Here is a 57,671-nt window from a genome sequence, read left to right on the forward strand (position 1 = left end):
GGGGCAAGAGCATAAAAGCTTACCGGAAAAGTCTTGGAATTGTCTAAAAAGAGTCCAAAAAAACATCCGCACCCCCATTTTGGGCATTTCTATCGCCGGGCACAAGCGAACTGATATGGATCAGCTTGATTTTTCACACGAAGTGAGAAAATCGTACTGGCTTGCGTGATTTCCATTATAGTTGGTAGTTGTTGAAGTGATAAAGAACGCAGAGTATATTTTTGCCCAAGTTATGTATAATCGATAGCAAGATAATTTTCGAAGCAAGTGTGATAAATCTCTGATCTTGAATCCGAGAGCGTATTATCAAACTACCTTGTAAATTCAGATTTTCTGATATAAATAAAAATAAATAATCAAAGCTGTTGAGAAAACAAATTTCAAAATATATGTTAAAATATCAGTAATAGCTTATTGAGAGGAGAATGTATATGGATGACAGAATAATAAAGGACATTGAATTTATTGTTGAATTGGACAGGATGAAGACAATCCTTAGACAAACCAACCTTATTACAGAGGACAGAAGAGAGGACGATGCCCAGCATTCCTGGCATATAGCAGTCATGTCAATGGTTCTTTCCGACTACTCAAATGAAGAAATTGATGTAAACAAGGTAATAAAAATGCTCTTGATCCACGACCTGGTTGAATTGCACGCAGGAGATACTTTCTGCTATGACGAGGAAGGGAACAAGGATAAAAGGCAGAGGGAAGTTGAGGCAGCTGAAAAAATATTTGGAATGCTTGATTCAAGAAAAGGTATGGAGTTCAGGGGATTATGGGATGAATTTGAAGAGATGGAAACTCCGGAAGCACTTTTTGCCTCATCCATGGATAGACTTCAACCGATGCTTAACAATTATTACAATGGCGGTGGATCCTGGAGGAAGCATGGAGTTGCACAGTCAGATATTTATAAAAGAATAAGTCCGGTCAAAGACTCATCGGACAGGCTTTGGGAATTTGTGGAGCATATGATTGAGGATGCCTATAACAGAGGTTTGATTGAAAAAAGATAATTCAGGGGTGATGTAATTGACTTTGGAAAGTGTAAAAAAGCATATTGAGGAAGCAAAGATTGATGTTGAGATGTATGAGATGGAGGGAAGTACGGCAACAGTTGAGCTTGCTGCAGAGGCCCTTGATGTAGAGCCCGGAAGAATCGCCAAGTCAATGGCGATCAGGCTTAAGGAGCGGGATATTCTTATACTTGCCAAGGGCGATGTAAGGCTTGATAATAGAAAATTCAAGGATACCTTCAAACAGAAAGCCAGGTTTATAAGTGGAGATGATATTTTTGATGCAACAGGTCATCCTGTTGGAGGGGTATGTCCCTTTGGTTTGAGCAAGCCTATTGATATATACCTTGATGAATCACTTAAGGTCTATGATTATGTTTACCCTGCTGCTGGTAGTCCCAATGCCTGCATAAAGATTGATGTTGATTATCTTAGGGATGTTGTTAATGGGGAATGGGTGGATGTGTGTAAATAATTCTCAATTTAGCAATAGAAAATAAGTCCTTATCTCTCAGGTATTTAAACGAAGTTCTAGATTCAAGTCCAATAAGAATCAAGCGCTCGTTTTCTCCGTTGATTCCTATGCCGCTTCGCTTGGAGGAATCAAAACACTGCGAAATCCTCGCTGGATTCTTTAGTTGTTCTTTCATATGAACTTCTTTTTAAATCACCTTTCGAGATATTTAAAAGACTTCATTCAGTACAAAGCAAAATGTTTTGGAATGTTAACCGAAGCAAGGGAAGTATTAATGAGCGAATACCCCCTCGATGAAATGCCACAAAATCGAAGATTTTGGGTATTTCTATCGTCGGGCACAAGCGAGCCTATATATGGAAAGATCAGCAAGATTTTTCATTCGAGATGAGAAAATCGTTTGGTTTGCGTGATTACCTAAAAAGTTACTGGCGATATTTATGATAGGGAACTAGATGTGTTTTTAGCCATGGGTTAGTTTAATCGATAGCGAACCAATTTTCGAAACGAGTATGATAAATCTCTGATCTTGAATCAGAGAGTGAGTCATTATACTTTCCGATGTGAATCTAACATAAGATGTGAAAGAATATAACAAAAAATGTGCTGGGTACTATTGTATCCAGCTTATTAATGATATAATCAACTTGATATTACTTTAACGTGAAGGGTAAATATATTAGGAGTGAGAATGTGAAAAAGAGATGGAAAATTTTATTGGGAATACTGGCTGTAATTGTTCTTGCTGCAGTTGGCATGATGATGCTTCTTCAGACAAATCTGAACAATCTTGTCAATGTGGAAATAAGTCAGATTGATATTGAAAGCATTGAGGATGGGACTTACATAGGAGAATATTCTTCACCACCTGTAAATGCAGAGGTTCAGGTTGAAGTGCGAGATGGAAAAATCACAGATATTGAAATACTAGAGCACGACCACGGGCAGGGAGAATCGGCAGAAGCAATAGTAGATAGCGTTATTGCTGAGCAAAAAATCGATGTAGATTCAATATCAGGGGCAACCTACAGCAGCAGGGTTATACTCAAAGCCATTGAGGATGCCTTAAAAAGCGAGTAGAGGGAGGACTAGTGATGAAAATAGGTATAATTGTGCATTCCATGACCGGCAACACTTCTCTTGTTGCTGAGAGACTAAAGAACAGACTTGAAAAAGAAGATCACGAAGTTTTTATGGAGAGGCTTAAAATAATTGGCGGCGAGGATAAGAATCAACAGGATGCAAATAAAATCGGGATTGAACCATTGGAAACACCATTGGAAGAAATGGATTTATTGATTTTCGGAGGACCTGTAAGAGGTTTTCAAGCTTCTCCTGCAATAAAGGCGCTTCTTGGAAAAGTTGAAGGCTTGGAAGGAAAGGATACGATGATATTTGTCACCCATGCATTTCCATTCAACTGGATGGGAGGAAACAGTTCAATTAAGCAGATGAAAAGCATCTGTACGGATAAAGGGGCAAATATTCTTTTTACAGGAATAATCGATTGGAAAAATTCAAAGAGGGAAATGCAGATAGATAGTCTGGTTGGAAGTATTACTAGGAAAACATCCGGTATTGCATTATAGAATTATAAAATAATGAGTAAAATTCCACATTGTAATTGGATTGAAATATTTAAATCCTATAAAAAGGGTAGGAATAGAGTAAATAAAAAAAAGGATGTGGGATTATGAATGGAAATAGAAAGCTATTTACTGTGTTTATATTGATAATGGCACTATCCCTTGCAGGTTGCACCGGAGGGACATCTGAAGAAAATCCACCACAGGAGAGTTCAGAGCTGGAAGCATTGCAGGAACAGATAGAAGAGAAGGATACTGAGATAGAGAGCTTGACGACAGAAGTTTCACAACTTCAGGAAGAGCTGAATGAATTACAGGCTGAGCCACCTGAAGATCCCGTACCCTTGTCAACTGGGCCGACACCTGGAGCATCTTTATTGACAACGGCAATGGAAGTTATTGATCTTATTGAAGATATGAACATGTCAGATCTTGATGTATATGTTCATCCTTCAAAAGGAGTAAGATTCACTCCTTATGACTATGTGGATCTACAAAATGATATTGTAATACAGGCAGCACAGTTCCAGAATCTTGTAAATAGCCCCATAGTAAATAACTGGGGAGAGTTTGACGGGACTGGAGACCCAATAGACATGACATTTGACGATTATTATGATAGATTTATTTACGATGTTGACTTTGCCAATCCTGAAATGATCGGCAACAATTACAAAATTGGAACAGGAAATATTATCAATAACGTCGATACCGAATATCCAAATGGTCAGTTTGTCGAGTTTCATTTCACAGGCTTTGACCCGCAATACAATGGTATGGACTGGAGAAGTTTAAAGCTTGTATTTGAAGATCACAATGGAGCATGGCATCTGGTAGGAATTATTCATGGTGAATGGACCATTTGATGGATTTATCCTTCAAATTCTGTTATTATTAGAGTAGGTTGAACTGTTTAGGGGGTGTGTATATGTTGGGAGGACTTGTAGTAGGATTGGTCGTTGGCTGGATTGTGTCCCTGTTTGGGGGAGACATCTTAATAATCAATGGAATACAAGAGCTTACGGGTAACTCTATCTCGAGCTCTGGATATTACACCATGTTTGCAATAATAGGGCTTCTTGGTGGAGTTCTAAAAAAATAGCACAAATAAAAATGTCCCAGGTATTGAAAAATACCTGGGACATTTTGCATTAATTTTGCTCAATATCTTTTGCAAGGTAGAACAGGGTCTTCACGGGAACTCCAGAAGCTCCCTTTGGAAGGTATCCTGCAGCCTTGTCAATAAATGCTGTTCCTGCAATATCCAAGTGAACCCATGGAGTATCATTTACAAATTCCTGAAGGAACATTCCTGCAGTTATTGCACCTGCACTTCGTCCACCTGTGTTCTTTAGATCTGCAAAATGACTCTTGAACAACTCTTTGTAATCTTCATTGTTTGGCAGCTGCCAAACGGGTTCTCCAGCTAACCCTGCAGCAATGGAGACATCTTTCATAAGCTTCTCATCGTTCGCTATGGCTCCGGTATTTACGCTTCCAAGAGCCACTACACAGGCTCCTGTAAGGGTAGCAAGATCAACTATCTTGTCAGCCTTTTCAACAGTTGATGCATACCAGAGAGCATCAGCCAGAGTAAGTCTTCCTTCTGCATCTGTGTTTTCAACCTCAATTGTCTTGCCTGACATGGATCCGATTATATCACCTGTTTTATAGGCATCACCTGAAACCATGTTTTCACAGGCTGCAACAATTGCAACTACATTTTTCTTTAGCTTGTTTGAAGCTATTGCATACATTGCACCGATTACTGAGGCGCTTCCAGCCATATCGGAATGCATGGTTGCCATTCCAGCAGCTGGTTTAAGTGAATATCCACCGGAATCATAGGTAAGTCCTTTTCCCACCAGTGCTAGCTTTTCTTTACTATCAGGATTACCCATATAAGTCATTATAATAAATTTAGGTTCCTTTGATGAACCTCTTGCAACCGAAAGGAAAGCCTCCATACGGAGATTTTCGATTTCCTTCTGTCCAAGAACCTTTACATCCACACCAACAGGAGTAAGCTTATCGACTGCTTCCTTGGCAAGCACTTCCGGATAAAGATTCATGGCAGGTTCATTCACTAGGTTTCTAGTAAGGAAGACACCATCCATAACCATTTGAGTTTCCTTGATTACACTTTCCACCTTTTCATCTTCTCCTGAGACTATGTCCAGGTAGACATCCTCCAAAAGAACCTTAGGTTTCTTTTCACTTTTATATTTGTCAAAATCATACTGAGATTGAAGCAAGCCTTCCGAAATTGCCTTGTTGGTTTTTCCATAGCATCTGTCACCGAATTTAGGAACTGACAATCCAATACTCTTTACTTTTTTCTTTTGGAGCTCATTGCCCAAGGAGAAAAAAGACTTTCTAAGTGTTTCATACTCGAGTTTTTCTTCTTCTCCCAACCCAAGGAATACTACAGAATCACCTTCGTGCGAAATTTGAGAGTATACCTCTCCTGCATCTCCTTTGAATATTTCCTTATTCTTAAGGAAGCTGAAAAGATCATTGAACTTTTCAACGCTTTCAGTTTCCTTAAAACTCATTAAAACTTTTACATCTCCACCCTTTTTTAAATGAAATTTCATTTATGCACCTCCTGATTTATTTCGACGCTCTTATCATATTATACCATTGTTGGCATAAGCCCAAACAAGCGCTATCAATTTCAACATAACTTTTTCTATGAAGTCCAGCTGTATTGGGTATAAAAAAGAGGTAAGCGGATAGAAACAAAGGAGGAAAAACATGAAATTTGCAATATTTGACCTGGACGGAACACTATTTGATTCAATGTGGATATGGGAAACACTGGCGTATGATTACTTGAAATCAAGGGGGATAGATGCCCCTGAAGATATAAGGGAAAAGTTGAGGGAATACAGTTTGAGAGAGTCTTCTGACATACTGAAGGAAATGTATGGTCTTCCTGAAAGTGGAGAGGAGCTAAACGATCAGATGGAAAAGCTTCTTGAAAAGTATTATTTTGATAAAATACAGCTCAAGGAAGGTGCCAGGCAAGTGCTCCAAACCCTTCAAGATAATGGCATAAAAATGTGTGCTGCTACAGCAACGGCAGATCGTCTGGCCAAGGGAGCCATGGAAAGGCTTCAAATCGATGAATACTTTGAATTTCTTCAGACATGCAAAAGCACTGGAATTGAAAAGTATAAACCTGAGTTCTATCAATTGATACTGGATAGAGTAGACCATGAACCCAAGGATATATGGGTATTTGAGGATGCACTTCATTCAATGGAGGCAGCTAAAAAACTTGGGATAAAAGTGGCTGCAATCAAGGACAGATCAGCCAGAATTGACTGGGAAGAAATTGATCGTATTGCTGATATTTCAATCGAAAGTTTTCCGGAATATCTTGAAAAAACATCATAAGATGGGCTGAAAAATTATTGACTTATATACCTCCCTGTGATACCTTTAGGTAAATAAATACCTTTAAATCGATCCCGTGAGATCGGAAAGGAGAGCGTATAAGTGGGATACTTGTGCCTTCCTTTGTGGAAGGCTTTTTTAATGCCATTTTACTGCGCTGTTCCTTGAGGTTTATTAACTAAAAGGAGGAATATTTATGTTAAAAGGAAGACATCTAGTTGACCCCCAGGATTTTACAATTGAGGAATTGGAAAGTATTTTTGAATTGACGCAAGAAATCGTAAATAAGCCGGAGGAATATAATTCCATGTGTCATGGAAAAATCCTCAGCACCTTGTTCTATGAGCCTAGCACTAGAACCAGATTTAGCTTTGAAGCCGCAATGTTGAGATTGGGTGGAGGCGTTATCGGGTTTGCAGAGCCGGGCTCTAGTTCTGTATCAAAGGGTGAAAGTCTAGCGGATACTCTAAGAACAGTTGCTGCATATGCAGATATAATAGCAATGAGACATCCCAACGAAGGAGCACCCAAACACGGAACTCAGTACTGCCCTGTTCCATTGATCAATGGAGGAGACGGAGGGCACCAGCATCCAACACAGACCCTTACAGACCTTTTCACAATACTTGAATCCAAGGGAAGACTGGACAACCTTACAATAGGCTGTTGCGGTGACCTTAAGTTTGGTAGAACCGTTCATTCCCTTATCAAGGCGATGTCAAGATATGACAATGTCAGATTCATACTGGTTTCACCCAAGGAGCTGCAGGTGCCTGACTATATCAGAAGCGAAATTTTGGAGCAAAAGAATATAGAATTCCAGGAAGTGGAAAGGCTCGAAGAGGTTATAGATCAAATGGACATCCTGTATATGACAAGGGTTCAGAAGGAAAGATTCTTCAACGAAGCTGATTATGTAAGACTCAAGGACAGCTATATTGTAGATCTTGACAAACTAAAGGATGCAAAAAAGGATCTTGCAATACTTCATCCTCTGCCAAGAGTTAATGAAATAGCCGTTGAAGTTGATAATGACCCAAGAGCCTGGTATTTCAAACAGGTAAAGAATGGTATGTTTGTAAGAATGGGACTTATTCTTAAACTTTTGGGGGTGAAGTAAATGTTGAATATAACCAGCATTAAAAAAGGACTAGTAATTGACCATATAAGACCAGGAATGGGACTCAAGATATTTGAATACCTTAAGCTTGGAAAGGCTGATTTCACTGTTGCTCTGATTATGAATGCATCGAGCAATAAAATGGGAAAAAAAGATATAATAAAGATTGAGGATGTAATAGATGTTGATTATGCAATGCTGGGGTTTTTGGATGCCAATATCACCGTAAATGTTATTGAGGACGAGGTTATTACAGAAAAAATCAACCTGTCTTTACCAAAAAGAGTTCAGGATGTTATAAGATGCAAGAACCCAAGATGCATAACAACTGTGGAAAGGGATATAACCCACAAATTTGTACTGATAGATGAAAACAAGGGTATATATAAATGTGAGTACTGTGATCATATATATTCCTGGGAGGTCTAAAATGGAACTTTTAATAAAAGGTGCACATCTTATTGATGGGCACCATACTTTTAATAAGGACGTATATATCAAGGACGGAAAGATAGAAGAAATTGGTGAAAACCTCGATTATGAATGCAGCTGGATAGATGCGGATGGACTCTCACTGCTTCCTGCATTTGTTGATATTCATGCACATTTCAGGGATCCTGGCTATCTATACAAGGAAGATCTTATGACCGGGGGCATGGCAGCTCTTAAGGGAGGATATACCTTTGTCAATCTTATGGGAAATACCGATCCGGTCTGCTCAGATATGAAAACAATTCAGTATGTTAGAGACAAGGCAAAAAAATTGGATCTTGCAGAGGTGCATCAGTGTGCATCGATTACGGATGAATTTGATGGAGAAACCATTTCACATCTCGACAATCTGGATGAGAATGTTAGAATGATAACAGATGATGGCAAGGGAGTCGCTTCTTCTCTCACAATGTACAAGGCAATGGAGAAGGCAAGGGAGAAAGGCATTATATTAATGGCCCATGCTGAGGAGATGGAGCTTACAGAAATTGACTACAGACTTTCTGAGAATCTTGAGACTTCAAGGGATATTCAGTTGGCGGAACATACAGGAGCAAGGCTTCACCTGACCCATGTCAGTACAAAGGAAGCAATTGATGAAATTAGAAGGGCTAAAGAAAGAGGATCCCATAATATCACTTGTGATGTAACCCCTCATCATATTGCACTATGGGACAACAACTACAGGGTAAATCCACCTATCAGGAAGGAAGCGGATGTTCAGGCCTTGATCCAAGCCATCAAGGATGGCACTGTGGATGCAATAGGAACCGACCATGCTCCCCACACAGAAGAGGACAAGAAAAATGGCAGCCCTGGAATATCGGGACTGGAGACTGCATTTCAGATTTGCCATACCCATCTTGTAAAAGCTGGACACTTGAATATGGTTCAGCTTGTAAAGGTGATGTCAGAGAATCCTGCAAGGATTTTGGGTCTTAACAAGGGTAGACTTGAAAAGGGATTTGAGGGTGATGTAATTCTGGTTGATCTGGACGGAGAAGCTGAAATAGATCCAAATAGATTTGTGTCCAAGGGTAAAAACACTCCCTTTTCAGGGATGACGGTCTATGGTGAGATTTTGATGACTATAAGGCAAGGAAACATAAAATACATGTCCAAATCATGTGGGGAGGATAGATTGTATGATAATAGATAAGTTGTACGAGACAGTACAAAAAAAGGGAATGGTTTGCGTCGGGCTTGATTCAAGTCTTGATTACATCCCCAATGGAATAAAGAATGAGTATCAGGATGTAGATCAGATAATTTTTCAATTCAATAAAAGGATAATTGATGCAACAGGAGATATTGCAGCTATCTACAAGCCACAGATTGCTTTCTACGAGGCTTATGGATTAAAAGGGTTGAAGGCCTACAGCAGGACTCTTGAGTACCTTAGAGCGGAAGGACACCTGTCTATAGGGGACATAAAGAGAGGAGACATCTCCTCAACAGCCAAAATGTATGGAAAAGGACATTTTGAGGGCGATTTTGAAACGGATTTCATCACCATCAATCCCTATATGGGATTTGACAGCATAACACCCTACCTGCCCTATGTGGAATCAGGGAAGAAAGGTTTGTTTGTACTTCTTAGAACATCAAATCCAGGTGCAAGGGACATAGAGTATCTTGAATCAGAAGGCAAAAAGATATATTACCATGTGGGAGATAAACTGGCGGAAATGGCTCAGGAGTTTAAGGGAGAATGCGGATATTCATCCCTGGCCGCTGTTGTAGGCGGAACCCATGTGGATGAGGCAGTGGAGATCAGGGAGAGATACAAAGACCTATACTTCCTTATACCTGGCTACGGTGCCCAGGGAGCAAAAGGCGAGGATGTCAAGCTCTACCTTAGGGATAACAACGGCGGTGTGGTCAATTCCTCAAGAGGAATCATCACAGCATATAAGAAACACGAGGATGGTTTGGAAAGATTTGAGCACTATACACGAGAAGCAGTACTTAAAATGAGGGAGGATATCGGATTTGAAGGATAGTTATAGAGACGGAAAGATAATCTTGAATAAAGAAATTTCAAAGGGGATATTCAAGCTGGAACTGGAAGGCGACTTCACTGGAAATCCAGGTCAGTTCTATATGATAAGAGGATGGAACGGACTGGATCCATTTCTTCCAAGGCCTATCAGCATAGCTGATGTTGAGGATGGAAAGCTTACCTTGTTGTATGAGGTAAGGGGCAAAGGAACTCACATAATATCAAATCTTGGAGTGGGAGAAGCACTGAGTGTTCTTGGTCCTTTGGGAAACGGTTTTGAAGATATCCAGGGAGGAAGGATTGCCCTGGTTTCAGGTGGTATAGGAATTGCTCCTCTGTTGTATCTCGCTAAAAAGCTTCAAGGAGAAATAGATCTGTTTTCAGGTTTTAGGAGTGAGGTTTATTTCCTGGATGAATTCAAACCATATGTGAGTAATATAGAAATGAGTACCGAGGATGGTTCACATGGTCAGAAAGGATTCGTAACGGAATTATTCGATCCAAAAGATTATGACACCATCATCACCTGCGGTCCCATGCCAATGATGGAAGCTCTGGCAAGGATATGCGAGGACAAGACAGAGCTGTGGTTGTCAATGGAAAGCCATATGGCCTGCGGAATTGGCGCTTGTCTTGGTTGTACTATTCCAACTGTTCGTGGAATGGAGAGGGTTTGCAAGGAAGGACCCGTATTCAATTCCAGGGAGGTGGTTTTTAATGACTAAGGTTGAATTTTGTGGCATCCAATTCAAAAATCCAGTTGTTGCAGCTTCGGGAACCTTTGGTTTTGGAAGAGAATTCCAGGACTATTTTGATATATCGAGACTTGGAGGAATATCCTCAAAGGGACTTACACTGAATAAGAAGGAAGGAAACAGGGGACGTAGAATCCACGAGACCCCAGCCGGAATGATGAATAGTATCGGCTTGCAGAATCCTGGAGTACAGGGCTTTATCCAGGAGGAATGGCCATATATGAGAGAACTGGATACGGTTGTAATGGCCAATCTTGGAGGAGGAACCGTTGAAGAATACATAAAAGGGGCAGAGCTCCTTAATAATACGGACGTGCCAATCATCGAATTGAACATCTCCTGTCCCAACGTAAAGGAAGGGGGCATGGCCTTTGGCATCCAATGTACTCCTGCATCAATTGTGGTTGAAGCTGTGAGGGAGGTAACTGACAAGCCATTGGTTGTCAAGCTCTCACCAAATGCAGAAAATATCAAGGAAATGGCTGTGGCCTGTGTTGATGCAGGTGCAGATGCCCTTTCTCTTGTAAACACCTTCAATGCACTTGCAATTGATATCAAGAAAAGACGTCCCGTATTCAACAATGTTACTGCAGGACTTTCAGGACCAGCTATAAAGCCAATAGCCTTGAGGATGGTATATGAGGTTTCCCAGGTTGTTGATGTCCCAATAATTGGAATAGGCGGAATAATGACATGGGAGGATTCAATTGAATTTATCATGGCTGGTGCAACCCTTGTTCAGGTTGGAAGTGCAAACTTCAGAAAACCAGATATTTGTCTGGATATAATCCAGGGTATAGAAGAATATATGAAGTCAGAAGGAATAGAGGATTTGGAAGAAATTAGAGGAATTATCGGGAGGTAGGCTATGATAATCGATTTGTTGAAGGAATCAGAAGCATTGCTTGAAGGACATTTCCTATTGTCATCGGGGAAACACAGCAACAGATACGTTCAATGTGCAAAACTGTTGCAGTATCCTGACAAGGCAGAAAAAGCAGTAAAGCTTATAGTTGAGAAAGTTGAAGATCTTGAGATTGATATGATCGTGGGACCAGCCATGGGAGGAATAGTAGTCGCATATGAATTGGGTAGACAACTCGGAAAACCTGCTATCTTTACTGAAAGGGAAGATAATCAAATGAAGCTAAAGAGAGGCTTCTTTATTGAAAGAGGTCAGAAGGTTCTTATTGCTGAAGATGTTGTAACCACTGGAAAGTCTTCCTACGAAGCCATCAAGGTTGTTGAGGAATATGGTGGGGAAGTTGTTGGTATTGCTGCTCTTGTGGACAGAACCACAGAAGAGCTGAATTACCCGATCTTCGCAGCTGAAAAGATTCAAATTGATACCTATGACAAGGATGATTGCCCACTTTGCAGAGAAGGACTTCCAATTGTCAAGCCTGGTAGCAGAAAGATAAAAGACTAGAAAAAATCTCCTGAGCATAACTAATGCTACAGGAGATTTTTAATTTTTAATTGTGAATTGGATATGTTATTATAAAAGGTGAAAAACAATTCATTCAAAGGATGATTTTATGGGTATTAGAACCGGTGTGGACATTGTGTCCAACAAAAGAATAGAAAAGCTTATGGAATCCAAAAGAGACAGCTTTTACAGAAGGATTTTCTGTGATGCGGAAATAGAGTACCTGGAGACCAGAAATCATTCCATAGGTACTGTCGCAGGGATATATTCTGCCAAGGAGGCCGTATCAAAGGTACTAGGTACCGGAATAGGTCAGATCAGCTGGAAGGATATAGCGATCAACCATGAAGATGGTGGAAGACCATATTTGGTTTACAATTACAAGCTGCAGAGAATTATGGATTTCGCGGGAGTAAGACATATTGATATATCAATTTCAAATGAGGAGGAATACAGTATGGCAATTGCAGTTGGAGAAACAACAAAAAATTATGAGATACCTGAAAACATGACTTTCAGGCTGCCAAAAAGACCACTTGACACACACAAGGGAAACTTCGGCAGAATAGGTGTAATTGGAGGAAGTCAGGGAATGCTTGGGGCAGTTTATCTTGCAACCTACGGAGCATTAAGAAGCGGAGCTGGCCTGGTTCATGCAATTATTGAAACTGAGCTTGCCAGGGATTTCGGTCTTAAGGTTGTCGAGGTTATGGTAAGGGAAGCAAGTGACATATACGCTTACAGAAAAGCGCAGGAAGGCCTTGATTCATTGGTTCTGGGGCCAGGATATGGTCTTGGTGAAAAACAAAAAAGCAATATAGAAGATTGCCTTCTGAATTTTGAAAATCCAGTGGTATTGGATGCAGACGGTTTGAACAGTCTTTCAGATAATCCCACAATAATAAGACACAGAAAAGGAAAGACCATAATTACTCCTCATCCCGGTGAGATGGGAAGACTTCTTAAAATGTCAACAGCTGATGTTCAAAATGACCGTGAAGGAGCTGCAAGAGAGTTTGCCAAAACCTATGGTGTGGTAACAGTTCTAAAAGGTCACAACACCATTGTTACAGACGGAGAAAGAATGTATGTAAATAAATCCGGTAATCCTGGAATGGCAACAGCTGGCAGTGGGGACATTCTATCAGGAGTTGCAGGAACATTCCTTGCACAGGTTGAAGATTCATTTGAAGCTGCAGTGATGGCAGTATATGTCCATGGACTTGCAGGAGATATGGCAAAGGATGAAAAGGGCGAGTACGGAATGATTGCATCTGATATTGTGGAGAATCTTCCAAGAGCAGTAAACCTGATAGTCGAATAACCCAATTCCTTGTGAAATACTAGATTAGTAGTATAATATTAAGAGAACAAATTACAAGGAGGTTCCCAATGGACATTTTTTTTGATGTAAGGCCCACCTACGTGGAGATAAACCTGGATAACCTTTCACATAACTTTAGGGAAATTCAGAAGATTGTAAAGGACGGCACGATTGTAATGCCTGTTATCAAGGCAAACGGATACGGACATGGATCCATTGAACTGGGCAAGATGTACAAAGAGCTGGGAGCGGAGAGAGTAGCAGTTTCCCTGCTAAATGAGGCAATTGAACTTAGAAGGTCAGGCTTCGATCTTCCCATACTTGTACTTAACTTCACTCCTCCGGAACAAATGAAGGAAGTTGCAGCCTATGATTTGACACAGGCCATCTACAGATACGAGGATGCAAAGGCATTGTCTGAAGCGGCAGTGGAGATGGGTAAAACAGCAAAACTTCATATTAAGATTGATACTGGAATGGGAAGACTTGGTTTCCAGCCAACAGAAGAATCGGTGGATGAAATATTAAGGATCAAGGATCTTCAAGGCATTGAGGTGGAAGGAATATTTACACACTTTGCAAAGGCAGATGAAACAGACAAGACTGTCACAAGAGAGCAGTATGAGAAATATGTATGGATGGTTGACAGACTTGAAAAAAGGGGATTCAAAGCTCCAATAAAACATGTTTCCAATTCAGCTTCAATAATTGATCTGCCGGAGTATAATCTGGATATGGTTAGACCTGGTATCATGATTTATGGTTACTATCCATCAGACGAAGTTGATAAATCAAAAATTGAATTGAAGCCAGCCATGACACTGAAATCGGTGGTATCAAATATAAAAACGGTTGCTGAAGGTACAGGAATCAGCTATGGACATCTATTCAAGGCTCCAAGAGAATCCAGAATAGCAACTGTTCCCATCGGCTACGCAGATGGGTATACCAGGATGTTGACTGGAAAAGCGGAAGTCTATGTAGGCGGACAGATAGCTCCTGTGGCAGGTAAGATCTGCATGGATCAGCTAATGCTGGATGTAACGGATATACCGGGTGTCCATATTGGAGATGAGGTTGTATTCTTTGGAGAAGGCGTAGATGGATATCCTCATGTGGACCAGGTGGCAGCCAAGCTTGGAACAGTTAACTACGAGATTATATGCATGATTGGAAGAAGACTCCCAAGAGTATACAAGAAAAACGGAAAAGTAGTAAAGACTCTTGATTATTTGCTGGGCTAATCAATGAATCATTGACACGGTTTTTATTATAGAGATATAATTATAATATACTGATATTTCTCTGAGTACACAGGAAGGGGGGGTTAACCTAATGAGCAAAAGAGAAGATTGTCTGCCTATGGTTATAGAAGATAATCTGGAGCTATTTGATAAAGTGGTTGCCCTATGCAATCACAGTGAGTTTCACTGCAAGAAATACCGAGAGTTTATGAGAGGGTATCTCGAGGTTAGCCAGTTAAACATAACCCTATCTGAAATGGGTCTTGAGGAAGACGTTACTGACCTGATGGGATATGAATCTTCACTGGAGTATAATGAATTATGATAGTGAAAAGAGGAGACATATATTATGCCGACCTTAGCCCGGTTATTGGATCTGAGCAAGGTGGTGTACGGCCGATACTGGTAGTTCAAAATGATGTGGGAAACAAGTACAGTCCCACAGTCATAATCGCCGCCATCACCTCTCAGATTAACAAGGCCAGACTACCGACCCACGTGGAAATAACAGCACAGGATTTTGGTCTTCCGAAAGATTCGGTGGTGTTGCTTGAACAAATCAGGACAATTGACAAAAAAAGACTTAGAGAAAAAATTGGTAAGTTTGATGAGGATATGATGAGAAAGGTCGATCAGGCACTTAGGATAAGTGTTGGAGTTGGCAGTTGATTAAGTCCTCCTACATATTTAAGAGCGTATAAGCGCTTAGTACTTAAGTCAATAAATATACTCCTGAGCTGGCTCAGGAGTATATTTATTGTTAATGATTCAATGATTCAATGATTCAACAAATAGTTTCATTCGCTTGAAAGCTTCTCTCAGGTCATCGTCAGAACCTGCAAACACAACCCTGATATAGCCTTCTCCCATTTCGCCAAAGGCTGAACCTGGAACAACAAGAACCTGCTGGCTCACAACCAGTTTTTCCGCAAATTCCTGTGAAGTCATCCCGGAGGCCTTAATATTTACAAAAGCATAGAAACTCCCTGGGGAGGCTTTGTATTGGAGACCTTCTATTTTGCTTATTTCCTCAACTACGATATTTCTTTTTCTAGCGTATTCCTTCCGCATGAATTCTACAGATTCCGAACTATTCGTGATAGCCTCAATTGCTGCAACCTGTACAAAATGAGGAGCACAGGAAACTATTCCTTCCTGAAGCTTAGGCATCTTATCGATAATTCTTTTACTGCCCACGACATACCCGATTCGCCATCCTGTCATTGCATAAGTTTTTGACAAACTGTTTACTATCATTACATTTTCCCTTATTTCAGGGAATTGGGAGATGCTATGGTGCTCGTAACCATCATATATGATTTCTTCGTAAACCTCGTCTGAAATTACAAACAGATCGTGTTTTTTAACTACTTCTGCAATTTCTGCCAGATTATCTTTCGACAAGACAGAGCCCAATGGATTACTCGGGGAATTAAGAATCAATACCTTTGTTTTTTTGGTAATTGCATTTTCTATATCCTTTGCTTGAATATTGAAGTTGTTTTCTTCATAGACGGGAACTTTTACAGCCTTGGCACCTAGAATAACGGTTTGCCCCTCATAGTTGGGATAGCCTGGGTCCGGAATCAAGACTTCATCCCCAGGGTTTACAGTTGCCAGCATGGAAAGGAATATTGCTTCCATTCCTCCTATTGCAACCATAACATTATCTAGAGTGAAATTTCCTCCAATTAGACTATTGTACTTTTCTGCTATTGTTTTTCTCAGTTCAGGTATGCCTGCATTGGAAACATAGTGGGTATTGTTATTATCCAATGACTGTTTTGCTGCATTTTTGATGTTTTCAGGTGTGTCAAATGCAGGTTCGCCAACTGTAAGGCTGATTACATTATCGTATTTGCCGGCAAGCTCAAACATTTTTCTGATTCCAGATGCCGGATAATTACTTGTTACCATGGATAGCTCTTTCAATAAAATCCCTCCTGTAAGTGCATTAATTTACCATTTCTCAATCGATTAAACTATGTAAAAAAAACCTTTACAATTTATTATACCCAACTAGGATTGAAGATATACTAATTGAATTATAATAATTCTACATAAAACCTACACAATGACTAGATGTGGGTGACATTTACCGTCTAGTTATAGTATAATGTAACTTGGCTAAGTATGAATCTAAAAATCAATCCAAACTATGATGGGAGTGTTATTTATATGAAATTCAAAAGAACCATTGTGACATTGGGAGTAGCAGGGTTGTTGCTGGGATCAACCGTCGTTTTCTCCGAACCTGGGAGTGAGACGGATCCTGTTGTGTCCTTGAGCTATCTTAATATCAAGCTGGAGGAAATAAGGGATTACATAGACGAAAAGATTAGCGACAGATCAGATCAGAACGTCCCTGGAGATAGCCTTGTAGTAGTGGAATTGCAAAATGGACAGATTCTTGAAGGACAAGCAGGTACCGAAATCATCAAAAGAAGTGGAGAAGCTGTTGCCATAGCATCAAGCCTGGGAGGACTTTCGAATGTTACATCAGGCGTTGATATTGCTGATGGAGCAAATGTTCCAAGCAATCATCTTTTGATAGTTCCAAGAAGTGATGGAAGAGGAATCCTTGTTACCAAGGACAAGACATTTGTTATGGTCCGTGGAGAGTATAACATTAAATAGATCAGTAAAAGGCTAATTTTGGAGGTATATCATGAAAGATAAGAAAATTACAATCGTAGGCCTTGGGTATATTGGACTGCCAACTGCCGCAGTTATGGCCAGGGCTGGAATGGAAGTACTGGGATATGACCTGAATAGAAGAGTTATTGATGCTCTCAACAGAGGAGAGATAATAATTGAAGAACCTGGACTGTCCGAACTAGTCAATGAAATGGTTAGTTCAGGTAGACTTAAAGGGATCTCCACACTTCAGGAGTCGGATGTATTTATAATAGCTGTACCTACACCGATAACTGAGGATAAAAAAGCAGACATGAGCTATGTAAAGAGTGCTGCAGAAGATATTTTGCCTCATCTGAAGCCGGGAAACATAGTTGTCCTTGAGTCAACATCACCTCCAGGAGCTACTGAAGACATAATTGTTCCAATACTTGAAAGATCAGGTCTTAAAATTGGAGATGAGGTTTTTGTTGCCCACTCACCGGAAAGGGTTTTGCCTGGCAGGATTATTCAGGAACTGGTCGAAAACGACAGGATTATCGGTGGAATAAATCCGGAATCCACGGAAATTGTTAAGGAAGTTTACAGGACATTTGTTGATGGTGAAATATATACAACCGACTCAAAGACAGCTGAGATGTGCAAGTTGATGGAAAACACCTTCAGGGATGTGAACATCGCACTTGCCAACGAACTTGCAATTCTGTCCGAAAACATGGGCATAGATGCCTGGGAGGTAATAAAGTTTGCAAACAAGCACCCCAGGGTAAATCTGCACCAGCCAGGACCAGGAGTAGGAGGTCATTGTATAGCAGTAGACCCTTGGTTTGTTATTGAAAATCATCCGGAAGGAAAGCTGATTCGACAGGCAAGAAATATAAATGATGGTATGCCTGACAAGGTTATGGAGAAAATTCAGGAGCTTGTTCAAAGCGATGAAGCCAAGGTTGCAATTCTGGGTGCAACATATAAACCCAATGTTGATGATACAAGGGAGAGCCCCGTCTTGAAATTGGTTGAAAAACTTTTGCAAAAGACCAGATTGCAGGTGGCTATCCACGATCCTCATGTTGACAGGGAGGTTTTTCCTTACAGCGGAAGACTGTATGATCAAATTGAGGATGCAGTAAAGGATGCAGACTTGATTGTCCTTGGCGTAAACCATTTTGAGTATAGTACGCTTGACTTTGGACTGCTTGGAAATCTCATGAAGGCAAAAAGATTATACGATACCAGAAATTATCTTAATGAAAAAGAGCTGGTTGAAAATGGATTCCAGGTAACAATTTTAGGCAGGGGTATTTAATGGAGAAGGTATTGATAATAGCCAATGAATTCCCTCCCATGGGAGGAGCAGGAGTTCAGAGAACTACAAAATTTGTAAAATATCTTAGAGATTTCGGCTTCGAGCCTGTTGTTGTAACCAAGGAGCATGTGGCTGAGCTCACAGATAAGAGCTTGCTTGGGGATATTCCAGATGGCATCAAGGTCCATAGATTAAGGCCCTATGATACTGTTAACCGGAAGGGAATTTTAAAGCTGCCAATGAAGTTTCTCGGGACCAGAATAATGTCTCCGGATTCCGAATATTTATGGTATCTGTTTAACAGGGATAGGGTAATGGATATAGTGAAAAACGAAGGAATTAAGCTGATATATACAACTTCCTTTCCCTACTCATCACACCTGATGGGTCTTTATTTAAGAAAAAACCTTGATGATATCAAGTGGGTGGCGGATTTCAGGGATGAATGGACAAACAATCCATACCATAGGGACAGCATATACAAGAGAATCAAGTTCAAGGGTGAAAAGAAGATGGAGCTTCAGGTAACTGAAGGCTGTGATTATTTTATTACCAATACTCCTTTGATGCTTGAAAATTTTGTAGCGGACAATGATTCCCTGGTTGGGAGATCTACTTTTATTCCAAATGGATACGATGAAGAGGACTTTCAGGATCTGAACAATCAGAGGGATGGTGGCGAGAAATTTGTTGTAACCTACACTGGCTCCCTCTATGGTCGGAGAAATCTCGATGAGTTTATGGATGGACTGAAAATATCCCTGGAAAAAGGTGAAATAGAAAAGAAAGACCTTGAAATTAGAATTGTGGGTAATATCTATGACAAGGTCATTGATTCCTATGCAATAAAGTACAACCTTGAAGGACAGATAAAATCATATGGATATCTTCCTCACAAGGAAAGTATCCAGATGCTCTTTAATTCAGATATTATACTTCTTGTTATTGGAAAGGGTAAGGGTTCAAAAAACTTTTACACCGGCAAGATATTCGAATATATCAGATCAGATAGACCTGTACTTGCAATAGTTCCAAGTGATGGAGTTGCAGCACAGGTAATTAGAGAGACAAAAACGGGGGAAGTAGTTGATCCTGAAGACATAGAAGGAGTTTCAAAGGCAATAACCAGCTATTATAGTCAGTGGAAGAATAAAGAAATTGAACATTACCCGGATTGGGATAGTATTAGAAATTATAGCAGAAGGTCTCAGACTGGAAGGCTTGCAGAAATTTTTATGGAACAAATCCATACAGAGAAGTAGAAAGGGGCAGATTATGAAGAGAAAGTGGAATTGGATTGATACGGTCGTGGTAGTCATCTTGATTGCTGCGGTGGTCTTGTTCTTTAATAGAGAAAGGTTGACTGGTGGAGTTACAGCGGGACCTTCCAACGCAAAGGATATTGTTATGACAGTTGAGGTTGACGAGTTGAAACCGGAGATGGTTACAGACATTGAAGTCGGAGATCAGATATTCTCCCAGTACAAACTTCAGAATGCAACAATCAGAGAGATTCAGACAAGACCAATGGCACTGAAGGCCGTGAATGACGCAGGAGAGGCTGTAGCATATGAGAGTGAAGATTATATTACTCTGGAAGCTGTTATAGAAGCTCAGGTTGTAACAAGCGGACCCTATATGGATCTTGGAGGGCAGGAAGTCAAGGTAGGTCTTGAATTTGTTCTCAAGACGGTTGAGTTTGAGGCAATGAGTGATATAAAGCATATTGAGGTGGCACAATGAATATGATAAATAAAGAGGGAAAAGTATTCAACAAAATAAACATATTGGATTTGATATTTATTGGAGTTATTGTTCTGTTACTGTTTTTATCTGTAATTAAAATAATGGGAAAAGACCTTGAGGATATCGGAGCATCAGCTGAGTCTGTGCATGTAAGGTTTGTGGCATCAATACCATATGACACTGGTTATCTTGATTCAATACAGGTAGGCGACACAATCGGAGAGACAAAACAGTATCTGGAAGCGACAGTTGTTGATGTCCAAGTGATGCCTGTTTATGAGACCAACCTGGATAACTCTGGAAATCCTGTAAAATCTGTTGATCCAACCATGGAGGAAGCAATAGTAACCATAGAGGGAACTCTGCCTTACGACAGCATGAGCTACAAACTTGGGGCACAGGAAGTCAGACAGGGAAAGAAGATATTTATAGAAAGCGATTTTTACAGACTAAAAGGTCAGATAGTGAGTATAGAGGTTGTGAATTAGTATGGGGCTTAAGGAAGCGATAAATAAGAGCCTTTTTATTGGCTTGCTGATGAAAATTAAATACCTTGCATCAAACAGCCTGATATTCAATATTAGGCTGAACCGCAATGACCCTGGAGAAGCCAAGGAATACAAATCCTGGATTGATAACAGCCTTTTCTATGGAATATTGATGGAGCTGGACAGGTTTATACGAAAAATTGAAGGCGAAATATATAATGGATTATCAGGAAGCAGACTTCTTGGATGGATATTAAAGAAGCAGAAGAAAGATTCGGAATCCACCAAGGGCAGCGGGATCCTTTATAACAGCAAGATTTTTGGAGGGGTATCCAAGGCGCTTGGTTCTCCAACATTTACAGATCTTCTCATGATGCTGCCTGTACTTTATGTTGCAGTGGACTACGTGATAAGAAGGCTTCCTGTAATAAACATGTTCGGTTCTGTGTGGGATGAACTTCTGCTGTTGTTTATGGCAGGCGTATTCGTTATAAAAAGAATAGCCAGCGGAGGGAAAATAAAGTATAATTTTGGACCGATGGATCTTCCAGTAATCATATATATAGTCATAGGTGTTAGTCATATTCTTATAAAAGCTCCTGACCTGGGAATTGCAATTGAGGGATTCCGTTCAGTGTTTCAACATATTCTATGGTATTTTATTGCAACACAATATATCAGGACTGTAAGAGACTCAGAAAGAGTGATAAATGTAATGTTGGCTCTGGGTTTGTTCCTGGGTCTGCATGCAGTATACCAGTACATTACAAAGGTTCCCATGCCAGGAAACTGGGTGGATACAGCTGAGAATATTACAACAAGGGCATTTTCAATTATTGGAAGTCCAAATATACTTGGAGTAATATTTGTACTGTTTATACCAATAGGAGTTGCAATGACACTTGCAGCCAGAAGTAATCTTCATAGACTTTATTATGGAGGGGTTTCCATTATAATGATAGCGGGACTTCTTTTTACCATGTCAAGAGGAGCCTGGCTTGCATTTGCATTTGCAGCTGCGATATTCGTTATAATTTTGGTTCCAAGATTGATAGTTCCATTTGCTGGACTTGGAGGAGCATTTGTGCTCTTTGGAGGTGCTTTAAGCGAGAGGCTTCTTTATATGCTTTCACCTGTTTATCTTATGAAATCAGCAGCAGGAGGAAGACTTTATCGCTGGAACATCGGAATGGAGATATGGAGAAGGGACAAGCTATTTGGAATGGGGCTTGGAAGATACGGTGGAGCTGTTGCCATGAATAACAATCTTACACCTTTTTATCTGGACAACTATTATCTTAAGACACTTACTGAGATGGGTATATTTGGTATAGCGGCACTCGCGTTTGTGATTGTTTCCTTTATAGTTTCTACAGTCAGGATAATCAGAAGCCAGACGAATTTGAAATACAGGATAATGGTTATTGGACTTTTTGCAGGTGCAATGGGCGTACTTGCACAGAACTTTGTTGAAAACATTTTCGAGGTTCCTGCAATGATAGCATATTTCTGGATAACTGTGGCACTTATAAATACCTACAGTCACAAAAAAGGGACTGAGTAGGACGAAAGGAGAATACCATTGAAGGTACTTCACTTAATAAGCGGTGGTGATACAGGTGGTGCAAAAACCCATATAATTGCCTTGCTTAAGGGATTGAACAAAAGAATTGATGCAGAGATCATTTGCTTTATTGAGGACACCTTTTACGATGATGTTGTAAAGGCTGGAATACCGATCAAGGTGTTTAAACAGAAAAGCAGATCTGACCTAACCATTATAAGCAGATTGGTTGAGGAAATAGAAGACAAGGGTTACGATATTATCCACTGTCATGGAGCCAGGGCAAATTTTATTGCCCAGTTTCTCAAGGGCAAGGTTGACAAGCCATTTATTACTACAATACACAGCGACTACAAGCTTGATTTCAAGGATAATTTTTATAAGAGACTTGTATATACAACATTGAATACCATAGCTTTGAGAAGATTTGACTACTATATTGGAGTGTCCGACCTTTTTAGAAAAATGCTTGTGGAAAGAGGATTCAGGCGGGACAGAATATTTGTAACATACAATGGAATTGATTGTGATTCCCAGGAGGACTTTGTATCAAAGGATGAGTTTTTGAAGAGATACAATATTGAAGACCGTGGACAGGCCTTTGTTGGAATAGCTGCAAGGCTTGACAAGGTCAAGGATCACGTGACATTTATTGAAGCTGCCAAGCTTGTTCTCGAGGAAGAGGATGCTACTTTTCTTATAGCCGGGGAAGGAGCGGAATCAGATTATCTTCACGAGCTTGTGCGAAGGTACGGTATTCAGGATAAGGTTAAGTTTCTGGGTCATGTAAAGGACCCCTATTCATTCTTTAACGCTATCCACATCAATGCTCTGACATCGGTAAGTGAAAGTTTTCCTTATGTAATACTTGAAGGAGCAAAGATGAAAAAGCCTGTGGTCACCACTGAGGTTGGAGGTGTTCATATGCTTGTAAAAAATGGCGAGAATGGATATCTTGTTCCCGTTGGAAATGAAGTAGTCTTAAGGGACAAGCTTCTTAAGCTTATAAGAGATGATGAACTTGCCGAAGAAATGGGACGCAAACTTTTTATGGCTGTAAGAAGAAATTTTTCCTACGCAGCAATGGCCGAGTCCCACGTAAAAATATATGAAAAGATACTCCACGGCGGACCCAATGTTGTTATGAGTGGTTACTTCGGCTTTGACAACAGTGGAGACGATGCAATACTAAAGGCAATCGTAAAGGATATGAAAGAGCACAATAGTCTTGTAAGGATTAATGTTCTCTCAAAGGATCCGGACAAGACTGAAGGAATATGTCCTGTAGTATCATCTGACAGGTTTAAGATTCGTGATGTATACAAATCGCTAAGGGATTCCGATATTCTTATCAGTGGTGGAGGGAGTCTTCTGCAGGATGTTACTTCCACAAGATCACTCTTGTATTACCTTGCACTGATGAAACTTGCACTGTTTTTAAAGAAGCCTGTTATGGTCTATGCTAACGGAATCGGACCTATCAATAAACCCTTTAACCGATATCTGACCAAAAATACACTGAATAAGGTTCAGCAAATAACCCTAAGAGACAGAGGTTCAATGGAGTATATCCAGAAGATGGGGGTTGCCAACAAGAATGTAAAGGTAACAGCAGATCCGGTATTTACACTTGAAGCAGCTGACAACAACAGAATAAATCAGATATTTGTAAATGAAGATATTTATCCGAAAAAACCACTGGTTGGTGTTTCAGTAAGATACTGGAAGGATGATAAAAATCTTTCCCGTGAACTGAGCAATGGTCTTAAAGCAATTATGGATGAAAATGACATAGAAATACTTCTTATCCCGATGCATTATCCCGAGGACCTTGAAATCTGCCAAAAGATCAAGGAGATGGTTGGGAAGGAAGATTGTCATATCCTTCAGGCAAAATACACAGCAGAGGAAATAATGGGCATTATTGGAAAATTGAAGATGATGGTAGCAATGAGACTTCATTCCCTAATATATGCTGCAACAAGAAAGGTTCCCATGATGGGTCTTATATACGATCCCAAGGTTGAAGGATTACTGAGGGAGTTGGAAATCCCTTATTCCATATCAGTGGATAACCTGGAAGCTGAAAAATTCAAGGAAGTATTTGATTTGGCATGGAATGATCTTGATAATATGAGGGAGAATATCGGTGAAAAAGAGGAGAGGCTAAAGATGCTGGCTCATGAAAATGTTGAAATAGCTTTTCGAATAACAGGCAGGTGATAAAGTGGACAGGACTGATAAAGTAGATATATTTGGGGTAGAAATACAAGATACGACACTGCAAAACCTTATGGGAGAATTGAAAAATGCACTTCAGGACAAAAAGTTTTGTAAAGTGTTTACCCCAAATACAGAAATAGTCATGATGGCAAAAAAATCCGAAACCCTCAAGAAGGAGCTAAACAAGGGCACCTATGTGATTCCCGATGGAATCGGGTTGATTTATGGTGCAAGATTAAGAGGAGTCAGATTGAGGGAAAGAGTTACAGGATATGATACATCCGTGGAACTGCTTCGCCTGGCCCACAAAGAAGGCTATGGAGTGTACCTTCTTGGAGGTCGTGAAGGAGTTGCCCAAGAGGCAAAAAAACAGCTTGAGAAGAATTACCCTGGGATAAGGATCACAGGGCATCATCACGGGTTTTTTAAAGGCAGCCACGCCGGTGATGGCGTGACACCTGAAGAACTTCTGATTGTAGATGAAATTCAAAAATCAGACACAGATATTCTATTTGTAGGCTTTGGTTTTCCACGACAGGAAATCTGGATTAATTCCCATGGAGAAAAACTCGGTGTAACAGTTGCTATCGGTAATGGAGGAGTGATTGATATTCTTTCAGGACAGGCAAAAAGAGCTCCGGATATTTTTATAAAGCTTGGACTTGAGTGGTTTTATCGTCTTGTGACAAATCCTTCAAGGATCAAGAGGCAGTCAGTATTGCCACTTTTTTTAGTGGAAGTTGCCATGAACAAAAATTCAATCAGTGAAATCAATAAGGAGGACAAGTAAATGAATATTGATCAGTTAAGTATTGATACCATAAGAATGTTGTCAGCACAAGGGGTTGAAAAGGCAAACTCTGGACATCCTGGACTCCCACTGGGAGCAGCACCAATGGCCTATACCCTATGGAGCAAAGTCATGAATCACAATGGAAAGAACCCTGACTGGACAAACAGGGACAGATTCGTCCTATCAGCAGGTCACGGCTCAATGCTGTTATATTCCTTGTTGCATCTTTTCCAGTATGGACTGACAATGGAGGATATTGAGAACTTTAGACAGCTTGACAGTAAGACACCGGGACATCCTGAGTATGGACATACTGCAGGTGTTGAATCAACAACCGGTCCACTTGGCCAGGGAATTTCTACAGCTGTTGGTATGGCAATGGCTGAAGCCCACCTTGCTGCCAACTTCAACAAGGACGATATAGAGGTAATTGACCACTATACCTATGTTCTGGTTGGGGATGGAGACCTTATGGAGGGTATAAGCAATGAGGCATCATCACTGGCAGGATCTCTTGGTCTAGGGAAATTAATCGTACTGTACGATTCAAACTCGATATCAATTGAAGGAAGCACAGATCTTGCATTTACAGAGGAAGTTAGAAAAAGATACGATGCTCTTGGATGGGAGACCATTCTTATTCAAGATGGAACCGACATAGAAGCGATTGAAAAAGCTATCAAAAAAGGTAAAGAAAATCTTGATAAGCCTACCTTGATTGAGGTGATTACAAATATAGGTTATGGAACTGAGAAGCAGGATACAGCAAAAGCTCACGGTGAACCTCTTGGTGATCACAATATGGAAGTATTAAGGAAGAATCTAAATTGGGATTATGAAGAGTTCTTTGTACCTGAAGAAGTTAAGACTCACATGGAGAAACTTGTGAAAGAAAGCCAGGAGAAAGAGGCTCAGTGGAATGAGCTGATGAAAAAATACAGTGAGAAGTATCCTGAAGAAGCTAAAGAGCTCCAATCATGGCTTTCAGGGGAGATTCCTGAAGAGTATCTGGAGTCAGATGGATTCTGGTCATTTGATAAAAGTGTTGCCACAAGGGCAGCATCTGGTACTGTTATTAACAGACTTGCAGAAAAAATACCAAATCTTTTTGGCGGATCAGCAGACCTGGCACCTTCTACAAAGACAAAAATCAACTCAAGAGAAGTATTCTCAAAGGACAACTATGCAGGATCAAATATTCACTTTGGCGTAAGAGAACATGCAATGGGCGCAGCACTTAACGGGATGGCACTTCATGGAGGAGTAAGACCTTATGGTGGAACCTTCTTTATATTTACGGACTACATGAAGCCTGCAATGAGACTGGCATCACTTATGGAATTGCCAGTGACATATGTTCTGACTCATGACAGTATAGGGGTAGGCGAGGATGGACCGACCCATCAACCAGTTGAGCAACTTGCAGTATTCAGGGCACAGCCAAACTTTATAACCTTCAGGCCTGCCGATGCAAGAGAGACAGCCGCAGGATGGTATGTTGCCATAAAGAGCAAAAAGACTCCAGTAGGTCTTGTGCTTACAAGACAAAATCTTCCACTTCTTGATGGAACCGGCAGGGAAGCATTAAAGGGTGGATATGTTCTCAAGAAGGAAAAAAGGGAACTCCAACTTATCCTAATGGCATCCGGCTCAGAAACAAGTCTGGTTTATGAAGCGGCAGACAGGTTGGAAGAGCAGGGAATAGGCACAAGAGTAGTTAGCATGCCTTCGTGGGAGTTGTTTGAGGAACAAGGCAGGGAATACCAGGAAAGAGTACTTCCAGGCTCAGTAAGGGCAAGGCTTGCAGTTGAAGCAGCAAGTTCAATGGGCTGGCAGAAATACACAGGGCTTGACGGAGATATAATTTCCCTTGATCGATTTGGTGGTTCTGCTCCAGCAAATCAACTGTTTGAGAAATTTGGATTTACTGTAGATAACGTAGTCAAGAAAGCGACTGAGCTTTTAAAATAGATAAAAAATAATGCAGCTAGAAAATTTTCTAGCTGCATTATCATGCTCTGGTCTCATATAATCCTTCCGAGCAGGGAGTGACACCCATCTCTGTAATAATCATATCCACAGGGACATCGAAGCTTTCCCTTGGAACTCTTCCCACAAGCTGCATCCCAAATCCAACTGCAATTTTAGGAACTGTTTTTGCTATGGAAATCAGGAATCTGTCGTAATAACCACCGCCATAACCCACTCTGTAACCGTAGGGATCAAAAGCAACACCTGGAACTACTACCAAGTCAATGTCAGATTGTTCAATAGGTCTTGTGAATTCTTTTTTAGGCGTTAATATATTGTAATAGCCTGGTTCAAGCTCTTTAAAATCCATCAGTTCTGAAGGAATCAGCTTCTTTGTCTCTTGAACAGTAATTGGCACAATTACTCTTTTGCCTTCTAAAAGGGCTTCTTTAATAAACTGGTGCGTATCCAGTTCATCATTAAAGCTGACAAAGCACATTATTACTTTGGCTTCCTTATAATATTTAGTTGCCTTCAACAAATCTATGATCTTTCTACTGTGGGATTTGCGAGCTGACTCACTTAACTTAGATCTCTCCTGAAGAATTAGTTCTCTGATAGTCTTTTTATCCAATTAAATCACCTCAAACAGTTTATTTATATGTGATATTGTAATATAATAATAATAATACCACGAATAAGGAATATGTCAAAACTAAAATTACATGGAAAGGGCTTCGAGGTGAGATAGTGATCAAACTTGTTAATATTTCAAAGGAGTACCGCAACGGTGTTACTGCCTTATATGATATAAATATGGAGATAGAAAAGGGAGAGTTTGTTTTTTTGGTCGGCTCAAGTGGAGCGGGAAAATCTACTCTCATAAAATTGTTATTGAAGGAAGAGGGAATCTCGAGAGGTAAGCTTTATTTGGATGGAATGGATATAACAAGGGTTCCGAATAGAAGAATTCCATATATAAGAAGAAAAGTAGGGGTAGTATTCCAGGATTTCAGGTTGCTACCCAATAAAACTGTGTATGAGAATGTTGCATTTGCAATGGAGATTATTGGAGCAAGGCCAAGGGAAATCAGAAGACGGGTTCCCCTTATTTTAAGTATGGTAGATTTAAGCAGAAAAGCATCCAGTTTTCCAGACCAATTGTCAGGAGGAGAACAGCAGAGAGTTTCAATAGCACGATCAATAGTCAATAATCCTCCAGTACTTATTGCTGATGAGCCAACTGGTAATCTTGACCCTGATACTGCAGGAGAGATTATGAAGGTCCTTTTGGACATAAACAATAGAGGGACGACAATAATCATGGCTACCCATGCCAGGGATATTGTAAATTCCATGAAAAAGAGAGTAATCGCCCTTGAAGATGGCAGATTGGTAAGAGATGAACAGAAGGGTGGTTATAGCATTGAAATTCCGAATATTTAAGAATGTAATCAAGCAGGGATTTCAGAGTATGTGGCGTAACCGTGGCATGGGAATAGCATCCATATCAAGTATATCGGCTGTTCTTATGATCCTTGGTGTCGTTCTTATTCTTGTTTTAAGTATCAATAACGCAGTCTTGGACACAAAATTAAAATTTGATGAAGTGGAAGTATTCCTGGTTGATGATCTTTCAAATGAATCAATGGATATAATAGAGGGAACCGTCAAGGAATATCCCGGTGTATTGTCTATTCTGTTCAGGTCCAAGGAACAAGCTCTTGAAATCATGAAGGAAGAATGGGCAGAAGAAGCTTACCTTCTGGATGGTCTAGAGATAAATCCCTTGCCGGATGCATATATTATTAAGGTAAATGACATAGAATACGCTGATGAACTTGTAAATGACGTAAAAACACTTGACGGCGTAGAAGAAGTGAAATATTATAAAGATGTAATAGATAAATTGTTGATATTTGCTGGATACATCCAATTTGGGGGTATAATGATAATTGGAATACTGGTATTTATTTCTGTTTTCATTATTTCAAACACTATTAAAATTACTGTGTCTTCGAGAAGACGCGAAATCAATATTATGAAATATGTAGGAGCTACAAACGGTTATATCAGAGGACCATTTATTATGGAGGGAGTATTCTTGGGTATAATTGGTGCAATGATATCAATCGGTATTGTTTATTTTGGATACGAATACTTTTACAACTCAATGAACGATAAGCTGTACGACTTATTTACATTCTATCTGGTAGATCCAAAGCTAATCTTTGCGGATCTTGCTATTATGTTCGGCACCATAGGTTCTGGAATAGGTGCACTGGGTAGTCTTGTATCACTGAAGAGATTCCTTAACGTATAGGGGGTAATTATATGAGAGGAAGAAAGATACTGATTTTGTTTACAGCATTTCTGATGGTCTTCTTGACTGTTGTTCAGGCAAGTGGTCAATCTGTTGATGCCTTGAAAAAACAGCAGGAGCAGATTCAGAATCAGATAGAACAAACAAAAAAAGAGATTGCCAATATGCAGAGTCAGAGCAAGGAGATAGACAACCAGATTAAAGAAATTGATCTAAAAGTAGCCAATGCTGCATCAGAAATTGAAAGTGTCGAGAAGGAAATTGAAATTATAAATTTAAATATTGATAATACAATGGAAGAACTTTTAACAGCAGAGAAGAACATAGAGGAAAGACTCGATACATTCAATCAGCGACTAAGGGTAATGTATAAGAACGGGAACACAGGATATTTGGAAGTACTCCTATCATCTGGCAATATAAAGGACTTCCTGTCGAGACAGGAAATGATACAGTCCATAGCAGAGTATGATAAAGAGCTTATCAAGTACATGAAGGAACAAAGAGATATTATCGAGGAAAAGAAAGTTGAGATGGAAGGCCAGAGAGCATCATTGGAGGTCACAAGGTCGAAACTTGAGTCGAGAAAAAGGGATCTGGAAAAAGTCAGCCGTGAAAAAGAGAATCTGATGGGAAGGCTGCAACAGAATATAAAGTCATATGAGTCAGAGTATGACAAGCTCAATGAATTTGCAAAGGAAATTGAAACAAAAATAGTAAAGCTTCAGAGAGATTCAGGACCATATTCAGGAGGAAAGATGGACTGGCCAGTGCCAGGACACAGTAGAATAAGCTCTCCTTATGGATATAGAATTCATCCAATATTCAAGGTCAAGAAGCTTCATACTGGTGTAGATATTCCTGCGCCAACAGGAACACCAATAACTGCAGCTGCTGCTGGTACTGTAATTTACAGTGACTGGCTTGGAGGCTATGGAAAGGTAGTCATGTTGGATCACGGTGGTGGTATTGTAACTTTGTATGCTCATAACTCATCTGTTGTGGTTTCCGAAGGACAGACAGTGGCAAGGGGAGCAACTGTAGCAAAGGCAGGAAGTACAGGAAACTCAACTGGACCACATCTACATTTTGAGGTAAGAAAAAATGGGTCATATGTTGATCCAATACCTTGGTTAAGAGGAAATTAATTAGAGGAGAGAAATCTCCTCTTTTTTAGTTAATGACAAAAAAATGTATTACCAGTATTTAATATGTTTGTTATCTTAGAAATAGAGGTGTCGAAATGTCAAAGAAAAAAATGATTGTAATTTTTGTAGTACTATTGCTAGTAACAAATCTTGCAACTTTTGTGATTGGAAATTTTGTATCGGTTTCCATGGGAAACAGGGTTGTAATTCAAAAAAACGAATATGAAACATTAAGCGACCTATATAAAGATAATTCAAAAATCCTTCAAATTAAAAGTGTCATTGATGAGATGTACCTTTGGGAGGTGGAGGATCAGGAACTCTTGGATGGTCAACTCAAGGGAATGGTCGATGCATTGGGCGATCCATATTCCATTTATATGACCCAAAATGAATACGAGAGTTTCAATATGGGAACTGATGGAATTTACGGAGGGATAGGAATAATTGTTACACCTGAAGAGGATGGATTTATAACAGTTGTCTCTCCAATAGAGGATACACCAGGTGAAAGAGCAGGAATCAGATCAGGTGACAAGATTATAAAAGTTGAAGGAAAGGAATACTTTTCTGATAGTATGGATGAAGCTGTAAGCTTAATGCGGGGTGAACCGGATACTGAAGTTGTGATTACAATTATGAGAAGAGACAAGGAAGGCAATACTGAAACCTTTGATATTGAGATTACAAGGGAAATCATTAGACTAGAGTCAGTAAAAAGCGGAATAATCCAAGACGACATCGGTTATATAAGACTGACAGCTTTTGACAATCTAACATACGAGGATTTTATGAAAGCATTGATGGATGTTCAATCCAAGGGTGCAAAAGGACTTGTTTTGGACCTTCGGAGCAATCCAGGCGGTTTACTGAATGTAAGTGTAGATATAGCTGATGAGCTCCTTGGAGAGGCAACAGTGGTATATACAGAAGATAAAAATGAGAATAGACAATACGAAAAGTCAGACAGCAAAATGGTTGATCTTCCTCTGGTTGTCCTGGTAAATGAAGGTAGCGCAAGTGCATCAGAAATTTTGGCAGGAGCAGTAAGAGACAATAACCGAGGTAGGTTAATAGGGACTACAACATTTGGCAAAGGCTTGGTTCAAAGAATAAAAGACTTGCCAGATGGATCCGGAATCAAACTGACGGTCTCGGAATACTTCACCCCGAATGGAACTAACATCCACGGAATAGGCATTGAACCGGATGTAGTAGTCGAATTGGATGAGGATGTAGAAGGAGTTGGACTTGATTACCTGGAGCAGGATAATCAGCTTATAAAGGCAATAGAGGTTTTGAGAGAAGATATGTAGATAAAAAAAGTAGATAGCGCGGGCTATCTACTTTTTAAATTTGATAAGTTCATTGAGTATATTATTTCTAGAACTTCTGACCTGTAAGTTATCGAAGGATTTGCATAAATCGTTTCTGTATTCATATCCAGGTAGATTCTGCTGGTGTTGATATTACCGAGAGATATAAGTTCAAAACTTTCTATATCTAGAATATGAGCCCCAAAGCTATTGTTGCCTGGGAGCTTTTCTATCACAAGAATTTCAGTATCTGAAATTATGCTCGTATCAACCACATTAAATCTAGTTTCATATTCAGTTTCCAAAGTCTTAAGGTTGAATATATGAAGTCTATTTTTAGTTGAACTGTCATCATTTCTAAGATGCATTCCAAGGTTTTCATTTAAGATCTTGGGACTAAATCCGTCGTCTACGTATCTAAAACCATTTCCTCCATCTGAAACCAGTATCCTGTTGTTTGAATTGTTGCTTGTAAATTCTGATGCAAGTATTACATCATTCATTGTACTTAAGGTATCGAGATCCATCATAAAAACATAGGTTGCCATCAAACTGTTATCCTGTATGTTGTAAGAGAAAATTTGTGTCTGATTGTCAGTAAAACTTGTAAGAACCTGTATTTCCAAATCGTTATTCCAGGAAATCTGTTCAGGGATAAGATCCATGTTTGTTCCTATGCGAACTGCTCTTCTGTCATCAATGGAAATAGTGTAGGCAGTAGCCTTTTCACCGTCTCTTTCAAGCAGGGCCACATTTAAGCCATCAGGGCTAAGTTGGGCGGATTTGATTAAAGAGAATGTTTTGAAAATATCCACTTTGTCACCTGAGATGAAATCGTAGTACCACAATTCATCTTTATTGGTATCCAGATTTTTTCTAGAATAAATGATTGCTTTCCCAGGAACAAAATCCAGAATGGTACCTTGATCAAAATAAGTTGATATAAGGCCTTTTGATGATTCCACAACTTCTCCGTTGTTGGCACTTACCTTCAGCCGAAGATTAATAAGTGGAATTTCAAGGTTTTCAGTATCATAGATATTATTATACTCAATAACCCATAGAGGTTCATTTTCCTCCTTGATTAGTCTTATTGAGGGAGAACCATCTGTAGATATTTTGTAATCAGACTTAACCTTTTTTAGAACATCTACGATTCCATGACTAACACTTACAGGGGTGTAGTTTTCATTTACTATACTAAATTTCATTGATTCTGCTTCGGATGGAGTTACATTTGAAAGCAAAACCGTTATTTGGGGTATAACTAATTCTGCAGAAGAGTAAGAGCTATTTACAAGGTGGATATTGTAGACTCCATCAACATCTTCAATCTTTGATACTTCCATACCGGTGCTCTGGACTATTCCTGGAGATACCAATAAAAGTAAATTATTGTTTTTTCTGGAAAGTTCAATCCTAGGTTCGGTATTCTGAAAGCCTTGGGATAAAACCACCTGTTCTACATTAAATTCCGGCTCTATTTCAATCTTTTGTCCCTGCACAGGGGTTGATTCCCGAAGGAATGGTAAAGAACAGCCGGTTATGAAAGTTATTGATAAAACAATCAGCAAAAGTATGCTGTTACGCTTCATTGTGGTTTCGCCTCCTCTAAATAATTTTACATTACTAAAGCGTTTTCCACAAGTTAATAATTACAGTGGATTTTTTTATTAAAAAAGTATATCATATAAAGAGAACAAGTGTTCAGGAATGAGGTGAATTTATGAGTGAATTTAAAATAGAATCATCATATAAGCCCACAGGAGATCAGCCCGAGGCGATTAGATTATTGTTGGAAGGTCTCCAAAAGGGGAATAAACACCAGGTCTTGTTGGGGGTTACAGGTTCAGGAAAGACATTTACCATGGCAAATGTAATAGAAGCAGTTCAAAGACCTACTCTTGTAATTGCACATAACAAGACATTGGCTTACCAGCTTGCCAGTGAGTTCAAGGAGTTCTTTCCTGAAAATGCCGTTGAGTATTTTGTAAGCTATTATGACTACTATCAGCCTGAGGCATACGTGCCACAGACTGACACATATATCGAAAAGGACTCGTCGATAAATGATGAAATAGATAAATTGAGGCACTCAGCTACAATGTCTCTTTTCGAAAGAAGAGATGTTATTATTGTAGCATCAGTATCTTGCATATATGGTCTTGGAGATCCAATTGATTATGAGAATCTGGTCGTGTCGATCAGACCAGGCATGCTCAAGGATAGAGATCAGATAATGCGTAAGCTTGTGGACATACAGTATGTCAGAAATGATATCAATTTTGAAAGGGGAACCTTCAGGGTAAGAGGGGACATACTGGAAATTTTTCCGGCATCATCCTCAGAGAATACCCTGAGAGTTGAATTTTTTGGTGACGAGATTGACAGGATTACAGAAGTAAACCATATCACCGGAGAAGTAATCGGGTACAGGAATCACGTATCCATATTTCCTGCATCTCACTTTGCAACAACTTCTGAAAAAGTAGAAAAGGCAATTGTCAGCATCGAGGAGGAGCTTGAGGAAAGACTTAAAGATCTGAGGGATAGGGACAAACTTGTGGAAGCTCAGAGACTGGAGCAAAGAACAAGATATGATCTTGAAATGCTTAGGGAGATGGGATTTTGCTCAGGAATTGAAAATTATTCCAGACATCTTAGCGACAGACCACCTGGAAGCAAGCCATATACATTGATGGATTATTTTCCGGACGATTTTTTGGTGATAGTTGATGAATCCCATGTTTCGATTCCACAGATAAGAGGCATGCATGCAGGAGATAAATCCAGGAAGACTACCTTGGTGGATTATGGGTTCAGGCTTCCATCAGCCTTGGATAACAGACCTTTAAGGTTCGATGAATTTGAGGACATGATAAATCAAATAATTTATACATCAGCTACGCCTGGTCCTTATGAACTGGAAAGAACTGACCAGCTGGTTGAGCAGATTATCCGTCCCACAGGACTTCTCGACCCAGTGATTGAGGTTAGGCCAACCGAACACCAGATAGACGACTTGTTGACTGAAATTAGAAAGGTTGCTGCAAGGGGAGAAAGAACACTTGTAACGACACTTACAAAGAGAATGTCTGAAGACCTCACAAAATACTTCAAGGAAGTAGGCATAAAAGTAACCTATCTACACTCTGATGTGCATACAATTGAAAGAATGGAGATAATAAGGGACCTTAGACTAGGTAAATACGATGTTTTAGTTGGAATAAACCTACTAAGGGAGGGACTTGATTTACCGGAAGTGTCCATGGTTGCCATTCTTGATGCAGACAAGGAAGGCTTCTTAAGGAGTGAGACAGCCATGATACAGACAATTGGTCGTGCAGCGAGACATATCGAAGGCAAGGTAATAATGTATGCTGATAAGATTACCGGCTCCATGAAGCGAGCAATTGATGAGACTGAAAGACGTAGAACGATACAGGCGGATTTCAATCGGGATAATAATATTACACCAAAATCCATCATTAAGGACGTAAGGAATATTATAGAAGCAACCATGGCAGCAGAAGATGTGGTAGAATACGATGAGGATTTATCACTGGAGGAGTTGGAGGCAATTATCCTGGGAATGGAAAGCGCCATGCTTATTGCAGCAGAATCCTTGGAATTTGAGAAGGCGGCAGAATTAAGAGATAAAATAATTCAGATGAAAAAGAAGTACGGAGGAAAGAGTTTAAATGACTAGAGATAAGATTGTAATAAAGGGAGCCAAGGTTCATAATCTCAAGAATGTAAGCCTTGAGCTACCAAGAGATAAATTCATAGTTTTTACAGGATTGAGTGGTTCAGGAAAATCATCACTTGCCTTTGATACAATATATGCTGAGGGACAAAGAAGATACGTTGAGTCCTTGTCAAGCTATGCAAGGCAGTTTTTGGGGCAGATGGACAAGCCAGATGTTGAATACATCGAGGGATTGTCACCTTCAATATCAATAGATCAAAAGACAACTTCAAAAAATCCCAGGTCAACTGTTGGAACAGTTACAGAAATTTACGACTACCTTAGGTTGCTTTTTGCCAGAATCGGTACGCCATATTGTCCGCATTGCGGAAAGGAAATAACCAGTCAGACTGTTGACCAGATGGTAGACCACGTAATGGAACTAGAGGAAAGAACCAGGATTCAGGTATTGGCACCCCTGGTAAGGGGCAAGAAGGGCGAGCATACAAAGCTGATCAAGCAGATTAAAAAAGACGGATATGTCAGAATGATGATTGACGATGAAATGGTAGACTTGGATGACGATATCAAGCTGGACAAGAACAAGCACCATACCCTGGAAGTAGTGGTGGATAGACTGATCGTCAGAGAAGGAATTGAAGGAAGGCTGTCTGATTCAATCGAATCTGCCCTTAAATTGGGAGATGGTCTCCTGAATGTAGATATAATTGATGGAAACAGGCTTACCTTTAGCCAAAAACTATCATGTCCGGATTGCAATATTTCCATTGAAGAAATTTCACCAAGAATGTTTTCCTTTAACAGTCCTTTCGGAATGTGTCCAGTTTGCAATGGCCTGGGTTTTCACAAGGAAATTGATGTGGATCTTGTAATTCCAAATAAGAATTTAAGCATAAATGGCGGAGCTCTTGCTCCCTATGGAAATATCGGTGAAGACACCTACTATTATCAAATTTTCAAGACTATTGCATCAGACAATGGATATAGTCTGGACCAGCCAGTATCAGAGGCGCCAGCGAAATTTATGGAGGAACTTTTATACGGGACCAAAAGGAAAATCAAGTTTGCCTTCTTAAGTCACTTTGACGATACCGGGAAAAGAGAATACGAGGGGAAATTTGAAGGGATCCTAAACAATCTGGAAAGAAGGTACAAGGAAACCCACTCTGATTATATGAGAAACAAGTTGGATGAATACATGGCGGAAAGCCCTTGCTCAGCCTGTGGTGGAAAAAGACTAAAGCAGGAAGTGCTGTCAGTTAAAATAAACGGTCTAAATATTTCCGAGGTTACTGATATGCCGGTAATTAAATCATTGGAGCTCTTTGAGCATATTAAACTGACAGAAAAGCAGCAGATTATTGGAGACCAGATTTTAAAAGAGATTAAGGAAAGACTGAGCTTTCTTAAAAATGTCGGTCTGGAGTACCTTACACTTTCCAGAATGGCTGGAACCCTTTCAGGTGGGGAATCCCAGAGGATAAGACTGGCTACACAGATTGGATCAAGCCTTGTGGGAGTTGTCTATGTACTTGATGAACCGAGCATCGGATTGCATCAAAGGGATAACTCTAAGCTGCTGGCAGCGTTGAGAAAACTGACTGATATTGGGAATACACTTATTGTCGTGGAGCATGATGAGGAAACAATGCATATGGCGGATCATATAGTGGATATTGGACCGGGAGCAGGAATTCATGGTGGAGAAATTGTCGCTGAGGGTACAGCTAGGGATATAATGGATAATCCAAGATCCATAACAGGAAAGTACCTGTCAGGAAAGCTGGAAATCGAAGTGCCTGAATATAGAAAACCTACCAATGGGAAATGGCTCCAGGTTAAGGGAGCAGCTGTAAACAATCTAAAGGAGATTGATATCAAGATACCCCTAGGATTAATGACATGTGTTACTGGTGTTTCAGGCTCAGGGAAAAGCTCCCTTGTAAACCAGATTATATACAAGTCACTTGCAAACAAACTGAACGGTGCAAAGATTAGACCGGGGCAGCATGAGGAATTGCTTGGTTTGGAATATCTGGACAAGGTAATTGAAATTGACCAGAACCCGATAGGAAGAACACCAAGGTCAAACCCTGCAACCTATACAGGACTGTTTGACCATATAAGAGATGTTTTTGCCATGACCAATGAATCCAAGATGAGAGGATACAAGAAAGGACGATTCAGCTTCAACGTCAAGGGAGGAAGGTGTGAGGCCTGCAAGGGAGATGGAATCCTTAAGGTTGAAATGCACTTTCTGCCGGATGTTTACGTTCCCTGCGAGGTTTGCAAGGGGAAACGCTACAACAGAGAAACCCTTCAGGTCAAGTACAAGGACAAGACGATTTCAGATGTTCTGGAGATGACTGTAGAAGAAGGACTGGATTTCTTTAAGAACCTGCCAAAAATAAAAAGAAAACTACAGACCCTGTATGATGTTGGTCTTGGATATATAAAGATAGGACAGCCATCCACAGAGCTGTCAGGTGGAGAAGCCCAGAGGGTCAAGCTTGCAACGGAACTTTCAAAAAGAGCAACAGGAAAGACAGTATATATACTTGATGAACCGACAACAGGTCTTCATTCAGCTGATATTCACAAGCTGGTTAATGTTTTGAATCAGCTGGTCGAGGGAGATAACACCGTAATAATAATAGAACACAACCTTGATGTCATAAAGACTGCGGATTATATAATAGACCTTGGACCTGAAGGCGGAGACAAAGGTGGATTTGTTGTTGCCACTGGAACTCCTGAGGAGGTTAGCCAGTGCCAGGAATCCTATACTGGTCAATTCCTGAAGAAGATTTTATCATGAGACAAGGAGGGATACCATGTGTGGAAGATATGCACTTGATGCGGATATCGATGAATTGATTGAGAGATACAAGGCGATTGTTGCAGAAAGAGAAGCTGGTTCCTCAAAGGAAATATTTCCAACAAATACTCAAGCAATAGTTGTGGATGGGAATGGGAGAGAAATAAAAGCTGCAGTCTGGGGCTTTGCTCCTCATTTTGCAAAGCGACCACTTATAAATGCCAGGGGTGAAACAGTTCATCAGAAGCCTACATTCAGACAGGCGTTCCATACCGGCAGATGCATTGTACCCGCTACAAGCTTTTTTGAATGGGAGAAGGTTGATGACAAGAAGATCAAGAGAAGGATTTCAGTGGAAGATGCAAAAATATTTTCCATGGCAGGTCTTGTAAGCATATTTAAGGACAAGGAAGGGAATCCATTTGAAGCATATACAATAATTACAACAGCGGCGAATGAGCAGATGAATTCCATACACGATAGGATGCCAGTAATACTGGACGGGAACAAGGAAGGGCTATGGCTTGACAACAGGTATAAAGACATTGAAGAAATCAAGAATTTACTTCTTCCTACAGAATTAAAGCTTAGAATTGATTAAGTTAATTAAATAACACTTGATTTTTATTTTCTCTAGGAATATAATTAGTCTCATATTAAATTTTTACAAAGGAGGTCTTAATCTTGATGATTATAAATCTGATCAAGAGCCAACGGAAGTATGGTTCACTAAACATGGACAAGACTTCCAAAGGTCTAAGGAAATCCTCACTATTATAAGCCAGAAAACTTAAATATAATAGGAGGAATAGAAAATGAAAAAAAATTTAGCGTTAATCTTAGTGATGGTAATGATGGTTATGACTTTAGCAGGTTGCACAGGAGGGGAAGCGGAAACCCTATCCAAAGTAGAACAAATCAAGTCAGAAGGAAAGATTGTACTTGGAACGGCAGCAGATTATCCACCATATGAATTCCATAAGGAAATAGACGGACAAGACCAGATTGTAGGCTTTGATATTGAAATTGCAAAGGCAATTGCAGAAGAACTTGGTGTTGAGCTTGAAATAGTGGATATGAAATTTGAAGGACTTTTACCGGCTCTTGTAACAGATGATATCGATTTTATCATTGCCGGCATGGTTGCCAAAGAAGAGAGAAAGAAAAGCGTTGATTTTTCAATACCTTATTATCAGGCACAACAAAGAATGATTGTTAAATCGGAAGATTCTGAGACACTAAAAACACCAGATGATTTTGAAGGTATGAAGATTGGGGCTCAGAAATCAACTATCCAGGAAGAGATAGCACTGGATAAATTTGCTTCAGCAGAATATGTAGGTCTTAGTAAAATTACCGACCTGGTTCTTGAATTGAAGAATGGTACGGTTGATGGAGTTATATTGGTTGAACCAGTAGCCAAAGCCTATGTAAGTCAAAATGATGACCTGTTCCTGGCAGATGAAATACTGGGTCAGGAAGATGGAGTTGCTGTTGCAATCAACAAAGGAAACGAAGACTTGGTTCAGGAGATTGACAAGGTACTACAAAGTCTCATGGACGAAGGTATGATAGAGAAATTTATCGCTGATGCGACTGCATTGGCAGAAGAATAAGATATTCCCCGGCAAAAGAAAGTTCGCTTTCTTTTGCCTTTTCTATTACAGAGAAAGAGGGAGCATCCATTAAGGAGGAAATCAATTGGGAATCTTTGATCTGGAATTTATAGCGCAATATTACAAATATTTTCTAAGAGGCACGGGAGTAACCTTAAGTGTCAGCTTCTTCGGCGTGGTTTTTGGATCAATGGTGGGCATTGTTCTGAGTCTGATGAAGCTTTCAAATAATAAAATTGCAAAGGGTCTATCCACTGCTTATATAGAGTTGGTACGTGGAACTCCCCTTCTGGTACAGCTTTTTATTGTGTATTATGGATTTCCAATGTTTTTGCCCTTTGAATTGAGCAGAATTGCACTGGGAACTGTTGCAGTAATACTTAACAGTGCAGCCTATGTTGCAGAGATAATTCGAGCAGGCATACTATCAATAGACAGAGGGCAGATGGAAGCTGCCAGATCACTTGGTATGACCCACAGCATGGCAATGAGATTCATTATTATTCCCCAGGCTTTCAAGAATATTCTTCCAGCCTTAGGAAACGAATTCATAGTATTGATAAAGGAATCGGCAATTATTTCAGTTATAGGAATTCACGACATAATGTATAATGCAGATACACTTAGAGGAATAACCTACAGACCATTCATACCGCTTTTCTATGCGGCATTACTGTATTTTATCATAACATTTACCCTGTCCAAGCTTTTGGGTATTTTGGAAAGGAGGTTGCGTGCTGGTGATCAATATAATTAATCTGAATAAAAAATTTGGGGAACTACACGTTCTAAAGGATATCAACCAAACCATTGAAGAAGGGGAAGTTGTAGTGGTAATCGGACCAAGCGGCTCCGGGAAAAGTACATTTCTTCGCTGCCTGAACCTTTTGGAGGAACCAACCAGCGGAGAGATTATTTTCGAAGGAGTACTTATAACAGACAAGCACAATGATGTAAACAAGCAAAGAGAAAAAATGGGAATGGTTTTTCAACAGTTCAACCTTTTTCCACACAAGACTGTCCTTGAAAACATTACACTTGCACCCATACAATTGAAGGGATTGACCAAGGAAGAAGCTGATAAGAAGGCAATGAATCTTCTTAAGAGAATTGGATTGGAAGAAAAGTCAAACACCTATCCAAATCAATTGTCAGGTGGTCAAAAACAAAGAATAGCAATTATAAGAGCTCTGGCAATGGAACCTGATGTAATGCTTTTTGATGAGCCTACAAGTGCACTGGATCCTGAAATGGTTGGTGAAGTATTGGAAGTAATGAAAGAACTTGCCAAGGAAGGGATGACCATGGTTGTGGTTACCCACGAAATGGGTTTTGCAAAGGAAGTGGGATCAAGGGTACTGTTTATGGACGAGGGAAAGATTATGGAGGAAGGAAATCCTCATGAATTATTTTCGAATCCTCAGAATCCAAGAACTCAGGATTTTTTAAGAAAAATACTAATCTAGTATCCACAAAAACAAGAGTAATGTTTGAAAAGCGTCCATGTTCATGTCAACAGGCGCTTTTTTCGTTGTTATTATAACTCTCATTGTAGTATAATTAGACTGATACTCGGCACCGGGAGGAGGAATACAATGCTTTATGTGATGTTGGGCTTCTCACTTATTGGAGGAATTGACAAGCTACTGAACAACCGATTTGGTTTAGGGATTAAATTTGATGAAGGCTTTAAAGCCATGGGTAGCCTGGCACTTACCATAATAGGAATATACTCGCTTTCTCCGGTTATTGCAAAGGCTATCATACCTATTCTTGGTCCTTTGTCGACTTGGATGAATGTTGATCCATCTGTTTTTGTAAGTAGCATACTTGCAACTGACCTGGGTGCTTTCAACACCAGTATTGAAATTGCAAGAGATCCGATTATTGGCATGTTCAATGGCGTTATCCTTGCTTCAACTCTTGGAGCAACAATATCTTTTACAGTGCCAGTTGCAATTAATCTAATAACAGAAGATGATTTTCAGTATTTTGCCAAGGGTATTCTTGCTGGAATAGTTACTGTCCCTTTAGGTATGGTTGTTTCTGGAATGATGATGAAAATCGGCATAGTCAAAATTCTCTGGAACCTTCTACCAGTCCTTTTGTTCTCTCTCTTGATTGCCTACGGACTGATTAAAGCCCAGGACAGGATTATGGTGATATTCAAATTGCTGGGGAAAGCTATTCTTGGAGTAAGCACATTCGGACTTATACTTGGGATACTGGATTACAGTCTGGGTATAGTCATAATTGAAGGGCTCATACCTCTTGAAGAGGGAGCATTACTGGTCTTATCCATAAGCATTATCCTATCAGGGGCTTATCCCATGTTATTCTTTTTATCCAGAAGACTTCATCGGATTCTAAGAAGAATTACTGAAAAGTATGATATAGATGATTTTTCAATACTTGGGCTTTTTGCATCCTTGGCCAGCTGTCTGCCAATGCTGGGTGTGTATCATGAGATGAATTGGAAAGGCAAGATTCTCAATGCAGCATTTGCTGTTAGTGGAGCTTATGTATTCGGGGGCCAGCTGGGATATGTTACCTCAGTAGCACCCCATACAGTCAATGCATTTATAATTGGCAAACTGGTTGCTGGAATTGCAAGCCTTTTGGTAGCGTTTTATTTAATAAAAATGGAGATTAAAGGGGAGGGAATCAAGATTGAACATTAATGACAAAATCAAGGAACTTAGGAAGCTTATGGCAGAAAAAGGATTAGACATGTATATTGAACCATCAGCAGATCCACATCAGTCAGAGTATCTTGCTGATCACTTTATGACTAGAGCCTTTATTACAGGATTTACCGGATCGGCAGGAACAGCATTGATAACCGATAAAGAGGCTATACTTTGGACTGATGGAAGATACTTTATTCAGGCTGAAAACCAGATAAGGGATAATGAGTTTAAGCTTTACAGAATGAATACACCAGGATATCCATCTCTTCATGAGTGGCTTGAGGAAAATGTAAGTGAAGGCTCCACCATTGGTTTAAATGGAAACATTTTTTCCCAGGGAGCAGTTGAGAAAATTGAAGAAAAGCTTCAAGAGAAAAACATTAGTATACATGATAAGGATGATCTTATAGGCAGAATATGGAATGACAGGCCTGAGCTTTCACTTAAGGAAGCATTTAGACTAAAGGAAGAATACTCGGGAAAGTCAACTTATGAAAAGCTTCAGGACGTAAGAAAAGAAATGGAAAAGAAAAAAGCGACTCATTTTGTTTTGGGAAGCCTTGATGATATTGCCTGGCTATATAATATACGAGGATGGGATGTCGAAAACAATCCCGTAGTTATTTCATATGCTTTGATATCAATGGAATATGCCATACTTTTTGTGGATGAAAGAAAAATCTCGGAATCGGTCAAGAATGATCTTTTTGACACAGGTGTTGTTTTGGCTGACTACGAAAGCATCAGTAAGCATTTGGAGGATTTGTCAAAGGACTCCACTGTGATTCTGCAAAAGGACAGAATCAATAGAAGTCTATATAATTCTATTCCAAAAGAATGCAGGATAATTGACTCTGAGAATATGACAACAAAGATGAAGGGTATTAAGAATACAACTGAAATAGAGAATCAAAAGGAAGCATATATTAAAGACTGTGTAGCACTTACCAGCTTTTTCCACTGGCTGGAAAATGAAATGGAGATACGAGATATTACTGAAGTAAGTGCCGCTGAAAAGCTTCTAAAGTTTAGAATGGAGCAGCAAGGTTTTATTCAGCCAAGTTTCAGAACAATTGCAGCCTATGGACCAAACGCTGCCATGATGCACTATTCTCCATCGAAGAGCAGCTGTGCAAGGCTTGAAAAAAGAGGTCTTTTCCTGGTGGATTCAGGAGGACAATACTATGACGGCACAACTGACATAACTAGAACAGTAGCACTTGGAGAATTGAATGAGCAGGAAAAGAGAGATTTTACGCTGGTCTTGAAAGGACAAATAAACCTTCTGTCAGCAAGATTCCTCCAGGGAACATCAGGTCATGTTCTCGATATACTTGCCAGACAGCCACTGTGGAATGAAGGTATAGATTATAAGTCTGGCACTGGACATGGAGTTGGATATCTGCTTAATGTTCACGAAGGACCACACCGAATAGCCACTGCACCAAATAATGTGGCAATGGAGCCTGGAATGATAGTAACAATAGAACCAGGAGTCTACAGGGAAGGAATGCATGGCATCAGGACAGAAAACGTCGTGGTTGTAAAAGATGATATTGAGAATGAGTGGGGTAAGTTTCTAAACTTCGAGTTGCTTTCATACTGTTATATTGACAGGGATTGTATAATACCGGAAATGCTGTCTGAGCAGGAGAAGATCTGGCTGGACCAGTATCACAGCAATGTGTTTGAAAAACTAAAGGACAGGTTGAGTGATGAAGTACGTGACTGGCTTAAGGCGAAAACAAAACCAATTAGCACAAATTAGTCTATATAATTAAGGAATCAAGGTGATTACGTGTCAAAATTTGAAGAACAGCTGAAAAATCTCCCGGACTCACCGGGAGTATATTTGATGAAGGACAAGGCAGGAGAAATAATATATGTTGGCAAGGCCAATTCTCTTAAGAAAAGGGTACGCCAGTATTTCCAGTCTTCTGCAAATCATTCGCTGAAAGTATCTTCAATGGTCAAGCAGATTGGTGACTTTGAATATATAATGGTGGAAAATGAAGTTGAGGCCTTGGTTCTTGAGTCAAATCTAATAAAAAAGAATAGACCCAAGTACAATATACTTCTGAGGGATGACAAGCAGTACCCATATATTAAGGTTACCTTAGGTGAAAGATATCCACGTGTGTTGAAGACCAGACTGGTAGTAAAGGATGGCTCCAAGTATTTTGGACCATATCCAAGTGCGTCGTCTGTGAATGAGGCCATAGAAGTTTTTCATGGGATTTTTCCAATTAGAAACTGCAAGCTGGATTTGGATAAAAAGGATGCACGATTTAGACCTTGTCTCAACTTCTATATTGGGAGATGTCTTGGACCATGCCTTGGAAATGTCGATGAGGATCTGTACAAGGGCATGATTCAAAAAATCTTGGATTTTTTGTCCATGAAGGATGAAAGCATAATTGATGATATTGAAGTAAAGATGAAAGCTGCAGCTGATAATATGGATTATGAAAAGGCTGCAGCATTAAGGGATCAACTGCAGGCATTGCAGACCCTTCATGAAAAGCAGAGAATGGATTCAGCTTCCAATGTCGAGCAGGACATCATTGCCATGGCTAGAGGAGTGGAGGAAGTGGTTGTCCAGGTGTTCTTTATACGTGAAGGAAAGATTGTTGGAAGAGAACATTATATAATGGAAGATTCATTTATAGAGGAAAGAGGAGAAATTCTAAGCTCCTTTATCAAGCAGTTTTATCCAGGTTCAACTTTTATTCCAAAGGAAATTCTCGTTGAGGAGGAAGTGCCTGACCTCGAAGCGATTCAGCAATGGCTTGGCGAGATCAAGGGGAACAAGGTAAGTCTTCAAACACCAAAAAGAGGAGACAAGCTGGAGATTGTTAGAATGGTAAAAAGAAACGCATTGGAGATGCTCGACAAGTACGGGGATAAATTTCTAAGAAAGCATAGGGAGAACCTTAAGGGTCTTGATGAACTGCAACATATCCTGGAGCTGGAGGAGAGACCTGAGAGAATTGAAGCATATGATATTTCAAATATAAGTGGAGTGGGATCCGTTGGTTCAATGATTGTGTATGAAAAGGGAGAAAAGAAGAAATCCGATTACAGAAGGTTCAAAATCAAGACAAGAACCACACCGGATGACTATGGAAGCATGGAAGAGATCCTTAAAAGAAGGTTCGTCAGAGGAATTAAGGAAAATAATGATACGGAGAGAATAAAAGGTGCTCCAGTAGGATTTTCATTGTTTCCGGATATAATAATGGTAGATGGAGGAAAGGGCCACGTAAACAAGGCAAGGGCAATACTTGATGAGCTGGGTGTTGACATACCGGTATGTGGACTTGTAAAAGACAAGTTTCACAAGACCAGAGGAATAATATATAAGAACAATGAGATTACGCCTGAAAAGGACAGCCTGGCTTTTAAGCTTATCTACGCAGTCCAGGAAGAAGCTCACAGATTTGCAATAAGCTATCACAGAAGTCTTAGAAGCAAAGACCTCTTCCACTCTGAATTGGATGGGATTCCTCTGATTGGGGAGAAAAGAAGAGTTGTTCTTCTCAAACACTTTGGGAGCATCAGTGGAATAAAAAATGCCAGTTTGGATGAATTGGCCCAGGTGGATGGAATGAATAAAAGTGCAGCAAAGAGTGTATATGAGCATTTCAGGAAAAAGGAGGAAAAATAATGCAAAAAAAGCTTTATTTATCGGATACTGACAAGAAAATAGCAGGTGTATGTGGAGGAATTGCTGAATATTTTGACGTGGATTCTACATTAGTAAGATTGGCATGGATATTACTCCTGCTGCCAACGGCATTTGTAGGTGGAATAATAGCATATTTTCTAGCGGCTGCCATAATACCCAGGAGACCGTATGATGTTGAGTAAAGGAGTTTAATTATGGATTACGTATTACTGAAAAACCTGATAAAGGAAATGAACCTGGAGGAAGTATACCTCTCTGATGATGCTGACAAAGTAAAGATCAATACCACTGAAATAAGCAGGCCAGGGCTTCAGATGGCGGGTTACTATCAGAAATTCGTACCTGACAGAGTGCAGATAATCGGAAGTGCCGAATGGCATTATCTCAGGGATATGGATGATGATATGAGATACAGGTCACTGGATAAGTTTTTAAGCTATCCAATCCCTGTAGTTGTTGTAGCCAGAAACCACGATGTATTCCCTGAACTTCTCGAACTTGCCAGGAAACACGGCAGGACCGTTCTTAGAGGCAAGAAATCCACATCAATGCTGATAAATGATCTGGTTATAAACCTGGGTCTTTGGATGGCTCCGGCAGTTACAATGCATGGAGTAATGCTTGATGTATTTGGAATAGGAGTGCTTATAACTGGAAAATCCGGTGTGGGCAAATCAGAGACCGCACTTGACCTGATTACTCGTGGATGCCGGCTTGTGGCAGATGATATGGTTGAAATTATGAGGGTTGAAGATACCTTAAGAGGAACATGCCCTGAGCTTATCAGATACTTCCTGGAAATAAGAGGAGTGGGTATACTTGATATCGAGAGACTATATGGCGTAGGTGCTGTCAAGCAATTTGATTATATAGATATGGTAGTTGAGCTTGAAGCCTGGGAAAAGGGAAAGGAATACGACAGAATGGGGTTGGAAGAGGACACTATAGAGATACTTGGAATTAATCTTCCCAAGGTTACAATTCCTGTAAAACCAGGACGGAATATTGCAATGATAGTAGAAGTTGCAGCCAAGAACAACAGACAGAAGCGTCTTGGATACAATGCTGCAAAGGAGTTGGATGAAAGGGTGAAACGTTCGATAGAAGATAGGAAAAAGGCTCATTCAACCGGTTCGAAACCGGATTAACTCAAGAAATATGAAGCAATATTGAGTTGACTTTGTTAATCATCTTTAATATACTTATGATGGTAACTAATTTTTTAACAATTTCACATATTGGGCATAAGCCCTTTTCGTTTTACTACACTAAACTAACCAAGGAGGTACAATTACATGGGTAAAACTATGAAGACCATGGATGGTAATACCGCTGCTGCATATGTATCATATGCATTTACAGATGTTGCTGCGATATATCCAATAACACCATCATCAAACATGGCGGAATCAGTTGACGAATGGTCAGCAAACGGTAAGAAAAACATATTTGGACAAGAGGTTCTTGTCACTGAGATGCAATCAGAAGCAGGGGCGGCAGGAGCTGTTCATGGTTCACTGCAGGCTGGAGCATTAACTACTACATACACAGCTTCTCAGGGACTTCTACTAATGGTTCCCAATATGTATAAAATGGCAGGAGAACTTCTTCCTGCAGTATTCCACGTATCAGCAAGAGCTCTTGCATCACATGCATTGAGTATTTTCGGAGACCATCAGGATGTTATGGCAACAAGACAAACTGGTTTTGCATTGCTGGCATCAGGTTCCGTTCAGGAAGTTATGGATCTTGGTGGAGTAGCTCACCTTGCAGCAATAAAGAGTAGAGTTCCATTCCTGCATTTCTTTGATGGATTCAGAACAAGTCACGAAGTTCAAAAAATTGAGCTTATGGAATACGAAGATCTTGAAAAGCTTCTTGATTATGATGCCGTTACCGAGTTCAGAAACAGAGGACTTAATCCAGAGCATCCAGTAACAAGAGGTACGGCACAGAATCCTGACATTTACTTCCAGGCTGCAGAAGCAGCAAATCCTTTCTACCTTGAAGTACCTGATATGGTTAACGACTATATGAAGGAAATCAACAAGATAACAGGAAGAGAATACAAACCATTCAACTATTATGGAGATTCAGAAGCTGAAAATCTTATAATAGCAATGGGTTCAGTTACAGATACAGCAGAAGAAACAGTGGATTATCTTATGAATAAAGGCGAGAAGGTAGGTCTTCTTAAAGTTCATCTCTACAGACCATTCTCAGAGAAATACTTCTTTGATGTATTCCCATCAACTGTAAAGAAGATAGCCGTACTTGACAGAACCAAAGAGAAAGGTGCTCTTGGAGAGCCACTTTATCTTGATGTAAAGAGTCTCTTCTACAAGAAGGAAGACGCTCCAGTTGTAGTTGGAGGAAGATATGGTCTTGGATCAAAAGATACTACTCCATCACAAATCCTCGCAGTTTTCAATAATTTGAAGGCAGATCAACCTAAGGATGGATTTACAATTGGAATCATAGATGATGTTACAAATCTTTCACTTCCAGTGGAGGAAGCAATCCAGACAGAGCCTGAAGGAACTATCCAGTGCAAATTCTGGGGATTCGGATCAGACGGAACTGTAGGAGCAAACAAATCAGCAATCAAGATTATCGGTGATGACACTGATATGTATGCACAGGGATACTTTGCATATGACTCCAAGAAATCAGGAGGAGTTACAATATCGCACCTTAGATTTGGAAACTCACCAATAAAATCAACATATCTGATTTCAAATCCAGACTTCATATCATGCTCAAAGCAATCATATGTTAACAGCTATGACCTGCTTAAGGGACTTAAGAAAGGTGGAACATTCCTTCTTAACTGTCTATGGGATGACAAGGAGCTTGACGCAAACCTTCCTGCATCAATGAAAAAGTATATTGCAGAAAACGAGATTAAATTCTATACTATAAACGCAACTAAAATTGCAGTGGATATCGGACTTGGCGGAAGAATAAACATGATTATGCAATCAGCCTTCTTCAAGCTGTCAGAAGTTCTTCCAATAGAAGAAGCTGTTGATCACCTTAAGAAGTCAATAGTTCACGACTATGGTAAAAAAGGTGAAAAGATTGTCAACATGAACTATGAAGCTGTAGACAAGGGAATCGAATCACTTCACATGGTTGAAGTACCTGCTTCATGGAAAGATGCAGCTGATGAGAAAGTCCAAAGCAAAGAAGTACCAGACTTTATCAAGAATGTTGTAGAGCCTATGAACAGACAAGAGGGAGACGACCTTCCAGTAAGCACATTTGTTGGAAGAGAAGACGGATCATTCCCAATGGGAACCTCAGAGTACGAGAAGAGAGCTATTGCTGTTGACGTACCACATTGGATAAAGGAAAACTGTATACAGTGTAACCAGTGTTCATATGTATGTCCACATGCTGTAATAAGACCAATTCTAGTAAATGAAGAAGAAAAGGCTAATGCGCCTGAATCATTTGAGACAATCAAACCTATCGGTAAAGGCTTTGATGGACTTGAGTACAGAATACAAGTTTCAACGCTTGACTGTACAGGATGTGGAAACTGTGCTGACGTTTGTCCTGCTAAAGACAAGGCACTTGTTATGACGCCGTTTGAAGAGGAGTTTGAAGCTCAGGAAATCAACTGGGACTTTGCAATGACTGTAAAGGACAAGGGAGATATGTTCGAGCCTACTACTCTTAAGAATTCACAATTCCAGCAGCCATTGCTACAGTTCTCAGGAGCTTGTGCAGGTTGTGGAGAAACTCCATACGCTAAGCTTATTACTCAGCTATACGGAGACAGAATGATAATTGCAAATGCAACAGGTTGTTCATCAATCTGGGGAGCAAGTGCACCAGCTACACCTTACTGCACTAACCAGGAAGGCAAAGGACCTGCGTGGGCAAATTCATTGTTCGAAGACAATGCTGAATTTGGATATGGAATGGCAGTTGCAACCAATAAAATCAGAGAAAAAATCCAGTTTGCAATGGAAGAATTCCTAACTCTTGGACTTGATACTGAGTTTGACGAAATATTTAAAGAGTGGCTTGAGGGAATGAATGATGCGAGAGCAACTAAGGCAGTAGCCGGAAAACTTCTTCCAAAACTTGATGCTAAATTTGATAATGATAGAGCAAATGAACTGTTCAAACTTATCGGAGAATTAAAAGATCACTTGATCAAGAAGTCAGTTTGGATATTTGGTGGAGACGGATGGGCTTATGACATCGGATTCGGTGGACTTGACCACGTACTTGCATCAGGAGAAGATATAAATGTATTTGTATTTGATACAGAGGTTTACTCAAATACAGGTGGACAGTCATCAAAGGCTACACCTACTGCTGCAGTTGCTAAGTTTGCTGCATCAGGTAAAAAAATCAGAAAGAAAGACCTTGGTATGATAGCAGCAACTTATGGATATGTTTATGTAGCTCAGATATCAATGGGTGCAAACATGAACCATACACTAAAGGCTATCAAGGAAGCTGAAAGCTATGATGGACCATCATTGGTAATTGCTTACGCACCATGTATCAACCACGGAATTAAAGCAGGAATGGGTAAATCAATAGCTCAAGAGAAGCTTGCTGTTGAGACTGGATACTGGCACCTATACAGATTCGACCCAAGACTTACTGATGAAGGCAAGAATCCATTCACATTGGATTCCAAGGAGCCAACAAAACCACTTACTGACTTCCTTGATTCAGAGGTTAGATACACATCACTTAAGCTTTCATTCCCAGAGGAAGCGGAGATTCTGTACAAGGCAGCTGAAGTTTTCTCAAAGGCAAGATATGAATCATACAAGAGAATGGCTAGAGACTAGTCTATGTACAAAAAGCTATCATCGAAAGATGGTAGCTTTTTTTCGTCCTTTCAGCTTTTTTGCATTATTGGGGGAAACTCAAATGAAATCATGTTATAATATATTGTAATAACATTATAGAAAGAGTAGGGTGATATTCGAATGAAAAACTACAAAGAATACTTTTCTGAAAGGAATTTCAGTGATATAAGGTACAATGAGCCATTAAAGAACCATACATCATTCAAGGTGGGTGGACCAGCTGATGTTATGGTTATCCCAACATCTGAGGAAGAATTGATAGATGCTGTCAAAATTTGCAGGGACAACGATCTTAAGTATTTCATTATGGGAAACGGATCAAATCTTCTGATAAAGGACACTGGAATCAGAGGTGTTGTAATAAGGATAAATGAAGGCTTTGATACTGTGGTTGTAAAAGATGCCAAGATTGTAGCAAATGCAGGAGCTCTTCTTACGGCTGTAAGCAAAATAGCTCTTAGGGAATCACTGGAAGGTATGGAATTTGCAAGTGGAATCCCTGGCACTATTGGCGGAGCTATAACAATGAATGCAGGAGCCTATGGTGGAGAGATGAAAGACGTAGTATCCAGTGTACGCGTTTTAACAAAAGACAATCAAATACTTGACTTAACAAATGATGAGATGGATTTTGCATACAGAAACAGTAAGGTTAAGGAACTGGACTTAATTGTAATATCAGTGGAGATTGATCTTTCCCATGGAGATTTCGATACAATTGATGAGAAGATCAAGGAGTTGACCTTTCAAAGGACATCAAAACAACCATTGGAATTACCAAGTGGAGGAAGCACTTTCAAAAGACCAGAGGGTTATTTTGCAGGCAAACTAATTGATGATGCAGGATTAAGAGGACTACGACATGGTGATGCACAGGTATCGGAGAAGCATTGTGGTTTTGTTGTCAATAGAGGGAATACAAGCTACAAGGAAATAATGGAGCTTGTAGGTGTAATTCAAAAAACGGTAATGGATAAATTTGGAGTCGAACTTGAAATGGAGATAAAACGAGTAGGTGACGACTGATGTATGTATTAAGGGGAGATTATCATACCCACACGATTTACAGCAGGGGTTACAAAAAGAAGGGAACCCATGCAAAAGGGACCATACAAGAGAATGTTGAAGCAGCCTATAAAAAAGGATTAAGTACAATAGTTCTCAGTGAGCACGGACCAGGTCATTACCTTTATGGTCTAAGAGAAGAGGACTTGCCCCAGATTAGAAATGAAATCATGCGTTTGAGAGAAATATATGAACCAAAAGGCTTGAAAATACTTCTAGGCTTGGAATCCAACATTATTGGTCTGGATGGAGAAATTGATATTGACGAAAAAATTATAAGCCAGTTGGACATCCTTCTAATGGGTTATCATTACGGAGCAACCCCAGTCGGATTCACAGATGCCATAGGATTATACTGGACAACGCAGATAGGGAAGCTTATAGGCAGCAAGGAAGAACAAGCCAAGGATATTATGACAGAAGCTTATCTTAAGGCTATGGATAAATATCCAATAGATATAATCACTCATCCTGGATCCAAGGCAAAGGTCCATATTCGGGAGATTGCAAAAAAAGCGGTCCAGACAAATACAGCCCTTGAAATTAGCTCAAAACACGATGAACTTTCAGTGGAGAGTTTACAGCTCATAAAAGATATCCCTGTTGATTTATATATCAACAGTGATGCCCATGAGCCTGGAAGAGTAGGGGATATTGAAAAGGGAATAAAGAAAGCATTGGAAGCAGATGTTGATTTTTCAAGGATAATTAATGTAGATTGGAAGGAGTGACACTATGGATTTTGTAGTAATAACAGGAATGTCTGGAGCCGGAAAATCTCAGGCAATGAAGGTTATGGAAGACATGGGCTATTATTGCATGGATAATCTTCCGCCAGCGCTATTGTCTAAATTTGCTGAGTTGACCTACCAATCTACAATAGAAATTCAGAAGGTGGCAGTTGTTGTTGATATAAGAGGTGGGGAGTTCTTTGAAAGCCTATTCCAAAGCCTTGATGATTTGATTGCACTTGGAGTTGGGTATAAGATACTATTTCTTGATTCATCCAATGAAACCTTGATAAAAAGATATAAAGAGCTTAGAAGACCGCATCCATTGAATCCAGAGGGAAATCTCATAGATGGAATCAAGGAGGAGAGAAGAATCCTGTATCAGGTAAAGAGCAGGGCTGATTATATTGTGGATACATCCAAGTTTAACCTTGGAATGCTAAAGGAAGAGCTTACCAGGATTTTCCAGGAGGGTGAGGAAAGAGGAAAGCTTTCAATTTCGGTTACTTCCTTTGGCTTCAAGTATGGGATACTATTGGATAGTGATTTGGTATTTGATGTTAGATTTATACCAAACCCTTACTATATTCCAGAGTTGAAGGAGCATTCAGGTCTTGAAAATGATGTGAAGGACTATGTATTCAAATGGTCCCAGACTCAGTTTTTTATCGATAAAACCATAGAGATGCTGGAATTTCTTATTCCATTCTATGTTACTGAAGGTAAAACAAGACTGGTAATAGGAATTGGTTGTACGGGAGGAAGGCACAGGTCTGTTGCAATTGCAGGAGAAATAGGATCGATTCTTGAGAAGAAAGGGCATAGAGTTTTAGTTGACCACAGGGACCTGAGTTGAGGAGATGTTACTTAAATGGACAGATTTATAGGAAAAAAGAAGGAGAACCCAAAAATTGTTGTTGTTGGAGGAGGAACCGGACTTTCAGTTCTACTAAGAGGGTTAAAAGAGCATACTGACAATATAACAGCGATAGTTACAGTTGCAGACGACGGGGGAAGCAGCGGTAGATTGAGACAGGATCTGGGGATACTGCCACCAGGTGACATAAGATCCTGCCTTATAGCCTTGGCAAATACAGAGCCAACCATGGAGAAACTGCTTCAATACAGATTCACTGAAGGAACATTGAAAGGCCAGAGTTTTGGCAATCTATTTATAGCTGCTATGAATGAAATATATGGAAATTTTGAAATGGCAATCAAGGAAACAAGCAATGTACTTTCAATAACAGGGAAAGTGCTACCTGTAACATTGGATAACGTAAGCCTTATAGCTCATCTGGATGATGGAAGTATGGTTGAGGGAGAATCCAGGATACCTGAAGTAGTGAGGGAGAAAAAAGCAAGGATAGAGAGAATCACAATGAAGCCCGAAATGTCTTATCCACTTAAGGAATCATTGAAATCAATCACTGATGCTGATCTAATAGTCCTGGGACCAGGTAGTCTTTACACATCAATTGTACCTAACCTACTCGTTAGGAATATGGTTGAATACATAGACAAGGCAAAGGCACCGGTTGTATATATTTGCAATGTAATGACACAGCCCGGAGAAACAGATAACTACACGGTTACAGATCATCTACATGGAATCATCAAGCATTCCCATGAAGGATTCGTTGACTACGTTATAGCAAATGTTGAAAAGGTACCGGGAAATGTAAGAAAAAGATATGAGCTGGATGGAGCTACACCTGTGACCCCTCAAAAGGGAGAGGCGAAGGAACTTAAGAAAAGAAAGATTAAGCTTATTGAAGAGAAACTTATTGAGGTTGAGGGAGATTATGTGAGGCATGATACGGAGCGCTTAAGTGAAATGCTGATGGATTTGGTGTAACTCCAAGCACTGGGGACGGTTCCTTTTGCTTTTTGTTATAACTCCAAGCACTGGGGACGGTTCCTTTTGCTTTTTGTTATGAGAATTTTACAGAAATTATAGATTAGCAAGGAAATTCATTAAAGACGTTTCGACTGTCTTATTTGGCGATTCAGGAAAGCCTGAAGACCCGCTCTCGGATTCAAGATCAGAGATTTATCACACTCATTTCAAAAATTGGTTTGCTATCGATTAAGCTTATGCTTGATTAATGACATATCTACGTTCATTAACTCTAATGTAGCTAGTGGCTGAAGATTAAATCACGCAAACCAGAACAATTTTCTCACTTCGAGCGAAAAAGCTAGCTGATCTTTCCATATATAGGTTCGCTTGTGCCCGGCGATAGCAATACCCAAAATCTTCGATTTTGTGATATTTAATCGAGGGGGTACTTGCTCATCATGGCTTTCCTTATTATTTGTCATAATCCAGTAATAGGTAATATCTAAAATCTTTAATTATGATGAAATAAAGAACAAAAGATTATAAGACCGTATAGTTGTTTGCCAAGCAGTTCATATGAAAGAACGACTAAAGAATCCAGCGAAGTTTTCGGAATGATTTGATTCCTCCAAGCGAAGCGGCATAGGAATCAATGAAGAAAATGAGCGCGTGATTCTTATCGGACTTGAATCCAGAACTGTGGGCAAACACTTTACGAGTCGTAATATGTAAGATAATCAAAAAAATTCCCTGTGATATTTTCACAGGGATTAACTTTTCCTATTCAGTTAGATATGCAATTCCAAGCTTGATAGTCTGCTCAATTGCATCCTGATGAGTACGCTCAAAGGAATGGGAAGCGTCAACTCCAGGACCAATCAATCCGGTTCTAAAGTCATGACCAGACCTTAAAGCAGCAGAAGCATCAGAACCGTAGTAGGGGTAGATATCAACCTTGTAATCAATGTTATTCTTCTTGCAAAGCTCAACAAGTCTCTTTCTTATTTCAAAATCATAAGGACCACTGCTGTCCTTCGCACAGATAGTCACTGAAAATTCATCTGAAGTCTGCCCCTCTCCTGGAGCAGCCATATCAATGGCAATAAATTCAAAGGTATCTTCAGGAATGGCAGCTGATGCACCGTGACCAACTTCTTCAAAATTACTGATAAAGAAGTGGGTTGTATAATTTGGTGTGATCTTGTTATCCATAAGATACTTAGCAATGCCCCAAAGTGCAATAACCCCAGCCTTGTCATCAAGGTGTCTTGATTTTACAAAGCCTGAATCTGTAACAATTGTTCTTGGATCAAAGGACACAAAATCACCAACCTGGATTCCAATATTTTCAACATCCTCCTTGGATGAAACACGTTCATCCAGCCTTATCTCCATATTTTCAATAGTTCTCTCAGTTGATTTTGTTTCATTTCCATGAACATGACTTGATGCCTTTGTTATGATCAAGGTCCCAGTATATGTCTCTCCATCCATGGTTTCCACAATGACGTGTTCTCCCTCTACGGTATCCATAACATATCCACCAAGCTGAGAGATTTTCAGTCTTCCGTTGGATTTGACTTCCTTAACCATTGCTCCCAGTGTATCCACATGACCTGACATGGTTACGGATTTGCTCATGTCGTGACCTTCAATGGTTGCCAGAAGGGCTCCCTTGCCGGTAAATCTTACTGGAATACCAATAATTTCAAATAAATCTTGCACATGTTTATTGGCCTTGTCAGTATTTCCAGTGGGGCTGGGTGTCTTAAGCAGGACCTCCAAATTCTTGATTATCTCTTCCATATTTATATTCATTTCTAACCTCCTGACTCGTTTACAGTTTATAAATATTATTATACAACATGAAGTCAAATTTGTGAAAATGTTTACAAAAACCTAGTAAAATAGTGTATAATAAATTTAATGTGTAGTAATGTAGATTATTGGGAGTGGTATTATGATAGAGGTCAGCTCAGGAGGAGTGGTGGTATTTGGCAATGCAATATTGCTGTTAAAAAAATACAACGGAGACTGGGTTCTGCCTAAGGGGAGACTTGAAAAAGGCGAGAGCATAAAAACTGCAGCATTAAGAGAAGTGCTGGAGGAAACCGGAGTAAAAGGTGAAGTTGTAGAGTATATCGGTGAAGTCAATTATAGATATAAAAATCTAAGAAGGAATGAAACCGTATACAAGACAGTACATTGGTATCTTATGAAAACCAGTTCAATGGATTGCGTACCCCAGAGAAAAGAGGGGTTTGTGGATGCCAGGTTTGTTCATATAAACAAGGCAAAGGATCT

53 protein-coding genes (1 of these 53 running past the window's edge) are annotated in these 57,671 nt (G+C 39.8%); 48 read left to right on the forward strand and 5 right to left on the reverse strand.

Features of this window, described 5'->3' with window-relative positions; translation table 11 throughout:
• Positions 1 to 431 precede the first annotated feature (431 nt).
• From ACOEN1_RS07535 to ACOEN1_RS07560, 6 genes are all read left to right on the forward strand, one after another.
• Positions 432 to 1,022 carry an HD domain-containing protein gene (locus tag ACOEN1_RS07535; RefSeq protein WP_422486142.1) on the forward strand — a complete coding sequence of 197 codons (591 nt, stop codon included), beginning with the start codon at positions 432 to 434 and terminating at the stop codon, positions 1,020 to 1,022.
• A 16-nt stretch (positions 1,023 to 1,038) separates the two neighbouring features.
• The gene (locus ACOEN1_RS07540) at positions 1,039 to 1,497 is read left to right on the forward strand and encodes a YbaK/EbsC family protein (RefSeq protein WP_422486143.1); all 459 of its coding nucleotides are present in this window, start codon (positions 1,039 to 1,041) and stop codon (positions 1,495 to 1,497) included.
• Positions 1,498 to 2,190: 693 nt separating this feature from the next.
• A complete protein-coding gene (locus tag ACOEN1_RS07545) occupies positions 2,191 to 2,577 on the forward strand; it encodes an FMN-binding protein (protein WP_422486144.1) in 387 nt (128 codons plus the stop codon).
• Positions 2,578 to 2,591: 14 nt separating this feature from the next.
• Positions 2,592 to 3,086 carry a flavodoxin family protein gene (locus ACOEN1_RS07550; RefSeq protein ID WP_422486146.1) on the forward strand — a complete coding sequence of 165 codons (495 nt, stop codon included), beginning with the start codon at positions 2,592 to 2,594 and terminating at the stop codon, positions 3,084 to 3,086.
• 104 nt (positions 3,087 to 3,190) lie between these two features.
• On the forward strand, positions 3,191 to 3,949 hold the full coding sequence (locus tag ACOEN1_RS07555; RefSeq protein ID WP_422486147.1) for a hypothetical protein: 759 nt from the start codon (positions 3,191 to 3,193) through the stop codon (positions 3,947 to 3,949).
• 62 nt (positions 3,950 to 4,011) lie between these two features.
• Entirely contained in the window at positions 4,012 to 4,185 is a 174-nt protein-coding gene (locus ACOEN1_RS07560) for a hypothetical protein (RefSeq protein WP_422486148.1), read from the forward strand.
• 49 nt (positions 4,186 to 4,234) lie between these two features.
• On the opposite strand, the gene ACOEN1_RS07565 is transcribed toward ACOEN1_RS07560, so the two are convergent.
• Positions 4,235 to 5,680, reverse strand: a complete 1,446-nt coding sequence (locus ACOEN1_RS07565) for a leucyl aminopeptidase (protein WP_422486149.1) — start codon at positions 5,678 to 5,680, stop codon at positions 4,235 to 4,237.
• 160 nt (positions 5,681 to 5,840) lie between these two features.
• Between ACOEN1_RS07565 and ACOEN1_RS07570 the strand changes: the two genes are divergently transcribed.
• The 12 genes from ACOEN1_RS07570 (at position 5,841) to ACOEN1_RS07625 (ending at position 15,520) form a co-directional block, all read left to right on the forward strand.
• A complete protein-coding gene (locus tag ACOEN1_RS07570; protein ID WP_422486150.1) occupies positions 5,841 to 6,485 on the forward strand; it encodes an HAD family hydrolase in 645 nt (214 codons plus the stop codon).
• Between the two features lie 196 nt (positions 6,486 to 6,681).
• A complete protein-coding gene (pyrB, locus tag ACOEN1_RS07575) occupies positions 6,682 to 7,605 on the forward strand; it encodes an aspartate carbamoyltransferase (RefSeq protein ID WP_422486151.1) in 924 nt (307 codons plus the stop codon).
• Complete coding sequence (locus ACOEN1_RS07580) at positions 7,606 to 8,034, forward strand: aspartate carbamoyltransferase regulatory subunit (protein ID WP_422486152.1); 429 nt, start codon at positions 7,606 to 7,608, stop codon at positions 8,032 to 8,034. It begins immediately after the preceding gene.
• 1 nt (position 8,035) lies between these two features.
• Positions 8,036 to 9,256 carry a dihydroorotase gene (locus ACOEN1_RS07585; protein ID WP_422486153.1) on the forward strand — a complete coding sequence of 407 codons (1,221 nt, stop codon included), beginning with the start codon at positions 8,036 to 8,038 and terminating at the stop codon, positions 9,254 to 9,256.
• On the forward strand, positions 9,243 to 10,100 hold the full coding sequence (gene pyrF, locus ACOEN1_RS07590) for an orotidine-5'-phosphate decarboxylase (protein WP_422486154.1): 858 nt from the start codon (positions 9,243 to 9,245) through the stop codon (positions 10,098 to 10,100). Before ACOEN1_RS07585 ends, pyrF begins: the two co-directional genes overlap by 14 nt.
• Positions 10,090 to 10,824, forward strand: coding sequence for a dihydroorotate dehydrogenase electron transfer subunit (locus ACOEN1_RS07595; RefSeq protein WP_422486156.1), 735 nt, complete (start codon positions 10,090 to 10,092; stop codon positions 10,822 to 10,824). Before pyrF ends, ACOEN1_RS07595 begins: the two co-directional genes overlap by 11 nt.
• Positions 10,817 to 11,719, forward strand: coding sequence for a dihydroorotate dehydrogenase (locus ACOEN1_RS07600; protein ID WP_422486157.1), 903 nt, complete (start codon positions 10,817 to 10,819; stop codon positions 11,717 to 11,719). The genes ACOEN1_RS07595 and ACOEN1_RS07600 overlap by 8 nt, the downstream gene beginning before the upstream one ends.
• A gap of 3 nt (positions 11,720 to 11,722) precedes the next feature.
• Positions 11,723 to 12,283 carry an orotate phosphoribosyltransferase gene (gene pyrE / locus ACOEN1_RS07605; protein ID WP_422486158.1) on the forward strand — a complete coding sequence of 187 codons (561 nt, stop codon included), beginning with the start codon at positions 11,723 to 11,725 and terminating at the stop codon, positions 12,281 to 12,283.
• A 109-nt stretch (positions 12,284 to 12,392) separates the two neighbouring features.
• A complete protein-coding gene (locus ACOEN1_RS07610) occupies positions 12,393 to 13,607 on the forward strand; it encodes an NAD(P)H-hydrate dehydratase (protein WP_422486159.1) in 1,215 nt (404 codons plus the stop codon).
• 68 nt (positions 13,608 to 13,675) lie between these two features.
• On the forward strand, positions 13,676 to 14,851 hold the full coding sequence (gene alr / locus ACOEN1_RS07615; RefSeq protein WP_422486160.1) for an alanine racemase: 1,176 nt from the start codon (positions 13,676 to 13,678) through the stop codon (positions 14,849 to 14,851).
• 91 nt (positions 14,852 to 14,942) lie between these two features.
• A complete protein-coding gene (locus ACOEN1_RS07620; protein ID WP_422486161.1) occupies positions 14,943 to 15,176 on the forward strand; it encodes a hypothetical protein in 234 nt (77 codons plus the stop codon).
• Positions 15,173 to 15,520, forward strand: coding sequence for a type II toxin-antitoxin system PemK/MazF family toxin (locus ACOEN1_RS07625; protein ID WP_422486162.1), 348 nt, complete (start codon positions 15,173 to 15,175; stop codon positions 15,518 to 15,520). The genes ACOEN1_RS07620 and ACOEN1_RS07625 overlap by 4 nt, the downstream gene beginning before the upstream one ends.
• 99 nt (positions 15,521 to 15,619) lie before the next feature.
• Here the strand turns inward: ACOEN1_RS07625 and ACOEN1_RS07630 are convergent, their stop codons facing one another.
• The gene (locus tag ACOEN1_RS07630) at positions 15,620 to 16,783 is read right to left on the reverse strand and encodes a pyridoxal phosphate-dependent aminotransferase (protein WP_422486164.1); all 1,164 of its coding nucleotides are present in this window, start codon (positions 16,781 to 16,783) and stop codon (positions 15,620 to 15,622) included.
• 246 nt (positions 16,784 to 17,029) lie between these two features.
• Between ACOEN1_RS07630 and ACOEN1_RS07635 the strand changes: the two genes are divergently transcribed.
• The 9 genes from ACOEN1_RS07635 to tkt are packed head-to-tail and all read left to right on the forward strand — an operon-like array spanning position 17,030 to position 27,579.
• Complete coding sequence (locus tag ACOEN1_RS07635) at positions 17,030 to 17,488, forward strand: hypothetical protein (protein ID WP_422486166.1); 459 nt, start codon at positions 17,030 to 17,032, stop codon at positions 17,486 to 17,488.
• 31 nt (positions 17,489 to 17,519) lie between these two features.
• Entirely contained in the window at positions 17,520 to 18,794 is a 1,275-nt protein-coding gene (locus ACOEN1_RS07640; RefSeq protein ID WP_422486168.1) for a nucleotide sugar dehydrogenase, read from the forward strand.
• The gene (locus ACOEN1_RS07645; protein WP_422486169.1) at positions 18,794 to 20,056 is read left to right on the forward strand and encodes a glycosyltransferase family 4 protein; all 1,263 of its coding nucleotides are present in this window, start codon (positions 18,794 to 18,796) and stop codon (positions 20,054 to 20,056) included. The genes ACOEN1_RS07640 and ACOEN1_RS07645 overlap by 1 nt, the downstream gene beginning before the upstream one ends.
• Positions 20,057 to 20,069: 13 nt before the next feature.
• Positions 20,070 to 20,537, forward strand: a complete 468-nt coding sequence (locus ACOEN1_RS07650) for a DUF4330 family protein (RefSeq protein ID WP_422486170.1) — start codon at positions 20,070 to 20,072, stop codon at positions 20,535 to 20,537.
• The gene (locus tag ACOEN1_RS07655) at positions 20,534 to 21,028 is read left to right on the forward strand and encodes a DUF4330 domain-containing protein (protein ID WP_422486171.1); all 495 of its coding nucleotides are present in this window, start codon (positions 20,534 to 20,536) and stop codon (positions 21,026 to 21,028) included. The genes ACOEN1_RS07650 and ACOEN1_RS07655 overlap by 4 nt, the downstream gene beginning before the upstream one ends.
• A gap of 49 nt (positions 21,029 to 21,077) precedes the next feature.
• Positions 21,078 to 22,592: an O-antigen ligase family protein gene (locus ACOEN1_RS07660; RefSeq protein ID WP_422486173.1), complete on the forward strand. Its 1,515-nt coding sequence runs from the start codon at positions 21,078 to 21,080 to the stop codon at positions 22,590 to 22,592.
• A gap of 18 nt (positions 22,593 to 22,610) precedes the next feature.
• Complete coding sequence (gene csaB / locus ACOEN1_RS07665) at positions 22,611 to 24,815, forward strand: polysaccharide pyruvyl transferase CsaB (protein WP_422486175.1); 2,205 nt, start codon at positions 22,611 to 22,613, stop codon at positions 24,813 to 24,815.
• A gap of 4 nt (positions 24,816 to 24,819) precedes the next feature.
• Entirely contained in the window at positions 24,820 to 25,605 is a 786-nt protein-coding gene (locus ACOEN1_RS07670) for a WecB/TagA/CpsF family glycosyltransferase (RefSeq protein ID WP_422486177.1), read from the forward strand.
• Positions 25,606 to 27,579, forward strand: coding sequence for a transketolase (tkt, locus tag ACOEN1_RS07675; RefSeq protein WP_422486178.1), 1,974 nt, complete (start codon positions 25,606 to 25,608; stop codon positions 27,577 to 27,579). It begins immediately after the preceding gene.
• A gap of 40 nt (positions 27,580 to 27,619) precedes the next feature.
• Here tkt and ACOEN1_RS07680 read toward each other — a convergent pair whose 3' ends face one another.
• Positions 27,620 to 28,213, reverse strand: coding sequence for a 5-formyltetrahydrofolate cyclo-ligase (locus ACOEN1_RS07680; RefSeq protein ID WP_422486179.1), 594 nt, complete (start codon positions 28,211 to 28,213; stop codon positions 27,620 to 27,622).
• 116 nt (positions 28,214 to 28,329) lie between these two features.
• Here ACOEN1_RS07680 and ftsE point away from each other — a divergent pair, with 116 nt between their 5' ends.
• The 4 genes from ftsE (at position 28,330) to ACOEN1_RS07700 (ending at position 32,366) form a co-directional block, all read left to right on the forward strand.
• Entirely contained in the window at positions 28,330 to 29,025 is a 696-nt protein-coding gene (gene ftsE / locus ACOEN1_RS07685) for a cell division ATP-binding protein FtsE (RefSeq protein ID WP_422486180.1), read from the forward strand.
• The gene (gene ftsX / locus ACOEN1_RS07690) at positions 29,006 to 29,902 is read left to right on the forward strand and encodes a permease-like cell division protein FtsX (RefSeq protein ID WP_422486182.1); all 897 of its coding nucleotides are present in this window, start codon (positions 29,006 to 29,008) and stop codon (positions 29,900 to 29,902) included. The genes ftsE and ftsX overlap by 20 nt, the downstream gene beginning before the upstream one ends.
• Positions 29,903 to 29,913: 11 nt before the next feature.
• Complete coding sequence (locus tag ACOEN1_RS07695; protein WP_422486184.1) at positions 29,914 to 31,050, forward strand: murein hydrolase activator EnvC family protein; 1,137 nt, start codon at positions 29,914 to 29,916, stop codon at positions 31,048 to 31,050.
• A 95-nt stretch (positions 31,051 to 31,145) separates the two neighbouring features.
• A complete protein-coding gene (locus ACOEN1_RS07700) occupies positions 31,146 to 32,366 on the forward strand; it encodes a S41 family peptidase (RefSeq protein ID WP_422486186.1) in 1,221 nt (406 codons plus the stop codon).
• A gap of 23 nt (positions 32,367 to 32,389) precedes the next feature.
• Here the strand turns inward: ACOEN1_RS07700 and ACOEN1_RS07705 are convergent, their stop codons facing one another.
• Positions 32,390 to 33,961 carry a hypothetical protein gene (locus ACOEN1_RS07705; protein ID WP_422486188.1) on the reverse strand — a complete coding sequence of 524 codons (1,572 nt, stop codon included), beginning with the start codon at positions 33,959 to 33,961 and terminating at the stop codon, positions 32,390 to 32,392.
• 131 nt (positions 33,962 to 34,092) lie between these two features.
• Here ACOEN1_RS07705 and uvrB point away from each other — a divergent pair, with 131 nt between their 5' ends.
• The 16 genes from uvrB to ACOEN1_RS07785 all read left to right on the forward strand — a co-directional run bounded on the left by uvrB (position 34,093) and on the right by ACOEN1_RS07785 (position 55,382).
• Positions 34,093 to 36,075 (forward strand): excinuclease ABC subunit UvrB, encoded by a 1,983-nt coding sequence (gene uvrB, locus ACOEN1_RS07710; RefSeq protein ID WP_422486190.1) that lies wholly within the window; start codon positions 34,093 to 34,095, stop codon positions 36,073 to 36,075.
• Complete coding sequence (gene uvrA / locus ACOEN1_RS07715) at positions 36,068 to 38,893, forward strand: excinuclease ABC subunit UvrA (RefSeq protein ID WP_422486192.1); 2,826 nt, start codon at positions 36,068 to 36,070, stop codon at positions 38,891 to 38,893. The genes uvrB and uvrA overlap by 8 nt, the downstream gene beginning before the upstream one ends.
• Before the next feature lie 16 nt (positions 38,894 to 38,909).
• Positions 38,910 to 39,494, forward strand: coding sequence for an SOS response-associated peptidase (locus ACOEN1_RS07720; RefSeq protein WP_422486194.1), 585 nt, complete (start codon positions 38,910 to 38,912; stop codon positions 39,492 to 39,494).
• 214 nt (positions 39,495 to 39,708) lie between these two features.
• Positions 39,709 to 40,509, forward strand: a complete 801-nt coding sequence (locus tag ACOEN1_RS07725) for a transporter substrate-binding domain-containing protein (RefSeq protein ID WP_422486196.1) — start codon at positions 39,709 to 39,711, stop codon at positions 40,507 to 40,509.
• Positions 40,510 to 40,594: 85 nt separating this feature from the next.
• Positions 40,595 to 41,266: an amino acid ABC transporter permease gene (locus ACOEN1_RS07730; protein ID WP_422486198.1), complete on the forward strand. Its 672-nt coding sequence runs from the start codon at positions 40,595 to 40,597 to the stop codon at positions 41,264 to 41,266.
• Positions 41,250 to 41,975, forward strand: a complete 726-nt coding sequence (locus ACOEN1_RS07735; RefSeq protein WP_422486200.1) for an amino acid ABC transporter ATP-binding protein — start codon at positions 41,250 to 41,252, stop codon at positions 41,973 to 41,975. Before ACOEN1_RS07730 ends, ACOEN1_RS07735 begins: the two co-directional genes overlap by 17 nt.
• Before the next feature lie 129 nt (positions 41,976 to 42,104).
• Entirely contained in the window at positions 42,105 to 43,190 is a 1,086-nt protein-coding gene (gene eutH, locus ACOEN1_RS07740; RefSeq protein ID WP_422486202.1) for an ethanolamine utilization protein EutH, read from the forward strand.
• Positions 43,180 to 44,967 carry an aminopeptidase P family protein gene (locus ACOEN1_RS07745; protein WP_422486204.1) on the forward strand — a complete coding sequence of 596 codons (1,788 nt, stop codon included), beginning with the start codon at positions 43,180 to 43,182 and terminating at the stop codon, positions 44,965 to 44,967. Before eutH ends, ACOEN1_RS07745 begins: the two co-directional genes overlap by 11 nt.
• Before the next feature lie 30 nt (positions 44,968 to 44,997).
• The gene (gene uvrC, locus ACOEN1_RS07750; protein ID WP_422486206.1) at positions 44,998 to 46,866 is read left to right on the forward strand and encodes an excinuclease ABC subunit UvrC; all 1,869 of its coding nucleotides are present in this window, start codon (positions 44,998 to 45,000) and stop codon (positions 46,864 to 46,866) included.
• The gene (locus tag ACOEN1_RS07755) at positions 46,866 to 47,069 is read left to right on the forward strand and encodes a PspC domain-containing protein (RefSeq protein WP_422486208.1); all 204 of its coding nucleotides are present in this window, start codon (positions 46,866 to 46,868) and stop codon (positions 47,067 to 47,069) included. The genes uvrC and ACOEN1_RS07755 overlap by 1 nt, the downstream gene beginning before the upstream one ends.
• Before the next feature lie 12 nt (positions 47,070 to 47,081).
• Positions 47,082 to 48,035: an HPr(Ser) kinase/phosphatase gene (gene hprK / locus ACOEN1_RS07760; protein ID WP_422486210.1), complete on the forward strand. Its 954-nt coding sequence runs from the start codon at positions 47,082 to 47,084 to the stop codon at positions 48,033 to 48,035.
• Between the two features lie 147 nt (positions 48,036 to 48,182).
• A complete protein-coding gene (nifJ, locus tag ACOEN1_RS07765) occupies positions 48,183 to 51,707 on the forward strand; it encodes a pyruvate:ferredoxin (flavodoxin) oxidoreductase (RefSeq protein ID WP_422486212.1) in 3,525 nt (1,174 codons plus the stop codon).
• A gap of 141 nt (positions 51,708 to 51,848) precedes the next feature.
• On the forward strand, positions 51,849 to 52,754 hold the full coding sequence (gene murB, locus ACOEN1_RS07770) for a UDP-N-acetylmuramate dehydrogenase (protein WP_422486214.1): 906 nt from the start codon (positions 51,849 to 51,851) through the stop codon (positions 52,752 to 52,754).
• The gene (locus tag ACOEN1_RS07775; RefSeq protein ID WP_422486216.1) at positions 52,754 to 53,524 is read left to right on the forward strand and encodes a PHP domain-containing protein; all 771 of its coding nucleotides are present in this window, start codon (positions 52,754 to 52,756) and stop codon (positions 53,522 to 53,524) included. Before murB ends, ACOEN1_RS07775 begins: the two co-directional genes overlap by 1 nt.
• Before the next feature lie 4 nt (positions 53,525 to 53,528).
• Positions 53,529 to 54,380: an RNase adapter RapZ gene (rapZ, locus tag ACOEN1_RS07780; RefSeq protein ID WP_422486218.1), complete on the forward strand. Its 852-nt coding sequence runs from the start codon at positions 53,529 to 53,531 to the stop codon at positions 54,378 to 54,380.
• Between the two features lie 15 nt (positions 54,381 to 54,395).
• Positions 54,396 to 55,382: a gluconeogenesis factor YvcK family protein gene (locus tag ACOEN1_RS07785; protein WP_422486220.1), complete on the forward strand. Its 987-nt coding sequence runs from the start codon at positions 54,396 to 54,398 to the stop codon at positions 55,380 to 55,382.
• Between the two features lie 765 nt (positions 55,383 to 56,147).
• On the opposite strand, the gene ACOEN1_RS07790 is transcribed toward ACOEN1_RS07785, so the two are convergent.
• Complete coding sequence (locus ACOEN1_RS07790; protein WP_422486222.1) at positions 56,148 to 57,185, reverse strand: M42 family metallopeptidase; 1,038 nt, start codon at positions 57,183 to 57,185, stop codon at positions 56,148 to 56,150.
• 142 nt (positions 57,186 to 57,327) lie between these two features.
• Here ACOEN1_RS07790 and ACOEN1_RS07795 point away from each other — a divergent pair, with 142 nt between their 5' ends.
• On the forward strand, positions 57,328 to 57,671 hold the 5' portion of the coding sequence (locus ACOEN1_RS07795) for an NUDIX hydrolase (protein ID WP_422486224.1). Its footprint extends 64 nt past the window's final position; only the first 344 of its 408 coding nucleotides appear in the window; it begins with the start codon at positions 57,328 to 57,330; its stop codon lies off the right edge, out of view.

Source organism: Gudongella sp. DL1XJH-153, assembly GCF_049310905.1.
GTDB lineage: Bacteria > Bacillota > Clostridia > Tissierellales > Tissierellaceae > Gudongella.

Excerpts from the sequence above, each read along its gene's own strand:
- ACOEN1_RS07535 (WP_422486142.1), top strand. The coding sequence starts at position 432 with ATGGATGACAGAATAATAAAGGACATTGAATTTATTGTTGAATTGGAC.
- ACOEN1_RS07550 (WP_422486146.1), top strand. The coding sequence starts at position 2,592 with ATGAAAATAGGTATAATTGTGCATTCCATGACCGGCAACACTTCTCTT.
- ACOEN1_RS07555 (WP_422486147.1), top strand. The coding sequence starts at position 3,191 with ATGAATGGAAATAGAAAGCTATTTACTGTGTTTATATTGATAATGGCA.
- ACOEN1_RS07560 (WP_422486148.1), top strand. The coding sequence starts at position 4,012 with ATGTTGGGAGGACTTGTAGTAGGATTGGTCGTTGGCTGGATTGTGTCC.
- ACOEN1_RS07565 (WP_422486149.1), bottom strand. The coding sequence starts at position 5,680 with ATGAAATTTCATTTAAAAAAGGGTGGAGATGTAAAAGTTTTAATGAGT.
- ACOEN1_RS07570 (WP_422486150.1), top strand. The coding sequence starts at position 5,841 with ATGAAATTTGCAATATTTGACCTGGACGGAACACTATTTGATTCAATG.
- pyrB (WP_422486151.1), top strand. The coding sequence starts at position 6,682 with ATGTTAAAAGGAAGACATCTAGTTGACCCCCAGGATTTTACAATTGAG.
- ACOEN1_RS07580 (WP_422486152.1), top strand. The coding sequence starts at position 7,606 with ATGTTGAATATAACCAGCATTAAAAAAGGACTAGTAATTGACCATATA.
- ACOEN1_RS07585 (WP_422486153.1), top strand. The coding sequence starts at position 8,036 with ATGGAACTTTTAATAAAAGGTGCACATCTTATTGATGGGCACCATACT.
- pyrF (WP_422486154.1), top strand. The coding sequence starts at position 9,243 with ATGATAATAGATAAGTTGTACGAGACAGTACAAAAAAAGGGAATGGTT.
- ACOEN1_RS07600 (WP_422486157.1), top strand. The coding sequence starts at position 10,817 with ATGACTAAGGTTGAATTTTGTGGCATCCAATTCAAAAATCCAGTTGTT.
- pyrE (WP_422486158.1), top strand. The coding sequence starts at position 11,723 with ATGATAATCGATTTGTTGAAGGAATCAGAAGCATTGCTTGAAGGACAT.
- ACOEN1_RS07610 (WP_422486159.1), top strand. The coding sequence starts at position 12,393 with ATGGGTATTAGAACCGGTGTGGACATTGTGTCCAACAAAAGAATAGAA.
- alr (WP_422486160.1), top strand. The coding sequence starts at position 13,676 with ATGGACATTTTTTTTGATGTAAGGCCCACCTACGTGGAGATAAACCTG.
- ACOEN1_RS07620 (WP_422486161.1), top strand. The coding sequence starts at position 14,943 with ATGAGCAAAAGAGAAGATTGTCTGCCTATGGTTATAGAAGATAATCTG.
- ACOEN1_RS07625 (WP_422486162.1), top strand. The coding sequence starts at position 15,173 with ATGATAGTGAAAAGAGGAGACATATATTATGCCGACCTTAGCCCGGTT.
- ACOEN1_RS07635 (WP_422486166.1), top strand. The coding sequence starts at position 17,030 with ATGAAATTCAAAAGAACCATTGTGACATTGGGAGTAGCAGGGTTGTTG.
- ACOEN1_RS07640 (WP_422486168.1), top strand. The coding sequence starts at position 17,520 with ATGAAAGATAAGAAAATTACAATCGTAGGCCTTGGGTATATTGGACTG.
- ACOEN1_RS07645 (WP_422486169.1), top strand. The coding sequence starts at position 18,794 with ATGGAGAAGGTATTGATAATAGCCAATGAATTCCCTCCCATGGGAGGA.
- ACOEN1_RS07650 (WP_422486170.1), top strand. The coding sequence starts at position 20,070 with ATGAAGAGAAAGTGGAATTGGATTGATACGGTCGTGGTAGTCATCTTG.
- ACOEN1_RS07655 (WP_422486171.1), top strand. The coding sequence starts at position 20,534 with ATGAATATGATAAATAAAGAGGGAAAAGTATTCAACAAAATAAACATA.
- ACOEN1_RS07660 (WP_422486173.1), top strand. The coding sequence starts at position 21,078 with ATGAAAATTAAATACCTTGCATCAAACAGCCTGATATTCAATATTAGG.
- tkt (WP_422486178.1), top strand. The coding sequence starts at position 25,606 with ATGAATATTGATCAGTTAAGTATTGATACCATAAGAATGTTGTCAGCA.
- ACOEN1_RS07695 (WP_422486184.1), top strand. The coding sequence starts at position 29,914 with ATGAGAGGAAGAAAGATACTGATTTTGTTTACAGCATTTCTGATGGTC.
- ACOEN1_RS07700 (WP_422486186.1), top strand. The coding sequence starts at position 31,146 with ATGTCAAAGAAAAAAATGATTGTAATTTTTGTAGTACTATTGCTAGTA.
- ACOEN1_RS07705 (WP_422486188.1), bottom strand. The coding sequence starts at position 33,961 with ATGAAGCGTAACAGCATACTTTTGCTGATTGTTTTATCAATAACTTTC.
- uvrB (WP_422486190.1), top strand. The coding sequence starts at position 34,093 with ATGAGTGAATTTAAAATAGAATCATCATATAAGCCCACAGGAGATCAG.
- uvrA (WP_422486192.1), top strand. The coding sequence starts at position 36,068 with ATGACTAGAGATAAGATTGTAATAAAGGGAGCCAAGGTTCATAATCTC.
- ACOEN1_RS07720 (WP_422486194.1), top strand. The coding sequence starts at position 38,910 with ATGTGTGGAAGATATGCACTTGATGCGGATATCGATGAATTGATTGAG.
- ACOEN1_RS07725 (WP_422486196.1), top strand. The coding sequence starts at position 39,709 with ATGAAAAAAAATTTAGCGTTAATCTTAGTGATGGTAATGATGGTTATG.
- eutH (WP_422486202.1), top strand. The coding sequence starts at position 42,105 with ATGCTTTATGTGATGTTGGGCTTCTCACTTATTGGAGGAATTGACAAG.
- ACOEN1_RS07755 (WP_422486208.1), top strand. The coding sequence starts at position 46,866 with ATGCAAAAAAAGCTTTATTTATCGGATACTGACAAGAAAATAGCAGGT.
- hprK (WP_422486210.1), top strand. The coding sequence starts at position 47,082 with ATGGATTACGTATTACTGAAAAACCTGATAAAGGAAATGAACCTGGAG.
- nifJ (WP_422486212.1), top strand. The coding sequence starts at position 48,183 with ATGGGTAAAACTATGAAGACCATGGATGGTAATACCGCTGCTGCATAT.
- murB (WP_422486214.1), top strand. The coding sequence starts at position 51,849 with ATGAAAAACTACAAAGAATACTTTTCTGAAAGGAATTTCAGTGATATA.
- ACOEN1_RS07775 (WP_422486216.1), top strand. The coding sequence starts at position 52,754 with ATGTATGTATTAAGGGGAGATTATCATACCCACACGATTTACAGCAGG.
- rapZ (WP_422486218.1), top strand. The coding sequence starts at position 53,529 with ATGGATTTTGTAGTAATAACAGGAATGTCTGGAGCCGGAAAATCTCAG.
- ACOEN1_RS07785 (WP_422486220.1), top strand. The coding sequence starts at position 54,396 with ATGGACAGATTTATAGGAAAAAAGAAGGAGAACCCAAAAATTGTTGTT.
- ACOEN1_RS07790 (WP_422486222.1), bottom strand. The coding sequence starts at position 57,185 with ATGAATATAAATATGGAAGAGATAATCAAGAATTTGGAGGTCCTGCTT.